General features: G+C 60.5%; 53 protein-coding genes and 9 pseudogenes. 22 read left to right on the top strand and 40 right to left on the bottom strand.

Features of this window, described 5'->3' with window-relative positions:
* Window positions 1-276 precede the first annotated feature (276 nt).
* Window positions 277-495: pseudogene (locus NHF48_RS01215) on the top strand (YhjD/YihY/BrkB family envelope integrity protein); the annotation flags it as partial.
* 257 nt (window positions 496-752) lie between these two features.
* On the opposite strand, the gene NHF48_RS01210 reads toward NHF48_RS01215, so the two are convergent.
* Window positions 753-1,028 carry a helix-turn-helix domain-containing protein gene (locus tag NHF48_RS01210; protein WP_253069779.1) on the bottom strand — a complete coding sequence of 92 codons (276 nt, stop codon included), beginning with the start codon at window positions 1,026-1,028 and terminating at the stop codon, window positions 753-755.
* Entirely contained in the window at window positions 1,021-1,599 is a 579-nt protein-coding gene (locus NHF48_RS01205; protein WP_253069778.1) for a Crp/Fnr family transcriptional regulator, read from the bottom strand. Before NHF48_RS01205 ends, NHF48_RS01210 begins: the two co-directional genes overlap by 8 nt.
* 104 nt (window positions 1,600-1,703) lie before the next feature.
* On the opposite strand from NHF48_RS01205, the gene NHF48_RS01200 reads away from it, so the two are divergent.
* The 4 genes and pseudogenes from NHF48_RS01200 to NHF48_RS01185 all read left to right on the top strand — a co-directional run.
* The gene (locus NHF48_RS01200; RefSeq protein ID WP_253069777.1) at window positions 1,704-2,006 is read left to right on the top strand and encodes a hypothetical protein; all 303 of its coding nucleotides are present in this window, start codon (window positions 1,704-1,706) and stop codon (window positions 2,004-2,006) included.
* A 458-nt stretch (window positions 2,007-2,464) separates the two neighbouring features.
* On the top strand, window positions 2,465-2,842 hold the full coding sequence (locus NHF48_RS01195; RefSeq protein ID WP_253069776.1) for a DUF4142 domain-containing protein: 378 nt from the start codon (window positions 2,465-2,467) through the stop codon (window positions 2,840-2,842).
* A gap of 503 nt (window positions 2,843-3,345) precedes the next feature.
* Window positions 3,346-5,616 (top strand): annotated as a pseudogene (locus NHF48_RS25665) (heavy metal translocating P-type ATPase).
* Window positions 5,613-5,801, top strand: a pseudogene (locus NHF48_RS01185) (MerR family transcriptional regulator); the annotation flags it as partial. The pseudogenes NHF48_RS25665 and NHF48_RS01185, both read left to right, overlap by 4 nt.
* A 205-nt stretch (window positions 5,802-6,006) precedes the next feature.
* On the opposite strand, the gene NHF48_RS01180 reads toward NHF48_RS01185, so the two are convergent.
* Window positions 6,007-6,714, bottom strand: a complete 708-nt coding sequence (locus tag NHF48_RS01180; RefSeq protein WP_253069775.1) for a DUF6629 family protein — start codon at window positions 6,712-6,714, stop codon at window positions 6,007-6,009.
* Window positions 6,715-6,841: 127 nt separating this feature from the next.
* On the opposite strand from NHF48_RS01180, the gene NHF48_RS01175 reads away from it, so the two are divergent.
* The 5 genes from NHF48_RS01175 to NHF48_RS01155 all read left to right on the top strand — a co-directional run bounded on the left by NHF48_RS01175 (window position 6,842) and on the right by NHF48_RS01155 (window position 10,463).
* The gene (locus tag NHF48_RS01175; protein WP_263816581.1) at window positions 6,842-7,936 is read left to right on the top strand and encodes an endonuclease/exonuclease/phosphatase family protein; all 1,095 of its coding nucleotides are present in this window, start codon (window positions 6,842-6,844) and stop codon (window positions 7,934-7,936) included.
* A 158-nt stretch (window positions 7,937-8,094) separates the two neighbouring features.
* Complete coding sequence (locus tag NHF48_RS01170; protein WP_253069773.1) at window positions 8,095-8,277, top strand: CsbD family protein; 183 nt, start codon at window positions 8,095-8,097, stop codon at window positions 8,275-8,277.
* A gap of 53 nt (window positions 8,278-8,330) precedes the next feature.
* Window positions 8,331-8,513 (top strand): hypothetical protein, encoded by a 183-nt coding sequence (locus NHF48_RS01165; RefSeq protein WP_253069772.1) that lies wholly within the window; start codon window positions 8,331-8,333, stop codon window positions 8,511-8,513.
* Between the two features lie 118 nt (window positions 8,514-8,631).
* Window positions 8,632-9,645: a cation diffusion facilitator family transporter gene (locus tag NHF48_RS01160; RefSeq protein WP_253069771.1), complete on the top strand. Its 1,014-nt coding sequence runs from the start codon at window positions 8,632-8,634 to the stop codon at window positions 9,643-9,645.
* A gap of 494 nt (window positions 9,646-10,139) precedes the next feature.
* Complete coding sequence (locus tag NHF48_RS01155) at window positions 10,140-10,463, top strand: hypothetical protein (protein ID WP_253069770.1); 324 nt, start codon at window positions 10,140-10,142, stop codon at window positions 10,461-10,463.
* A gap of 200 nt (window positions 10,464-10,663) precedes the next feature.
* Here the strand turns inward: NHF48_RS01155 and NHF48_RS01150 are convergent, their stop codons facing one another.
* On the bottom strand, window positions 10,664-10,912 hold the full coding sequence (locus NHF48_RS01150) for a hypothetical protein (protein WP_253069769.1): 249 nt from the start codon (window positions 10,910-10,912) through the stop codon (window positions 10,664-10,666).
* Window positions 10,913-11,268: 356 nt separating this feature from the next.
* Window positions 11,269-12,252 carry a hypothetical protein gene (locus NHF48_RS01145; protein ID WP_263816580.1) on the bottom strand — a complete coding sequence of 328 codons (984 nt, stop codon included), beginning with the start codon at window positions 12,250-12,252 and terminating at the stop codon, window positions 11,269-11,271.
* Window positions 12,253-12,905: 653 nt separating this feature from the next.
* On the opposite strand from NHF48_RS01145, the gene NHF48_RS01140 reads away from it, so the two are divergent.
* Entirely contained in the window at window positions 12,906-14,225 is a 1,320-nt protein-coding gene (locus NHF48_RS01140) for a mechanosensitive ion channel family protein (RefSeq protein ID WP_253069767.1), read from the top strand.
* Window positions 14,226-14,312: 87 nt separating this feature from the next.
* Here NHF48_RS01140 and NHF48_RS01135 read toward each other — a convergent pair.
* From NHF48_RS01135 to NHF48_RS01110, 5 genes and pseudogenes are all read right to left on the bottom strand, one after another.
* Window positions 14,313-15,625: pseudogene (locus NHF48_RS01135) on the bottom strand (PQQ-dependent sugar dehydrogenase).
* Complete coding sequence (locus tag NHF48_RS01130) at window positions 15,625-16,071, bottom strand: DUF2231 domain-containing protein (protein ID WP_342454532.1); 447 nt, start codon at window positions 16,069-16,071, stop codon at window positions 15,625-15,627. Before NHF48_RS01130 ends, NHF48_RS01135 begins: the two are co-directional and overlap by 1 nt.
* A gap of 97 nt (window positions 16,072-16,168) precedes the next feature.
* The gene (locus NHF48_RS01120; protein WP_342454542.1) at window positions 16,169-17,548 is read right to left on the bottom strand and encodes a glycoside hydrolase family 97 protein; all 1,380 of its coding nucleotides are present in this window, start codon (window positions 17,546-17,548) and stop codon (window positions 16,169-16,171) included.
* A 25-nt stretch (window positions 17,549-17,573) separates the two neighbouring features.
* Window positions 17,574-18,095 (bottom strand): annotated as a pseudogene (locus NHF48_RS01115) (glycoside hydrolase family 97 N-terminal domain-containing protein); the annotation flags it as partial.
* 80 nt (window positions 18,096-18,175) lie between these two features.
* Entirely contained in the window at window positions 18,176-18,595 is a 420-nt protein-coding gene (locus NHF48_RS01110; protein ID WP_253069764.1) for a MerR family DNA-binding protein, read from the bottom strand.
* Window positions 18,596-18,666: 71 nt separating this feature from the next.
* Here NHF48_RS01110 and NHF48_RS01105 point away from each other — a divergent pair, with 71 nt between their 5' ends.
* A complete protein-coding gene (locus NHF48_RS01105; RefSeq protein ID WP_253069957.1) occupies window positions 18,667-19,449 on the top strand; it encodes a glutaredoxin in 783 nt (260 codons plus the stop codon).
* A 259-nt stretch (window positions 19,450-19,708) separates the two neighbouring features.
* Here NHF48_RS01105 and NHF48_RS01100 read toward each other — a convergent pair whose 3' ends face one another.
* From NHF48_RS01100 to NHF48_RS01050, 11 genes and pseudogenes are all read right to left on the bottom strand, one after another.
* The gene (locus NHF48_RS01100) at window positions 19,709-20,992 is read right to left on the bottom strand and encodes a hypothetical protein (RefSeq protein ID WP_253069763.1); all 1,284 of its coding nucleotides are present in this window, start codon (window positions 20,990-20,992) and stop codon (window positions 19,709-19,711) included.
* Window positions 20,989-21,456, bottom strand: coding sequence for a DUF2254 family protein (locus NHF48_RS01095; RefSeq protein WP_253069762.1), 468 nt, complete (start codon window positions 21,454-21,456; stop codon window positions 20,989-20,991). Before NHF48_RS01095 ends, NHF48_RS01100 begins: the two co-directional genes overlap by 4 nt.
* Complete coding sequence (locus NHF48_RS01090; protein WP_263816579.1) at window positions 21,422-22,330, bottom strand: DUF2254 domain-containing protein; 909 nt, start codon at window positions 22,328-22,330, stop codon at window positions 21,422-21,424. Before NHF48_RS01090 ends, NHF48_RS01095 begins: the two co-directional genes overlap by 35 nt.
* A gap of 62 nt (window positions 22,331-22,392) precedes the next feature.
* Window positions 22,393-23,664, bottom strand: a complete 1,272-nt coding sequence (locus tag NHF48_RS01085) for a cation:proton antiporter (RefSeq protein ID WP_253069760.1) — start codon at window positions 23,662-23,664, stop codon at window positions 22,393-22,395.
* On the bottom strand, window positions 23,661-25,223 hold the full coding sequence (locus NHF48_RS01080) for a DUF389 domain-containing protein (RefSeq protein ID WP_253069759.1): 1,563 nt from the start codon (window positions 25,221-25,223) through the stop codon (window positions 23,661-23,663). Before NHF48_RS01080 ends, NHF48_RS01085 begins: the two co-directional genes overlap by 4 nt.
* A 33-nt stretch (window positions 25,224-25,256) precedes the next feature.
* Window positions 25,257-26,210, bottom strand: a complete 954-nt coding sequence (locus NHF48_RS01075; protein WP_253069758.1) for a mechanosensitive ion channel family protein — start codon at window positions 26,208-26,210, stop codon at window positions 25,257-25,259.
* Between the two features lie 324 nt (window positions 26,211-26,534).
* Window positions 26,535-28,833, bottom strand: a pseudogene (locus tag NHF48_RS01070) (FdhF/YdeP family oxidoreductase).
* A gap of 99 nt (window positions 28,834-28,932) precedes the next feature.
* A complete protein-coding gene (locus tag NHF48_RS01065) occupies window positions 28,933-29,709 on the bottom strand; it encodes an SLC13 family permease (protein WP_263816609.1) in 777 nt (258 codons plus the stop codon).
* A 298-nt stretch (window positions 29,710-30,007) separates the two neighbouring features.
* Window positions 30,008-30,604, bottom strand: a pseudogene (locus NHF48_RS01060) (SLC13 family permease); the annotation flags it as partial.
* 504 nt (window positions 30,605-31,108) lie between these two features.
* Window positions 31,109-31,549, bottom strand: coding sequence for a YidH family protein (locus tag NHF48_RS01055; protein WP_253069757.1), 441 nt, complete (start codon window positions 31,547-31,549; stop codon window positions 31,109-31,111).
* Window positions 31,549-32,634, bottom strand: coding sequence for a sulfite oxidase (locus tag NHF48_RS01050; protein WP_253069756.1), 1,086 nt, complete (start codon window positions 32,632-32,634; stop codon window positions 31,549-31,551). The genes NHF48_RS01055 and NHF48_RS01050 overlap by 1 nt, the downstream gene beginning before the upstream one ends.
* A 484-nt stretch (window positions 32,635-33,118) precedes the next feature.
* Here NHF48_RS01050 and NHF48_RS01045 point away from each other — a divergent pair, with 484 nt between their 5' ends.
* Entirely contained in the window at window positions 33,119-34,570 is a 1,452-nt protein-coding gene (locus NHF48_RS01045; protein ID WP_253069755.1) for an IS1182 family transposase, read from the top strand.
* 172 nt (window positions 34,571-34,742) lie between these two features.
* On the opposite strand, the gene NHF48_RS01040 is transcribed toward NHF48_RS01045, so the two are convergent.
* From NHF48_RS01040 to NHF48_RS01000, 9 genes and pseudogenes are all read right to left on the bottom strand, one after another.
* On the bottom strand, window positions 34,743-35,243 hold the full coding sequence (locus NHF48_RS01040) for a hypothetical protein (RefSeq protein ID WP_263816614.1): 501 nt from the start codon (window positions 35,241-35,243) through the stop codon (window positions 34,743-34,745).
* On the bottom strand, window positions 35,164-35,610 hold the full coding sequence (locus tag NHF48_RS24470) for a BCCT family transporter (RefSeq protein ID WP_342454541.1): 447 nt from the start codon (window positions 35,608-35,610) through the stop codon (window positions 35,164-35,166). Before NHF48_RS24470 ends, NHF48_RS01040 begins: the two co-directional genes overlap by 80 nt.
* 91 nt (window positions 35,611-35,701) lie before the next feature.
* Window positions 35,702-36,601, bottom strand: a pseudogene (locus NHF48_RS01025) (BCCT family transporter); the annotation flags it as partial.
* Between the two features lie 304 nt (window positions 36,602-36,905).
* Entirely contained in the window at window positions 36,906-37,928 is a 1,023-nt protein-coding gene (locus NHF48_RS01020) for a potassium channel family protein (RefSeq protein WP_253069754.1), read from the bottom strand.
* An 81-nt stretch (window positions 37,929-38,009) separates the two neighbouring features.
* Complete coding sequence (gene rodA, locus NHF48_RS01015; RefSeq protein ID WP_253069956.1) at window positions 38,010-39,077, bottom strand: rod shape-determining protein RodA; 1,068 nt, start codon at window positions 39,075-39,077, stop codon at window positions 38,010-38,012.
* A gap of 142 nt (window positions 39,078-39,219) precedes the next feature.
* Window positions 39,220-40,401: a Na+/H+ antiporter NhaA gene (gene nhaA / locus NHF48_RS01010; RefSeq protein ID WP_253069753.1), complete on the bottom strand. Its 1,182-nt coding sequence runs from the start codon at window positions 40,399-40,401 to the stop codon at window positions 39,220-39,222.
* A gap of 138 nt (window positions 40,402-40,539) precedes the next feature.
* Window positions 40,540-40,905 (bottom strand): mechanosensitive ion channel family protein, encoded by a 366-nt coding sequence (locus NHF48_RS25660; protein ID WP_446741095.1) that lies wholly within the window; start codon window positions 40,903-40,905, stop codon window positions 40,540-40,542.
* Window positions 40,793-41,848 carry a mechanosensitive ion channel family protein gene (locus NHF48_RS24465; protein WP_253069752.1) on the bottom strand — a complete coding sequence of 352 codons (1,056 nt, stop codon included), beginning with the start codon at window positions 41,846-41,848 and terminating at the stop codon, window positions 40,793-40,795. The genes NHF48_RS25660 and NHF48_RS24465 overlap by 113 nt, the downstream gene beginning before the upstream one ends.
* 99 nt (window positions 41,849-41,947) lie before the next feature.
* Window positions 41,948-43,249 (bottom strand): SLC13 family permease, encoded by a 1,302-nt coding sequence (locus NHF48_RS01000; protein ID WP_151989598.1) that lies wholly within the window; start codon window positions 43,247-43,249, stop codon window positions 41,948-41,950.
* A 237-nt stretch (window positions 43,250-43,486) separates the two neighbouring features.
* Here NHF48_RS01000 and NHF48_RS00995 point away from each other — a divergent pair, with 237 nt between their 5' ends.
* The 3 genes and pseudogenes from NHF48_RS00995 (at window position 43,487) to NHF48_RS00985 (ending at window position 45,568) form a co-directional block, all read left to right on the top strand.
* On the top strand, window positions 43,487-43,978 hold the full coding sequence (locus tag NHF48_RS00995; protein WP_253069751.1) for a hypothetical protein: 492 nt from the start codon (window positions 43,487-43,489) through the stop codon (window positions 43,976-43,978).
* 984 nt (window positions 43,979-44,962) lie between these two features.
* Window positions 44,963-45,055 (top strand): annotated as a pseudogene (locus tag NHF48_RS25655) (hypothetical protein); the annotation flags it as partial.
* 51 nt (window positions 45,056-45,106) lie between these two features.
* A complete protein-coding gene (locus tag NHF48_RS00985; protein WP_253069749.1) occupies window positions 45,107-45,568 on the top strand; it encodes a hypothetical protein in 462 nt (153 codons plus the stop codon).
* 149 nt (window positions 45,569-45,717) lie between these two features.
* Here NHF48_RS00985 and NHF48_RS00980 read toward each other — a convergent pair whose 3' ends face one another.
* From NHF48_RS00980 to NHF48_RS25650, 4 genes are all read right to left on the bottom strand, one after another.
* The gene (locus tag NHF48_RS00980) at window positions 45,718-46,209 is read right to left on the bottom strand and encodes a DUF421 domain-containing protein (RefSeq protein ID WP_253069748.1); all 492 of its coding nucleotides are present in this window, start codon (window positions 46,207-46,209) and stop codon (window positions 45,718-45,720) included.
* 3 nt (window positions 46,210-46,212) lie between these two features.
* On the bottom strand, window positions 46,213-46,788 hold the full coding sequence (locus NHF48_RS00975; protein ID WP_263816608.1) for an endonuclease/exonuclease/phosphatase family protein: 576 nt from the start codon (window positions 46,786-46,788) through the stop codon (window positions 46,213-46,215).
* Window positions 46,789-46,813: 25 nt separating this feature from the next.
* On the bottom strand, window positions 46,814-47,248 hold the full coding sequence (locus NHF48_RS00970) for a hypothetical protein (RefSeq protein ID WP_253069746.1): 435 nt from the start codon (window positions 47,246-47,248) through the stop codon (window positions 46,814-46,816).
* Window positions 47,249-47,435: 187 nt separating this feature from the next.
* Window positions 47,436-47,603, bottom strand: a complete 168-nt coding sequence (locus NHF48_RS25650; protein WP_446741102.1) for a CorA family divalent cation transporter — start codon at window positions 47,601-47,603, stop codon at window positions 47,436-47,438.
* A gap of 703 nt (window positions 47,604-48,306) precedes the next feature.
* On the opposite strand from NHF48_RS25650, the gene NHF48_RS00965 reads away from it, so the two are divergent.
* The 3 genes from NHF48_RS00965 to NHF48_RS00955 all read left to right on the top strand — a co-directional run bounded on the left by NHF48_RS00965 (window position 48,307) and on the right by NHF48_RS00955 (window position 51,312).
* Window positions 48,307-49,746: a L,D-transpeptidase family protein gene (locus tag NHF48_RS00965; RefSeq protein ID WP_253069744.1), complete on the top strand. Its 1,440-nt coding sequence runs from the start codon at window positions 48,307-48,309 to the stop codon at window positions 49,744-49,746.
* Window positions 49,736-50,776 (top strand): zinc transporter ZntB, encoded by a 1,041-nt coding sequence (locus NHF48_RS00960; RefSeq protein WP_263816578.1) that lies wholly within the window; start codon window positions 49,736-49,738, stop codon window positions 50,774-50,776. The genes NHF48_RS00965 and NHF48_RS00960 overlap by 11 nt, the downstream gene beginning before the upstream one ends.
* 83 nt (window positions 50,777-50,859) lie before the next feature.
* On the top strand, window positions 50,860-51,312 hold the full coding sequence (locus NHF48_RS00955) for a hypothetical protein (RefSeq protein WP_253069742.1): 453 nt from the start codon (window positions 50,860-50,862) through the stop codon (window positions 51,310-51,312).
* A gap of 42 nt (window positions 51,313-51,354) precedes the next feature.
* Here NHF48_RS00955 and NHF48_RS00950 read toward each other — a convergent pair whose 3' ends face one another.
* From NHF48_RS00950 to NHF48_RS00930, 5 genes are all read right to left on the bottom strand, one after another.
* Window positions 51,355-51,579: a hypothetical protein gene (locus tag NHF48_RS00950; protein ID WP_253069741.1), complete on the bottom strand. Its 225-nt coding sequence runs from the start codon at window positions 51,577-51,579 to the stop codon at window positions 51,355-51,357.
* A 37-nt stretch (window positions 51,580-51,616) separates the two neighbouring features.
* Complete coding sequence (locus NHF48_RS00945) at window positions 51,617-52,690, bottom strand: mechanosensitive ion channel domain-containing protein (protein WP_253069740.1); 1,074 nt, start codon at window positions 52,688-52,690, stop codon at window positions 51,617-51,619.
* A 66-nt stretch (window positions 52,691-52,756) separates the two neighbouring features.
* Window positions 52,757-53,446, bottom strand: coding sequence for a mechanosensitive ion channel family protein (locus tag NHF48_RS00940; RefSeq protein ID WP_253069739.1), 690 nt, complete (start codon window positions 53,444-53,446; stop codon window positions 52,757-52,759).
* Between the two features lie 49 nt (window positions 53,447-53,495).
* Entirely contained in the window at window positions 53,496-53,684 is a 189-nt protein-coding gene (locus NHF48_RS00935; RefSeq protein WP_253069738.1) for a hypothetical protein, read from the bottom strand.
* A gap of 87 nt (window positions 53,685-53,771) precedes the next feature.
* Complete coding sequence (locus tag NHF48_RS00930; RefSeq protein ID WP_253069737.1) at window positions 53,772-54,056, bottom strand: hypothetical protein; 285 nt, start codon at window positions 54,054-54,056, stop codon at window positions 53,772-53,774.
* A 262-nt stretch (window positions 54,057-54,318) separates the two neighbouring features.
* Here NHF48_RS00930 and NHF48_RS00925 point away from each other — a divergent pair, with 262 nt between their 5' ends.
* The 3 genes from NHF48_RS00925 (at window position 54,319) to NHF48_RS00915 (ending at window position 57,132) form a co-directional block, all read left to right on the top strand.
* Window positions 54,319-55,476, top strand: a complete 1,158-nt coding sequence (locus NHF48_RS00925) for a hypothetical protein (protein ID WP_253069736.1) — start codon at window positions 54,319-54,321, stop codon at window positions 55,474-55,476.
* Between the two features lie 2 nt (window positions 55,477-55,478).
* Window positions 55,479-56,315, top strand: coding sequence for a mechanosensitive ion channel family protein (locus NHF48_RS00920; RefSeq protein ID WP_253069735.1), 837 nt, complete (start codon window positions 55,479-55,481; stop codon window positions 56,313-56,315).
* A gap of 60 nt (window positions 56,316-56,375) precedes the next feature.
* Window positions 56,376-57,132 (top strand): IS5 family transposase gene (locus tag NHF48_RS00915; RefSeq protein ID WP_253069734.1). Its coding sequence is split into 2 segments (ribosomal slippage): window positions 56,376-56,707 and window positions 56,706-57,132, totalling 759 coding nucleotides; the frame shifts between segments, so codons are not numbered across the junction.
* Between the two features lie 68 nt (window positions 57,133-57,200).
* Here the strand turns inward: NHF48_RS00915 and NHF48_RS00910 are convergent.
* The gene (locus tag NHF48_RS00910; protein WP_253069733.1) at window positions 57,201-57,371 is read right to left on the bottom strand and encodes a CsbD family protein; all 171 of its coding nucleotides are present in this window, start codon (window positions 57,369-57,371) and stop codon (window positions 57,201-57,203) included.
* Between the last annotated feature and the right edge of the window lie 130 nt (window positions 57,372-57,501).

Below are 57,501 nucleotides of genomic sequence, written 5' to 3'. Positions count from 1 at the left end.
TCTCAATATAGCGACCGGGATCCAAGTGGATCGCGGACCGATCGCGAGCGCGCTGGTGGCGATCGCTGTGGTCGTCGCAGGCGCCGGCTTGATGCTCGCGGCGCTTGTCGCAATCTCCGCACTAGCTCTGATCCAAGGCCTTGTCCCCGCAGAGCTGCCAGGCACGGCTACGATATTCCAGTGTATGCTGTGGGGTTGTCTGACGCTGGGTTCCGCATCAGTGTTGACGCTGACGTACCGCTATGCCGCGGCCGGTGAGCCTCCCCCTGGGTCTGGACACTTCCCGGAGCACTGTTTGCCGTGCTGTTATGGATCGGCGCGACTTCAGCGTTCCGCTTCTACGTCAGCCATGTTGCGAACTATGCCAGCACATATGGTTCGCTATCGGCGGTCATCGTCCTTCTGCTCTGGCTGATGATGTCGGCCTATATCCTTTTGTTAGGTGCCAAGCTCAATGCCGAGGCCATGGCTGCCGCACGACCGAGGCGAGCGTGAGACTGCAACTAGCTCGAAAGTCTCTCGGCAGGCACGTTGGACGCTCTCTCCGATGGGTCCGAATATCTCAGTTCTGATCAGCCGGCGTCCCACAGGGGAGTGAGTCCCGCTAAAACGGCACCAGCATCCCCCGCTGATCATTATCGCGATCGTCTGCATCGTCTGGCGGCAGCGGTGGTGATGCTATGTAAACAATTCCAGCGAACGCCTTGGTTTGCGCGGCTGTTATCGCACCTGAACGGGCCGCCATCAAAAGGTCACCCGGTGCCCCAAGGCTGCGTCACAGGTCGTGTGGCGTGCGTAAGAGCGGCCTTACCAGAGCTCAGACGGCGCTGCAGATAGGTAGCATCGAAGCCAGCCACGCGAACTAGCTGGGCGATATCGGCGATGATGAGTGCACTGTGTTCGAGCTTCATGACGCCGGCGACTTTAAGTTTGCGAAGGACCCGATTGACATGGACTGGCGTCAGTCCCAACGCGTCCGCCAGTAAAATTTGACTAAGCGGCATTGAGCACTCGCCGTCCTCAACCAAGCAGAAAGCATTCGCCCGAAAGTAAAGTTCGCACATCAGGTGGGCGACCCGCTCGACGCTTCCCCCGACGCCCCATGCTCGCGATCCACGACCGGGCTATACCAAGATCGACCAGTTGCATCAGCCAAAAAGCCCGCGTGATGGCCGGGCTCAGGTGGATGAGCTCCTCCATTTTTTGTCGCGGAATCATGGCTACGTGGGATGCCGTGACGGTTGCGATATTGTGATCCATCTCGTTCAGTACCGAGGTATGCATGTCGCAAAAGTCGCCCGGCATCAGAAATGCCAGAATTTGGCGTTCTCCCTCGGGCAAGATCTTGTATCGGCAACCCCAGCCTTCGAGAAACACGAATACCGCCCCGGGCTCGTCTCCCTCCCGAATAAGGTCATATTTGGCCGGAAAATGGCGAACATTGCCGCATGCATCCTGGAGAAAAGATGTATCTCCCCCGGAAAGCGGGACCCGGCTTGCGAGCTTTTTTAAGAATGGGTTCGGCATGCCGCGATTTCCTGTTGGCCATTTGCGATATTGCATAGTGTCGACTTTCACCACCTTCTTGACTGAGATCATCGTTGCCCTCGGTCATCGCGGTAAATCGGTTCATCCCCGACAAGCGGTTTTCAGGCCGTCGGAGACTGAGAGATCCCGATTCTCCTGTAACAAAGGCGGAACCCATGAAATCAGGCGACAACGATCCCAATCGCCTCCGAGCAGCAACACGGCCCGACCCGGACGCGCACGGGCAGGCCTCCCTTCTGCTGGTGGAAAGCCTATTACACGGCATGCTCGAAAAAGGCCTGCTGAGCGTCGACGAAGCCCTCGGCATCGTGACAACTGCATGTGAAGTGAAGGAAGAGATCGCTTCCCAAGAAATTGAATCGGAAGATACAGCGCGATATTCCCTGCATCTTATTGGCCGCATAACCGCGAGCTTGAAATTTGATCAGCGCACTGATCCTCGAGATATCACGCCGTAACTAACGGGTAGTCTTCTGCCAAATTACCAATTTATGACTTCACGTTCATGATTAGTCTTTATTTGACCGATGCACTTTGATTGGCAAATCATATATCACAATAATGAATTTGAGGTTGCGCCTCAGCTGCTCGTTATACTACCTTTTTGCATACACGAGCTTATTAGCGATAAAATCGTTTGATTTACTACTTAATATAAAAAATGTATATTTGACTATGGGGGAAAATTCAATTGTAAATAATTTTTTGATAAATACCAAAGATGACTCTCGGTTCAATATGCCACCGATCCCATTTAGATTACCGAGCATTACCGATAAACGGAAATTCGACATTCGGAGGAAGCATTTTATGAAGTTCTCTAAATTCATCATATCAATGATGCTCGCCAGCACTGCGCCTGCGCTAGCACAAACGCCCCCCACCTCCTCCGCCTCCGGAAGCTAGAAACAGCGCGATGGCATACGTAAAGGCGGTGACGACGGGTGATCTTTACGAGATTAATTCCAGCCAGATTGCACTAAAAAAGTCGCAGAACTTGAAGATTCGTCAGTTTGCATCAAGACTTATCGAAGATCATACGAAGACGATGGCGAAGACTATGGAGGTCGCCGTGAAAAATGGGCTGAATCCGCCACCGCCTGCGCTGGATACCGGCTCCGCCGCATCTATCAGCGAGTTACAGACCGCATCGACAACCGACTTCGACCGTCTCTACCTTGGCCAGCAGATTCCGGCGCATCGTGCCGCGTTTGGCCTAAGCTCTTATTATGCGAACGCTGGCGATGACCCTGCGCTTCGGCGCAGCGCAAAAAAAGAGGTCTGGGCCCATTAACCGTCATCTGAGTGCGGCGAACAAGCTGCAGAAAGGGATATCCGGCATGTGACTTGGAGCCGGCCTCCCACGATGAGGCGCGGCCCGGTACCTTCGTCAGACTGTGACGATAGCAGTACCGGCGGCCGGGGCACATCGAGGACCTGCGGAGACTCAACACCGCAGAGAACGGGGTGCGGCTCGCATATTCAAGGGCAAGCCCCGCCTGTCGCGTTGCATATAGTGCGACCCTATCACGAATAGCCGGCACCCGGCCTTGACCCCTGACATGGTGTTAGACCCTACATACCCTCGGGTCGAAGGAGTTTCAGGTCATGAACGACCCTCATTCCCATTCCCATGCCGGGGGTTGCGGCTGCTCGGCAAAGCCAGCGGCACAGGCCGCTGTTGCGCCCTCGTCCTGTTGCCCAGGCACGCCGGTGACGAAAAAACAAACCGCCGAATCAGGGACTTGCTGCGCCGATGGCAAGGCCGCTGACGGCGCGGCCACAGTCACGGACCCGGTGTGCGGGATGACCGTCGATCCGGCGAAAACAACGCATCACGCCGAGCACGCCGACCAAACTTATCATTTTTGCAGCGCGGGGTGCCGGAGCAAATTTGTCGCCAATCCTGACGCCTATCTTGGCGACAAGCCGAAACCGGAACCCAAGGCAACACCAGGAGCAATCTGGACGTGCCCGATGCACCCGCAAATTCGTCAGGAGGGACCAGGGACGTGCCCGATTTGCGGCATGGCGCTCGAACCGGAAGAGCCGTCGCTCGACGATGGGCCTAATCCTGAACTGGTGGATTTCACGCGCCGGCTATGGGTAGCGGGCGTGCTCGCCGTGCCGCTGCTTGCGATCTCGATGATCGCCGAAATACTCGGCGTTCATGTCGTCAGTCCTGCCGCATCGCCTTGGGTACAGCTCGCGCTCACCGCTCCAATCGTGTTGTGGGCGGGCTTTCCATTCTTCCAGCGGGGATGGACCTCGCTTCGCACCCGCCATCTCAATATGTTCACCCTGATTTCGATCGGGGTCGGTGCAGCGTTCCTCTACAGCCTGGTCGCGACGGTTGCGCCGGGCATCTTCCCCCGACGTTCCGAATGCACGGGGGCGTGGTCCCGGTTTACTACGAGGCCGCTGGCGTCGTGGTGGCGCTGGTGCTGCTCGGACAGGGTCTGGAACTGCGCACAAGGGCGGCAACGGGACGCGCGATACGTGCCCTCATGGATCTTGCCCCCAAGACTGCGCGTCGGGTGCGATCGGACGGCTCAGAGGAGGAAGTCAGCCTTGCTGATGTGGCAACCGGCGATCGCCTGCGTGTTCGCCCCGGGGCTGCGATCCCCGTTGACGGCGTGGTGATCGAGGGGCGCTCCTCGGTCGATGAATCCATGCTCACCGGCGAACCCGCACCGGTCCTCAAGGAAGTCGAGGCGGCGGTCACCGGGGGGCACGGTCAACGGCACAGGAAGCCTCGTCGTGGAAGCGCGCGCTGTCGGCTCGGATACGATGCTCGCCCGCATCGTCCGCATGGTCGCCGATGCGCAGCGCAGCCGTGCTCCAATTCAGGCGGTCGCCGATCGGGTATCGGGCTGGTTCGTGCCCCTGGTCGTTCTTGTTTCTGTCGCGACCTTCGTGGTGTGGTCGTTGGTCGGGCCGGAGCCGCGGATGGGTCATGCGTTGCTCAACGCCATTGCGGTGCTGGTCATCGCCTGTCCCTGTGCGCTCGGTCTCGCTACTCCCATGTCGATTATGGTCGGGACGGGCCGCGGGGCTCAGGCAGGCGTGCTGGTCAAGAATGCCGAAGCGCTACAGGGGCTCGAAAAGGTCGATACGCTGGTCATCGACAAGACCGGCACGCTTACGGAGGGCAAACCGTCGCTGATCGCGGTTGAAACGGTCGGTGCCGGCGAGGAAAACGATCTGCTTGCCCTCGCTGCTGCGGTGGAAGGGCAATCCGAACACCCTCTCGCCCACGCGATCGTCGTCGCCGCTAACGAACGTGAATTGCAGCTCGGGACGGTCGCCAATTTCGTCTCCCAAACTGGTCTGGGTGTGAGTGCCACGGTGGACGGCCGGTCGGTCGTGATCGGGAATGCCGCGCAAATGAGCCGGGTTGGCGCTGATCCTAAGCCGCTCGATGAAGCCGCCAATCGTCATCGCGGCGACGGTGCAGGCGTCATTCTAGTGGCGATTGATGGCGCTCTTGCCGGGCTGCTCGCGGTTGCCGATCCGGTCCGCGCCAATGCCAGTGAGGCAATCGCCGCGCTTCGCCAACAAGGGCTCCGCATCATCATGCTGACCGGTGACAACCAAACGACCGCCGATGCGGTCGCGCGCGCGGTTGGCGGGCTCGACGACGTGCGCGCCGGTCTGCTCCCTGAAGATAAGGCGCGTATCATCGGCGAGCTGAAAGCGTCCGGTGCCAAGGTCGCGATGGCCGGTGATGGCATCAACGACGCTCCAGCGCTGGCAGCTGCGGACGTAGGCCTGGCGATGGGCACGGGAACGGACGTGGCGATCGAAAGCGCCGGGATGACGCTCATGCGCGGCGATCTTTCGGCGATCGTGCGAGCGCGCAAGCTCGCGCAGGCGACAATGCGGAATATCCGGCAGAATCTGTTTTTCTCCTTCCTGTTCAACGGTATCGGCGTGCCGGTCGCAGCCGGAGTGCTCTACCCCGTGGCGGGCATTCTGCTCTCGCCGATGCTGGCCGGCGCAGCGATGGCGCTCTCGTCCTTTACCGTGGTCCTCAACGCACTGCGGCTGAACACGGTGAATCTATGAACATCGGGACTGCATCAGGTGCCAGCGGCGTCTCGCAGCGGATGATCCGCCATTATGAGAAGATTGGCCTGGTGCCCGCGCCAGTTCGACGTGGCACCTACCGGGACTATACCGATAGCGACGTTCATCGCCTTCGTTTCATCGCCAATGCCCGCGACTTGGGCTTTCCGATCGAGGAAATCCGTGGCGGAAAACGCTGTCGCTTTCTCGGATGCTCGACAAACAGGTGATTTCGAGCGACAGCCCTTTAATCGTCGCAAATCCCCGTCGCCAACTCCGACTGGCGACTATCGTGTGTTTCCCGACAGGGCGCGGCTGGCAGTAAGCGCTCAAAAGCGGCTGGGCCAGTTTTGCCCATCACCCGGACGTTCAGGGTGGCGATCCAGCCGCCTATGTTTGGGATCCCCGAAGCCACGACAGCAGGAACGGCTTGTGGACGGGGGAAGTGCCGTTCGGTGTCTCGACGTCGATCTCGCGCTCATGGAACTGCCAATAGATCATCACGCTCATGATCGCGGCGTAGAAGCACCAGACTGAGGCAAAGGCATAGCCTTTGACCAAGTGGACGATCAGCAGTCCGATTACATTGACGACGCCGTACGTTCTGACGACGCGGTGGCTGGACAGCAGCAGCGCGCCGCACGTCGACAAGATGTATATGATCGACATTACCATGTTGCTGGTCATCGCGTTGCGATACGCGATCGAAGAGTGCTCGACGAAGGCATGGATCGGGAACAGGATCAGGCCTGCGATATTCCAGGCGCATACCAAGGCGCCAACTATGGTCACTCCGACGATCGCGATGCGCCGCCAGCCCGGAGGTTCCATCAACGCCACCGCTGCCGGCATCAACGTCGGGAGGATCCCGAGCGCGTACAGCATGAACAGGAGCGCAACATGGTGGGGCGCAATCTGTCCGATCTCGCCGTGGAATGCGAGCCAGACCAGCCCTTCGCAGAGCTGATGCCCAGCGAATAGCAGCGGCATGGAAGCGAAGAGCAGTGCGCGCGGTTCGCGCACGTGACGCAGCGTCGCCACACCGATCGTTGCCAGCACCCCGGAGGCGACGAAGCTTGCAGTAGCCGAAAAGCACATGGGCGGTCATTCAAGCTGTTGGTGGTGTGATGGCGTGGCGTGTTTCATGCCACATAGCCAGCATGGCTCGCCGTCGCCGCTGTTACCTTCCTTGCCTGATACGCCTTGCTTGTTATGGCCCAGGGATATGGATCGTCGTTCAGTAGTTTCTATCTTTGCCGTGGTCGCGCTCGCAGGCTGCGTCTCGCTTCCCGCTCCCTTGCTATCGGAATGTAGCCAAGGCGGAGTGCCACCAATAGAAATTTCCAACGACGGTCGAACCGCGAGCACGACGTTCGATGTGTTGAGCTACAACATCGAAGGACTGGCTTGGCCGGCGCGCGGCAAGCGAGGTGGGTCACTACGCGAGATCGCAGCCAGGCTTGCCGACCTTCGGCGTAGTGACAAAGCGCCCGATATCGTCATGGTCCAGGAGATGTTCAGCCGAACGGCCGTTCGCTCCATGACAAACATTGGGTACGCCAACGTTGTAACCGGACCGGCACGAACCCAACAAAAAATACTTCCTGCGGTGCGACCAATGCCAAGCCCCTATAACCGCAGAAAAGGAGAAACGGGTTTTCACCTTGTGAATTCGGGTCTGGCGATCTTCAGTCGCTTTCCAATCACCTATACAACGTCCGAACCTTATGGAATTCATCGCTGCGCGGGATTCGACTGCCTTAGTAACAAGGGAATGTTATCCGCGCGCATTGCGATACCAAATGTTCCGATCGCTATCGACTTGATCAATACACATCTTAACTCGCAAGGGGCATCGCGCGTCGCGCCCGCGCGGCACCTGCAAGCACACGGGCTTCAAGTTGCCGAACTCGGATCCTTCATTACGAGGAACGGCAATGCCGATGCAGCCATGATCCTCGGAGGCGACTTCAATATGAAGGGTTCTCCGGAGCGATTTCGTCAGTTTGAGAACGTGTCCGATCGAATGATGCTGGTCCATGAATGGTGCGCGCGACAGCGCCTATTTTGCGATGTTCAAATGTCGTGGGATGGCAACGCTCCCTGGATGGATACGCAGGACCTCCAGCTGTTTCGCTCACCCCATAATACGATCCTTGTGCCGATCCGCGTCCAGGCGATGTTCGACGGCTCCAAGGGCAATCCCAAGCTGTCCGATCATGACGGACTTCTCGTAACCTATAGGCTTACGTGGAACGTGAATGCCTCCGAAACTCGAAAAATAGATGCAGTGCCGGCCGACGTGTGCGCTACTCGCTAATCCTGCGCTGAGGTGGAAAGGTCGGTTTTCCAGACCTCCCAGCAAAGGATCGTTGCTGCTGATCTCGTGCAGAGCGTGAGTTGCGGAACCGCCGCGGTCGCGCCTCGTTTGTTGGTCGATACCGAAACGATTTCGTGATTGATCAGCAGGAGACGACCATGGGTGAATTCACCGACAAGCTCGATGCAGCAGGCAACAAGATCGCCGGCAAGGCCAAGGAGCTTTACGGCGACGCGACCGACAACGAGCAGCTGGAGGCCGAGGGCAAGGCACAGCAGCTCAAGGGGACCGGTCAGGACGTAAAAGGTAGCGTAAAGGGCGCACTCGGCGACAACGTCTGATCCCTGCCACTGCAAAATTAGGCCGCTCCACCTAAGGTAGAGCGGCCTTTTTCGTGGCCTTTGTGAAGCAATTTGGATCCCTCTATATCGGACGTATGATTGAGCAGCGCTGGACGATCGATATCTCGAAAACCTTCATCGAGATCGAGCAACAGGTGATCGCTATCGTCGAGGAAATGGACGACCTGGGTGCGTTCAACGTCATACCCTCACACGATGCCGACAACGATAACTGACCGTCGCGCCGGGGGTGATGAGGCTTCGGACTGGTCGCAGCCCCTAGCAACCGTTGACATTCGACAGATGTTTTCAACAAACATTGGCCGGCAACCCTAGTTCAAGCGATAGGGAGGCATGTCCGCACACTCCTCCAAACATACCCTCTTCGCCGCCCTTGCCGCTAACGCCGGTATCGCCGTCGCAAAGTTCTGCGGGGCCTCCTATACCGGGTCTTCCGCCATGGCGTCGGAAGGCATTCATAGTCTTGTCGATACCGGTAACCAGATCCTGCTGCTGTTCGGTCTGAAGGACGCGAGCCGTCCGGCCGATGCGTCACATCCGTTTGGATATGGCTTGCGCCTCTACTTCTGGGGTTTCGTCGTTGCCATGGCAGTTTTCGCTCTGGGTTCAGGCGTCGCCATCTATGAGGGGGCCGAGAAGGTTGCCCACCCCGAGCCGATCGAAAGCGCGTGGGTGAACGTGGTGATCCTGATCGTTGCCATTGTCTTGGAGGGCTCCTCGCTGATGGTGGCTCTTCGACAGGTTCGCAAAGAAGCAAAACGCCGCAATCTGGGAATGATGGAGACGATCCGGCAGAACCGCGATCCTACGGTCTTTGCTGTCGTCTATGAAGAAACGGCCGCACTCGCCGGCTTGGTTGCCGCGCTTACCGGTATCGGGCTTGCGGTCTTGCTGGACATGCCGGTGCTGGATGGGTGGACCTCGATCGCCATCGGCGTGATTCTAGCGGTCACTGCGCTTAGCCTGGCTCGCCGCTGCTATGTTCTGATGACCGGTCAGGCAGCTGATCCTGCGATCGAGAACCGACTGCGCGAGATTCTTGATCGGGTCAAACCTATCGAGCAGGTCAATGAGGTGCGGACGATGCACTTTGGCCCTTCGGAGGTACTGGTTCTGGTGTCAGCGGATTTTGTCGATGACACGCTGGCCGGCACCGTCGAACGTATCGTGTCTGACGTCGAAGATGGTATCCGGGAGGAGTTTCCTGAGGTGCGACGCGTCTACATCGAAGCACAATCTACCGCGCGACACCGCGAGGCCCTGGAAGACATTGGCGAGGATGCAGATGCTCTCGATCGTGAGGACGATGAAGCCGAAAACGAGCCCGCCTCAGCAACTCCGCACTAGGTGCTGCGATCGCAAGCCGTCTGCGATTCCGTCGCTCCTTACCCAAAGAAGGGATAACCGCCTGATATGAGTGACGATGCGAAATTGTACCGAGAGCGTGCGGACGCTGAACGCGCAGAAGCTGCGAATGCCATCCTTCCTAATGTTCGAATTCGGGCATTTCGATCCGCCGAGCGATGGGAAGAAATCGGCCAACGAGCTGAACATGTTCGGAGCCTAGCCACAGAACGGTATAGCCACTCGGGTACGGTTCGAGCGCGATATTGACGGTGGCAGTCAGCTGGCGCGAGCGACCGATTTATAGCTTCGGGCTTCTGATATGAGGCGTTACTATTTATCGGGCGTCGCGACGATGCTTGCGTTGGCGCTGGCGCGAGCGGCGCTGGCCGCGGCGCCCGCCGTCCATACGCCCGCTCCCGGAAGCCCAGAACGCTCCGCGATCGTCAAGAAGCTCCACGCGGGCGACGATAGTGCACAATCGCGTTTCACCTTCCGTGCGTTTCGCGTCCTTTTTGGCAGGCCCGGATGGGATCGCGTATGTTCGCGGAGAAGGACCGGTCGGGACCTTCCAGGCCATCCTGAAGCGCGACGTCCAGGCTGGGTGGCGCAAAGTTTGGGGCGAGGGTGATGGCGGCAGCAACAGCTGCGCGATCGGCGCGCGGCATTATGCTTGGGCCCTGCAGCTTCTCCGGACCTACACGGCTACTCCCGACGCGATCTTTCCGGGCATCGTCGCGCGGACTGGGGACTTGCAACGCCTGGCGAAAACGGAGCCCGACGTACAATGCGTCGGTGATTTGGACGGGGGACCGAACTGATTGCAAGACGTTGACGCGACTAGCCCTAGGTTATCTATCAGATGCCGCGCTCGATGCCGCCTCCAAAACGGCGGAAGCTTGTTCCGCAATTTGCCTGCAGAGTGTGCGTTCGGACGACTTCTGCGCGCGGGCATTGTCCGCCAGCGACATCGTCTGTCCTTCGCGTACCTCTTCGGGGCGGGCCGGGTTGCTCGAGTCCATCAGGCCGATGACCGTGGCCCGACGATGTCACCGCGTCGACCTACGCCCTGCAGGGCAAGCATCGCCGGGCCCACGGTCATGCCTGCGACTGCCGCGACGACCGACTTGCGCGTATTGGCGACGTCGACGTCAGTGGCGAACCCCTTGCCCATACAATATTCCATAAGGCCAAGGTGATTGTGAACCGCGCCGAACGCTGCCTGCAGCTGTTGGTCGGTCGGCAGTTCCTGCGCCATCAAACGGACCAACCGCCAACGCGCCGGTGAGAATGGCGGCCGTCATGCGCCCGTAGAGCACGGTGCGAAATCGCTGCATTTAGGCCTCCTAGGCCGGTGGGAGAACGCTTTCGCTGTCAGTCTGCGGTAGTAGCGGCAGTGTACGGTTGATGTATGTCAGCGAGTGGAGCCAGATGGTGTACGTCGGCATCGGTGAAAGCCGTATCTGGCAAATTAGCGCCATGCTCCCTCGAATGTTGCTACTGATTCCGTTTCCATAGACGGTGCCGCATTCGGATGTTCGATAGGCCAGCCATGACCTCTCAGCGCGAACGACCATCTGCTCCGATGCGATTTCACGCTTTCCTCAAAACGCTTGATCGAGGCACTCACGAGCGTCCGTAAGCTCGTCCTGATTGTATCAGCCACGAGCGTCCGTAAGCTCGTCCTGATTGTATCAGCCTCTGCCGGGACGTGTTGCCGGGAACCGCGATGTGGGTAGCTGGGTCGTATTCCTTACCGATACCCGGCGAGTTCGTCGGCACCCAAATCTCAACAACGGTGTTCGAATAGCTGTTGGGCAAATAGCGGATCCAGTAGCCGTCAGGATGGTGGCTCCACCGCCCAGTAGGCACGCCGATGCTACCCTCACCTAACGGCGCCATCCCAGCCAACACTGCGACCCGCTCCAGTTCACTATAGCTGGTTCCTGGCGTCACCAGCATACGGCGCAAGTCAGCCTCAGCCTGCATGGCGGCGCGCACCTGTCGTGGAAGGTTGTCCGCGATCGGGCCGGTTGCCAGCATATCGAACACACCGCGGTTCAGCCCGGCGAGCTGGCGGGGGGGCAGCAATTGTGCCGCAGCGATCTTCTGCTCGCTTGATAGATCCTCGATCTTGGCGCGAGACAGGATCGCCCATAGCAGCCCCTGTATCGTGTGCTGATCGATCTCGGGATGCTGAACCGAGTTCCGAACAATCGTAATCACTGCATCCTTAGCGGCACCAAGCGTTGGCCCGTACAGGTAGCCATCGCCCTTTCCTGGACCGTGCGTGCCGGCATGCAAGCAATAGCTCTGACCGTTGAAGCTGAAATATCCTGGTTCTAGGATGACACCGCCGCTCGGAGTATGTTGCAACCCGGACAACTCACGCTTCGCCATACGTGGAACGAAGCTGTCTTGGCTGGGGTCACCCCACCGGGCATCCGCCAAGCTGGTAGAGATAGGCTCTTTGCGCAGGCTTGGCATCGAAATGCCGGCTTTCTTTGCCAGCCCCCCCAAAATGCCGAACTGAGCGTCGACTGGCGTGGCACTCGCGACGAACATCGAAATCGACGCCAATGCTGCTACCGAAACGGTACGTAGTGTCATTTTCCCCCAGATCCCCATCTAATGAGATCAGTCGTAACGGTATCGAACTGACCTGGAAAGCTGCGCAGTCGAATATCAAATTTAACGTTAGCATTTAGGGATCCTTTTTGAGAAAGGCCGCAGCATCAAGCAACGTGCAATAAGCCATGTGCCTTCCCAATAATCAGACGGGCAGCTTTCCTCTACATTGTCGGTATTCAGCGGCCCGGTGTGTGGAAAACCCTGTCGTAATCACCATTGTGCGAAAAACAGGTGTTTTCGGACGGGAGCCCCTCAATCGTCGCAAAACGCCGTCGCTAACCCCGATTGGCGACTATCGTGTGTTTTCGGACAGGGCTGCGGTGGGCAGTGGGCACGGTGCCTTTTCGATGGACTTGGCCATTTCGCGCATTGCATTGCCGCCGACTAATTTGAACCCGTAGAGCCGCAGCGTGTTTATCCTGTGCCAGCCTACTCCCGGAAAGAGCGGCTGGTCGGCTCGCCCTTGGCTGACCCTGGGGGCGGGCCGTTTTAACAGCGGCTGCTTCGCATGGTTTGCAGATGGCAACGCTACTTGAGACACGTAGTCATCATGTCCACAACGGCTGACCCGCTTGCAAAGTCTGGCTAACACCTAGGCGGGCTTTGCGGCAAATGAAGCTGGGGAGTTCGCAATGGAGAGCCGATTGGAACACGATGCCTGGTGGCAGACCTATTTGGACGGCTGGACCGCGCTCCCGTTTCATGACCTGATTGCCGCTGCCGCGATCCTGAGCACCGCGCTGCTTCTAGGCGTCCTCGCAGCACGTCTTGCCTGCCGTTACCTTTTACCTGCCTTGGCACCGAGGCAGGCCGACGTAATTTCATCGAGACTGATGGCACTTACACGCTCTGGCGTAACAGCGATGGTCCTGGCAGCTTTCCTTGGCGTCCGCGGGCTGGACCAAGGAGCGGATCTCCTCCTCGCCACGGGCCTCGCTATCGCCGTTGCGGCGTTTGCGTACGAGATTGCCCGTTCGCTCGGACTGCAGAGCCGGGCTGCATCGCTGATCGCAGCCGCGTTGCTATTTATCGTGCTTGCAAGTCGCCTGGGTGGTCTGGCGCCGCTCATAGCGGGATTAGACCGCGCCAACATGCGTGTAGGCACCCGCCGCATCTCGTTGCTTGACGTCGTCAATGCGGTTGGCCTGTCGCTATTCTTGTTCATTGCCGCCCGCGCGTTGCTCGGCTTTATCCTGCGCTGGATTAGCCGGGCACGTCTGCTCGATGCAGCGCAACGGGTACTGTTCCAGAAGCTTGCTCAGATCGCCGTCGTCACCGTTGCTATCTTCGTCGGGATCGACCTGCTGGGCATAGATCTTACTGCGTTGGCAGTTTTCTCGGGGGCGTTTGGGCTGGCGATCGGTTTCGGCCTGCAAAAAACGCTCGGTAATTTGATCGCAGGTCTGATCCTGCTGCTCGACCGCTCAATCAAGCCCGGCGACGTCATCGCAGTTGGTGATACCTTCGGCTGGGTCAACAAGATCGGTGTTCGCGCTGTCTCGGTCCTGACCCGGGACGGCAAGGAGCATCTGATCCCGAACGAACGGCTGATGACCGACGAAGTCGAGAACTGGTCCTTCTCGAGCCGGGACGTCAGGGTTCATGTAGGATTTCGTGTGTCTTTCGATTGCGACTTGAGGCTGGCCCAACGGCTCGCTGTTGAAGCCGCCAGTATTTCACCACGCGTGCTCACCGAACCCGCGCCGGTATGCTGGATCAAGGCCTTCGGCGACAGCGGGGTCGAATTCGACCTACGAATCTGGATCGACAGTCCGGAGGCGGGAGTAGGAAACGTCACGAGCGATGTCTTCTTTCGCATATGGGACCTGTTCAAGGAACACGGCGTAACCATGCCGGTGCCTCAGCGCGATTTGCGGTTTCACGCCCCATCGACGGAAAGTTCGACTCCGGTCGTTCCACCGCGCAATGACGTCTCGACGGAGAACGAGTAGGCAAACCGGCTTCAACCTCGCGGTCTTCCGAACGGCAGTTTCGGCGTCAAGCGACTGCGACGCGAAATTGCCTTTCCGCAGCAAGGGTCAGCGGCTGCTGACCCGCCACACCGTATTTCCAAGATCGTCCGCAACCAGCAGCGAACCTGTGCGGTCTACCGCCAATCCAACCGGGCGGCCTCGTGCCTTGCCGTCGCTGTCAAGAAACGCTGTCACGACATCACGAGCCTTCCCAGCAGGCCGGCCATTGGCGAAGGGAATGTACACGACTTTATAGCCGTTGAAGGGGGGCACGATCCCAGCTACCGTGCTCGGCGACGAATGCCCCGCCCTGGTATCCGGGCAATTTGCCCGCGGTGTAGAAGGTTAGTCCCAATGGCGCGACGTGACTGCTCAGCGCGTAATCAGGAGCGATCGCTTTGGCGACCAGGTCGGGACGCTGCGGCATCACGCGCGGATCGACATGCTGGCCGTAATAGCTGTACGGCCATCCGTAAAAGGCACCGTCCTTTACGGAGGTGAGATAGTCGGGAACAAGGTTGGGACCGATCTCGTCGCGCTCGTTGACAACGACCCACAATTTGTTTGTGGTTGGCTCCCATGACAGGCCATTGGGATTGCGGAGGCCGCTCGCAAATATTCGGTGGGCTCCGCTAGCGCGATCCACTTCCCACACTGCGGCTCGCTCGCGCTCTTCACCGATGCCGTTCTCGGTGATGTTGCTGTTCGATCCAATCCCGACATAGAGTTTCGAGCCGTCAGGGCTCGCCACGAGGCTTTTGGTCCAGTGATGATCGATCGGCCCGCCGGGAAGCTCGGTCAGCACCTGACCTGGCACAGTAATCCTGGTCTGGCCGGTGACATAGGGGTATCGAACGATCGCATCGGTGTTCGCCACGTACAGATCGTTGCCCACCAACGCGACGCCGAAAGGCGACACGAGGTGGTCTAAAAAGACGGTCTTCAGCTCCGGGTTTGCCATCGCCGTCCGCATCCCGGATTAACGTGATACGATTGCCACCCTTGGCGCCTGCGCCAGCGTACTTTTGCACCCACCCCATGATCAGGTCCTTGGGCCGGGTGATCGGTTCGTAACCCGGTCCGTTCGCCTCAACGATCAGGATATCGCCGTTGGGAAGTACGTAGGGCTGGCGTGGGTGCTCAAGTCCCGTCGCTAGCGCCGCTATCTTCATGCCCGCGGCGACCGTCGGCGTTTCGTTCGGTTGCCAACTCGACACCGGCGCAACTTTCATTGGCGGCAAGAGATATTGTTGCTGCGCAGGTAGGCGCGGGTTTGCACCGATCTGCGTTGATGCAGGCGCCGGATCACGGCCACAGCCAGAAAGGAGAACGGAAGCGGCTAACGCCAGAACGGAAGACCCAATAGCAAGTCCGCGCATCATCGAACGCTCCCCGTAAGCTGACGTATGGTGTGCGACGTGCCTAGCCAGTTCACGATAACGACTAGCACCGTGACAATGCCCGAAAGTATAATTCCGGTCGGAACGACTGATGTCCATCCATCTCGGCTATGAACAAACGCGTTCCATAGCGAAAGTCCGAGAACGACCGCGTTCCCGACGGAGTGAAACCAGCCCGGCCGCAGGGACGACTTGTTACGCGAGAAGAGTGCTTCTCCAATCCCGACAATCGCTGCGGCAACGCCCATCACAAGTCCACCAGTGATCAGCCATACCGAGAAATTCGCCCACATCATCACCGCGGTATTCAGGTAGATGATATCGGTCAGAAAGGCGCCGCTGAAGAACGCGATCGGATATGCGCCAAGCAATACGTGTAGCGGATGCAGAGCGCTGACGGAGGGTCGGGGAGATTGTAACGGCATGAAGCCTCCGAATGACGACGCGCAGATGCGTAATGCAATGCTACTACGTCCGGTATGATACCACGTTCCGCCGAGCGACCTTTTAGATCACTACAGTTCAGCGTTGTTCGAACATGAAGGCAGCGCCGCCATTGGCTGCAAGCGTTACGCTCAGTCGACCGCCGGCGTTGACCTCACCCGTCCGTTCATCGATCGAAGTCGGCGATGCGCCATCCGCCCATGCACGAACTGTCCATCGTCCGCTCCCCAGAAAACCAAGCGGCAGGGAAACGGTCCTCGCCGTGCCGTCGGTTATCGCGCCCAGATACCACCGCGACCCTTTGCGGCGGGCGACAGCGATCCACTGTCCTAGAGAACCTGCTATGCCACGTGTTTCGTCCCATGTTGTGGGTACCATGCGAAGGAAGGACACGCCTCGCGCCCAGCGTCCATCGGCCGTCCGGTAAGCAACGGGCGCATCGGCAAGACTGGTCAGCGGACTGGGATAGAGCACGAAGAGCGCCAGTTGGTGTGCCCGCGTCGTCATGACTTCGGGAGCGGGCGCCTGCGGCGAGAACGCGGCCGGCGTGACGTTCCGGAACCCGCCCGGCGTATAGTCCATCGGCCCAATCGTCGCGCGTGTATAAGCGGCGCGGACGTCATAGCCAGCGGTGACCTTGCGGCTCCACCGATTATACTCGTTGCCCATCACCCCTTCCTGGGTGAGGAAGTTTGGATAGGTTGTCTCCAGTCCACGCGGCACGAACGCAGCGTGGATGTTGACGAGCACCCGATGCCGGGCAGCCGTGGCGAGAAGACGGTGGTAGAAGCCGACGACCGCCTGATCCTGACGATAGATGAAGTCGACCTTCATTCCCGCCACCCCCCAGGCCTGCCACTGTGCAAGTACCGCATCCAAGCGGCCGTCGAGTGATTTCCAGTCGGTCCACAACCATATTCGCACGCCGCGACGCCGGGCATATTCGACGAGTTGGGGGACGTCGATGCCATCAGACGGCGTCAGTACATCGGCGGGCTGGCCCTCACCCGTCGGCCTCGATGCCCAGCCCTGATCGATGACGTAGTAGCGCAGCCCCATGCGCCCGGCGAAGTCGATATAGCGCCGGTAGGTCGCCATGTTGTGCCCCGCATTCGGGATATCGGGGGCTAGCAGCCCCGACCACCACCCCCACGCGGCCTTGCCAGGCTTTATCCATGTCGTGTCAGCGATCCGCGACGGTGCCGCGAGGCGCTGGACCATCCTGTTCTCAACCAATTGTTCGGGGCGGTCGGCGATCATGACGATGCGCCACGGTGTCGTGACCCGCTGTTCAGCTGGCAGGACCACCGCCAGGCGATCATCGTCGGGGCGCGGAGTCAGGCGGATCGAGACGCCATCGCCTGTTACCGTGCCCGTCAGATAGGCTGCGGCATAATGTTCGATATTGCTCTCGGTGAGCGCGTAGGTTTCTCCCGCCGTTCCGGTCGCGCACGTCAGGGGGCAGATCCACGAGATCGTCGTGTTTCAGTGCCTGCAGGCGGACTGGCCGATAATCGCCCTCGTGGCTGTTGAAGAATTTGGCGTGGCGCACCCCCAGGCAGGCGTCATTGCGTGCCGTGACGAAGCGGGTGCTCTCGCCAGCGATACGCCATGGATCTGCCCCCGGGCGCGCCGGAGCGACGAGCCGGAAGGCGGCACCGTCATTGCAGGCGCTCGTTTCCAGGATGAGTTGGCGACCATTCTGAACCGTTTCGCGGGCGCTGACCCGCTCTCCCGTGCAGCCGGTCGCAGGAACGATGGTTTCGCGCGCGGTCTCTGCGAGCGCCCTGAAGGGACGGTCCGCCAGCATGATCCCTGCGGGTGACGGAGCGACCAGCGTTTTTCCACGATGACGGATCGCGACCTGGAACGCGCCCGCTGGCGAGATACCAGCAGTGATCCCGATAGCCCCGTCCGGTGAGAGCCCGGCTGTCGATTGACCGGGTTGCGTGCAGCTGCTCGACACTATGGCAAGCCCCAGCGCGAACGCACTTGTTCTCAACATGGACGGTGCGTGCTCCAGGCGGTTAATAGTCCCGCCCCATGTCCGATTACCGCGTGTCCCGCCAGTCATGTTAAAGAGGTTTACAAGGCGTCCTCGAGCGCTGGCGCATCGAACGCCTCGATTATCGGGCAGAGACCGGCACGCGTCCCCGCACACGCTTCTGCCAGATGATGAAGCGCGGCGCGGGCGCGTTGTAGTTCTTCGATCCTGGCATCGAGCACCGCGAGTTGCGCCGTCGCCAAGCCGCGCGCCCGCGCATGATCCGTCGCCGCATCTAGCGAGAGGAGCTCGCCGATCTGCTCGAGCGTAAAGCCGGCGGTCTGGGCCGAACGAATGAAACGCAGACGGCGAATGTCCTCGGACCCGTATCGCCTGACCCCGCTGCCAAGCCCGAGCTTCTCTGGTCGCGCAGGGGTCGCGAGCAGTCCGCGCCGCTGGTAGAAGCGGACCGTCTCGATGCCGACCCCACCTGCGCGGGCCAGTCCTGCGATCGTCGTCATGACACCTCTTGATTCCGTACCGTGGTACGGACCCCATATGGGTAGTCATCGACGTTACCCAAGGAGCCGCCATGTCCAGGCCAACCGACTTTGCTCACGCTACTGAAACAGATTTGAAACGCGCCGTTCTGTACCGGATGGTGATGCCGGAACATGTCTGTCCGTTCGGCCTTAAGGCACGCTATCTTTTGAAACATGAGGGCTATGCCGTCGATGACCGGTGGCTGACGACCCGCGGCGAGCAAGACGCCCTCAAGGCCAAATATGGCGTTGTGACGACACCACAGATTTTCATCGAGGGCGAACGGATCGGTGGCTATGACGCCCTGCGCCGCTACTTCGGACTGCGTGTCGCTGATCCCAAGGCCACGCCGTACACGCCGGTCGTTGCGGTATTTGCGGTAGCTGCACTGCTCACGCTTGCCATCAATGCACTGACCAGTGTGCCGTTGATTGGCCTGCTTGGCGCGGGCCGCTTCATCGCGGTTTCGATGTGCCTGCTTGCGATGCTCAAACTACAGGATCTTGAGCGCTTCTCATCGATGTTCCTCGGCTATGACCTCCTAGCCCGTCGCTATGTCCCCTATGCGTATGTCTATCCGTTTGCCGAACTGGCCGCGGGCATCCTGATGCTCGCTGGCATCCTGACCTGGTTCTCGGCGCCCGTAGCGCTAGTCATCGGCGGGATTGGGGCGGCATCGGTGTACAAGGCCGTATATATCGACAAGCGCGATCTCAAATGCGCGTGTGTCGGGGGCAGTAGCAACGTGCCACTCGGGTTCGTGTCGCTGACCGAGAACGTCATGATGGTAACGATGGCGCTTCTGATGGGCGCGACGGCAATTACTGGTTAGGCGCTGGGTAATGGGCCATGGGCAACTCACTCCGCCAGTCATGGCCGAAAGGTCTCGCCGACGCGTTGCCCGACAAAAACTCTTACGACGGCACGTGAGATAGCCGCACTTTCGACACTGTCTGTACTACGAAGCCGGCCATCAGTGCGGAGGCGACGAGCGGCATCATCAGGCCACGGCTCGCGGTGGTCTTGGAGATGCGGCAAACGGCAGCGAAACGATGCCGATCGTAATCGCCCCCAAGGATCGCGACATGCCGTTACCAGATCGGCGCTGTCGGCCCGTGCCGCTTCAGGAGGACGTGGGCGGGAGCCGGGTCGTCCTCGCCGTGGCTCAGCCCTCCGCCGGCGCGCCGACGAACACGGCGACGAGGCAGATGAGGCCGATCGCGACGAAACCAATCCGCTGTGGGATGGTCCCCGCCCCCCGATTTGATCGACACGAGCAACGCCAGCACGCACTGCATCGCGTAGAACAGCGCGAACGCGCGCGATGAGAGCGCGACGACCTCGAACGGATCGGTCAGCCAGACGACGAGGATCGCCAGCGCGCCCGCCAGCGTGAAGGCGATCGGCACGCTGATCTTGCGGCGTGAGACCTCGTTAACCAGCCCGCCCGAGCCGATCGAGTCCGCGACCGCCGCGCTCAGCTGGCTGGACACCGCGCCGATAAGGACGAAGATACCCATCGCAGGTGCAATCAGTTCCATGATGTCGAGGATCCCGGCAACGCCTTCGGTCGCCGCCGCGCGCGACAGGAACGGGGTAAGCAGCGCAATGAAGGCGAGGTAGATCCCCGAGGCAATCCACTGCGCATGCCGCATCGTCCGGATCCGCATCTCAGGTGGATAGTCATGCCCGAGATAGCGCGACGTCTCGAACCCTTGCACGGTGATGATCAGGCCGAGCAGCATGGGGATGCTAGCCCAGGAAAGGCGAACTGGCGGCAACGGGTCCGTAATGCCGTTGGATGCCCAAGCGATCCCCAGCGCGACGAGGAGTCCGGCGATGATCCCGATCTTGATCGACACCGTGCCGTGCGCAAGATGCTCTACCCGTCTGAGGCTGCCACCTAGCGCGAGCAGGGTCATAAGGACGATGATGACGGTCACGATGACGTTGGCGGCGACCGGCTGCCACGCCGGGTCGATCGTAACTGGCTTGAGCGAAAACTCGGCGAGCAGCTTCAGGTAATAAGCCACGGATACCGCATAGGCGAGTGAGAGCACGCCCTGAGTTATACGTGCGGTCCAGGCGATCGGATCGTTGAACGGTGCCTTAGCGAGGTGGTTTTCGACGTGGACGATGTTGAAGCGGATCACCCAGCCAGCAGCGTAGGCGATCGCCAGCAGGGTCGCCATTGCTAGGATCGCGGCGCTGCCGAACTCGCGTGCAAGCAAAGGGCCGCAGATCAGGAAACCTGACCCGATGATCGAGGCAAGCGGGGTAACGGTCGCGCGCCATGCGTCGCTCCGCGCGAATTTGCTGAACGTGAGCGCTAGCGTGACGATCAGGGCGACCACGAGTGCGATGGCGACAATCATGCGGTGCCTCCTAGCCAGGCCTGACTATCGCGCAGCCGGCGTTTGTAATCGGGTTGCGTGAGCGCGCGCAGCAACTCGTCGGCGCGTTCGAGAACGGCATCGCGGTTCGCGCCCTTCAGCGCGCCATCGGCGAGGTCGCGGAACTGGCTCGCTTGCTTGGCGAGGACCGCAACTCGCGATAGGGCGTCGCAGCTAAGCGCTACGTCCCCCAGCGCGGCCAGAAACCGCTTGCCCGCGATCATGTCGGCGGACGCGTATTGCGCCAAAGCACCGAATGCTCGGTCGATGAACCCGGCGAAGGTCAACGGATGCGCAATTACCCTTAACTGCCCATCGTCGTCAGCCCGCAGCCGTGACGGTAGGTCCCGCCGTGCTAAATCGGACAGCGCCGCCCCGAGCCAGTCGAGACAGGAATTGGCGGTAAACGGATCATTGACCCCCCGGAGACAGAGCGCGTGCTGCAATCTCGACCAGTTCGTCGATGAGAAAGCGCAGATCCTGCATGCCGGTGCGTCGCGAGCCGATCGCGAACGCAGTGCGTAGCGCCGTCTGCGCATCCTCAACCAGCGCCTCAGCGGGCCAAGCCTCGACCAGAACGCTGCCGCGATGCGCAAAATCACCGGACTGGTATTGCAGCCGCAGTATCAGTCCGTTGTCGCGGGCTGTGCCGAGCAGCGTCTCGTCGTCGATCAACTGGATGTAGCCGGTATGCTTGGCACGAATGACAGCCCGGCGCTCGACTGCGGCCGCGTTGGCATTGGGGCGGAATGCTTCGGGGATGCGATCAGCGTCCTCGCGTTCGTCGAGTGGCTTGCCGACGAACACCGGAAAGCGCTGATCGATCTCGGCGATAAGCCGATCGCCGATACGTTCGATCACGCTGTTGATGTGGATGCGACTGGGAACGTGATGGATGAAGTAGATCAACACCGCGATCGAACACAGGACTAGGAGCACGCCGACCAGGACCGCGAGCTGCGGGACGAACGCCGGCTCGCCCGCCGCCTCGCCCGGCGACCGGATCGTCCGCACGACGATCAGCGAATACAGGAAGGTCGCGATGAATGTGCCGAGCGTCACCTGGTTGCCGCGATCGGACATGAAGTTGCTCAGCAGCCGCGGCCCATATTGCCCCGAGGCATAGACGACGGCAGCAATCGTCACTGAGAAGGTCGTACCGGCGACCCCGATCATCGACCCGCCGATCGACGACAACAGGCTGCGTGCCCCAGCCGGGCGAGCCGCATAGAGCCATGGCAGTCGGTCCATCCAGTCCGTCGCATGATGGCTGTCGAGCCACACCATGCCGGCGGCGAGCAAGAGAGCCGCGACAGCCATGACCGTCGGGACGAACCAATAGCTTTCGCGCAATTGATTGGCGAAACGGAGCAATCGTGCCCTCATCGGGTCGTTTCCTTGGCTGTCAGATATTCGAGGACGCGCTTGATGGTGCCGCCCTGGACGATGACGGAGAAGAGGACGACGACATAGGTCGCCGCGAGAATGACCGACCGCGCTGGGCCATCGGGAAGACCTAGCGCGAGCGCGATCGAGATGCCGCCACGCAGGCCGCCCCAGATCAGTGTGACCGGCGCGACGAGGCCGTAGCGATGCTTCGGGCGTATCGCGCGCAGCGGCAGGATGACCGACAGCGAGCGCGCCGCGAGCGCTAGCGGGATGGCCGCAACGCCGAGCACGAGTAGGCGCAAATCACCGGGGATCGTCACCACCTCCAGCCCGATCAGCAGAAACAACACGGTGTTGAGGATGTCGTCGATCAGGTCCCAGAATTTATGCAGATAGTCGCGCGTCCTATCGCTCATCGCGTGCGCGACGCCGGCGTTGCCGATGATCAGCCCCGCGACCGCCATCGCCACCGGGCCGCTCGCATGGAGCGGCCGCGCGACCGCATAGCCACCCATGACAACCGCCAGGCTGATCATCACCTCGACCTTATAGTCGTCGATCGAGCACATCGCGCGATAGGCGATCCAGCCGATTGCGAGACCGAGCAGGATGCCCCCGCCCGCCTCGATCGCGAACAGTTGCACGCCATGTAGAATCGAGAACGGTTCGCCCGATACGGCGGACGCTAGCAGGATCGAGAAGACGACGACGCCGACACCGTCGTTGAACAGGCTCTCGCCTGCGACGGTCGCCTCCAGCGCGGGCGAGACGTCGGCGCGCTTCAACACGCTCATCACCGACACCGGATCGGTCGGGCTGATCAGCGCACCGAACACGAAGCACCAGATCGCCGGCAATTCGAAGCCGATCGCGCGGGACAGGAGAAGGAAACCACCGCCGACCAGCAAGGTCGACAGCACAACGCCGACGGTACTGAGGACGAGGATCGGCCAGCGCCCGCGCGCCATCTCGTGCCAGTCGACGTGCAGCGCGCCGGCAAACAGCAGGAACGAGAGCATCCCGTCCATCAACGTTGTCTGGAAATCGATCCCGGCGATGAATTGCACCACGTCGTGACCGAAGCCCGCACCCGGAAACACCCGGTCGAGCCCGACGACGATCAGCGAGGCGAGCGCGCCCATGATGGTCAGCCCGATCGACGAGGGCAGCTTGAGAAATCGAAAGTTGAGATAGCCGAGTGCTGCTGCCAGCACGATCAGGATCGCAGCGGCATCGAACGGCGTGAGCGCCAGGCCGCCGATCACTGCGCGATAGCCGTTACGCCGGTGACGAGCGCGAAGCGCTGGCCTGCCGGCGGTGCGGGAACGGGCTTGATGCCTTGTCCCCGGATCATCGTCGCAATGGCGAGCGCCCGGCGTTCAGTAAGGTTGGGGGTTGCCGGTGCCGCGCCCGCCGGCAGGCCGGGCACGCCCAGCGCCGGTATGTTCCAGCGCCGTGCTGCCCAAATCGATGTCGCTACGGCTGATCGCGCAGTGCCGTCGAGTGCATCGACGTTATCCGCAAAGGCGATCTCGGGCAGCGGCCCCTGCGGTGGCACGATCACCACAGACCAGCCCTCCGTTTCAGCCGCAGAACGAGCTTCCAGCGTCCGATAGGTCGCGACGGTAGCACCCGGTAACGCTGCGGCCGACGCCGTCGCGCGGCGATGGTCACGGTCGATCGTCACGTCGTCGGCCGCGATACCGGTCACAAGCGCAATCATTTTGACGAGCGACGTCATCCGCTGCGCCTCGGGGCTAGGAGTATCGGCGGCCTGGCGAAGCTCCTCGCGTTGCGCGTCCAGCGCCCCTGCCCCCGGCTCGAGCAGGATCTGGTCGAGATCGAGCCGGAGGGGCCGGCCCAACGTCTCCATCAGCGCCGCCTGTATCATCGGCGTCTGCTGCATCTTGCCGCGCGGCGTGATCACCACCGCGCGCACGACCAGCGGATCGGCGGTGAAATCGAGATCGACTTGCGTGACACGCGCTTCGTCGCTGAACCTGGCCGTCAGCAGCGAGCGCGCCTGCGAGACGGCCACGGCCTCCCGACCGATCCTGTTGAGCGATATGCCCAGTGGGATCGCCATCGCAACGAACACCAGCAGCAACACGATCGTCTGCATCCAGCTCTGCCGACGCGACAAATGATGGCCGAACCCATAGAACCGCGCCATTGCCGTCGCCGACAGCGCGATAGTAATGAAGTTGGTGACGAACAGCGCAAACGCACCCGCTGCCACGGGCATGTTGCGTGTCGCAATGCCGTAGCCGACGACGGCGAGTGGCGGCATCAATGCAGTGGCAATCGCGACGCCTACGATCGTCTCGCCGCGGCCGCGGATGATCGCGAAGCTGCCCGCCAACGCCGCGAACAGCGCGACCGCGAGGTCGAACAAGTTTGGCCTGGTCCGCGCGACGATCTCCGCAGTCGGCGCCTGAAGCGGCGAGATCGTGACGATCAGCGCGGTGAACAACACCGCGACGATAGCCCCGAGCGCCAACGCCTTGAGCGATCGTCGCAGCTCGCGAAAATCGAAGAGCGCCAGGCTGAACCCGAAGCCGAGAATTGGGTTCATCAGCGGCGAGATCAGCATCGCGCCGATCACCACGGCCGGCGACGACAGCAGCAGACCGAGTACCGCGATACCCGCCGACATCATCGTCATGAACGCATAGCGCGGCGACCAGCCGCTTTCCTCGACGATCCTGGCGATCACCGATTCATGATCGACCGGCGCTACCACCGACCTGCGCCACCAGCGGTACAGGGCCAGTCGCGCCAAGCGATCGGTCAGATCGGAACGTTCGACTGCAATACCATTCATCCCTCGGGCTTATGCCCCGCGGTCATAGGAACGTCACCCTCTGCGCCGCGGCCTCGACGCGGAGGCGGGTTCGCCCCCTGCAGGCCATCCTTCGCGCTGCGCCTTCCGATCGCCGTCGGTCGCTTCGCTCTGGTCGTGGAACAGCATGACGGTGGTCGGATACGGCAGGTCGATCGCCGCTTCCTTCGCGGCCTTATAGAGCGCGAGGATCACGCGCGCCTGGATGTGCGCGACGTTAGTCCGCTTGGATTCCGTCCACCAGCGTGCGCGCAACGTGACATAGCTGTCAGCAAGTCCCCAGGGGAGCACTTCGGGTGCGGGGTCCGCCTCGACGCCGTCGACCTTGGCGATCGCCTCGGTAAAGATCCGACAGGCCTCTTCCGGATCGTCGCCATAGCCAATGCCGACGTCGAACTGACTACGGCGCGTCGGGAACGCGGTATTGACGATGACGGGCGAGGTATAGACGTCCGAATTGGGTATTATGACCCGCCGTCCGTCATAAGTCTTGATGAGCGTCGCGCGGCTCTGAATGTGTTCGACCGTGCCCTCGAAATCCTTGACCACGATCTGGTCGCCGCGCCGGTACGGCCGGTTGGTCAGCAACAAGATGCCGGCGAGCAGGTTCTGGAGAATATCCTTGAACGCAAAACCGATCGCAACCGAACCGATGCCGAGGCTGGAGATGATCGTCGCGGGCTGCACGCTCGGAAAGATAATAACCGATGCGATCAAAACGGAGGCGGCGACAATCAGGCCGAACACAAGTGATGACAGCACCCCGCCCAGATCGACCAGACCTTTGTGATGAAAGCCCTTGCGCAGGCCGTTCGCAACAAGTTTGCCGATGAACCACGCCGCCAGCACGAAGACGATACCGCCGAGGATATTCGGTAGTTGAAGGAAGAAGTCGTTCGACGCGACGTGAAGCTTGGCGACGATCAGATCGAGCGGATTTCGAACCGGCGGAGGCGTGACGGGCTGCATCTATAGCGAACGGGTTGTCGCTAGTGTTGTTCCGCTGGCGTTACGGCTTGCTTATCGGATGAGCCACTTAATCGCGAAGCAGGGGGGCCAAACCACCGGTCATATTCATTGCTTCTCCGAATTTCACGAACTCGGAGAAGCAATAATCAGCCGCGGCATACACCATCGTGTTGGGCTGGTATCTGATCGGCGTCGCCAAGATGGCAAAGGCCGCGGACAACACTGAGACAATGAGCGCGCGCGGATCGTTGCCCGGCGTGTGCGGGCTGATGCCGCGTCGCGCCGGTATGCATTTCCGCCGTCTGAATATAGCCCGCCGAGCGCTCAGCCCGCCTCGACCCGCACCGGCACCGATTTCGATGCCGGCGTCTTCGACAGCTGGTCGTGATGGCCGATCGGAACGAGCACGTTGCACTCGGGATAATAGGACGCAATCGTCCCGCGCGGTAGCTTGTAAGCTGTCAGCGTCAGCCCCCCCGAGCCTGCGGTCCTGCCCATCATCGGCATCGGCGTCGACATCGGTGACCAGCGTCACGCTCTGGCCATCATGGAGCCCACGCTCCTCGATATCCTCGGGGCTCATCAACACGATGTCACGAGACCCCTCCAGCCCTCGCAGGCGATCCGAATAGCCATAGATGGTCGTGTTGAACTGGTCGTTCGATCGCATCGTTATCAACCGGTAGCGCCCCGGTGCATCCTTAAACCCGAGCGAGTTCAGCTGGCCGGGCGCCGTGAACACCGCCTTGCCTTCGGGCGTCTTCCAGATCCGTTCATGCGCGCCATTGCCGCGGTAGAAGCCGCCAGCCTCGTACATCCGCGCGTTAAAGTCGCGGAAATCGTCGGGATAGGTGTGCTCAATCAGGTTGCGGACGAGCCCGTAATCGCCCGTCCATTCGTCCCATTTCAGACCCGCGGATGGCGCCACCGCCGCCTTGGCGATGCCGGTCACGATCGCAAGCTCGCTCTTGACCATGTCCGATACCGGCGCGGTGTGACCGACCGACGCGCTGATCATCGAGAAGCTGTCTTCGGTGGTGATGGACTGGTTGCCGGTCGCCTGTTCGTCGACCTCGAACCGGCCGAGGCACGGCAGGATATACGCCTGCTTGGCGGGAAAGAGATGGCTGCGGTTGAGCTTGGTCGAGATCATCACGGTCAGGTCCTGCGCCGCCCACGCCTGCTCCATGCGCTTCTGGTCGGGCACCGCGCGAACCAGGTTGCCGCCGAGCGACACGAACGCGCGGACCTTGCCCGCGAACATCCCCTCGACCGCCTCGACGATGTTCATGCCGTCCTTGGTCGGCGGATCGAAGCCGAACAATTCCTTGAGCTTGTCGAGCGGCACGAGCTTAACCTTCTCGGCGATCCCGACGGTGCGCTGGCCCTGCACGTTGCTGTGCCCGCGCACCGGGCAGCAGCCCGCACCAGGCTTGCCGATGTTGCCGCGCAGCAGCAACAGGTTGACCAGCATCGCGATGTTGAGCGCGCCGTGCGTGTGCTGGGTCAGCCCCATGCCGTACACGCCGATCACCTTTTCGGCGGCGATGTAGACCTGACCAGCGTCGCGCAATGCCGCTTCGGTCAGCCCCGATTCCTGCTCGATCTCGGACCAGCTCACGTCGCGGCACGACTGGATGAAGTCGTCGAAGCCAGTGGTGTGCTGCTTGACGAAGGCATGGTCGATCACCTCGGCCTTGCCCGCCGCCTGCGCCGCGTCGTCGGCCTCGACCACGCACTTGCACAGCCCGAGGATCGCGGCGACGTCGCCGCCCGCCTTCAGCTGGTGATATTGATCCGATATCTTGGTTTCCTTGCCGGTCAGCATCGCCGCGGGGCTTTGCGGATCGACGAACGACACCAGACCCTGTTCGATCACCGGGTTGAACGTGACGATCTTGCCGCCGCGATCCTTCAGGTCCTTGAGCGGATGCAGGAACCGGGGGCTGTTGGTGCCGGGATTCTGCCCGAAGAAGAAAAACGCGTCGGTTTCGGCCAGATCGTCCCAGACGATCGTCCCGACCGGCGAGCCGATCACTTTGGTCAGGCCGACCGACGTCGTCTCGTGACACATGTTCGAACTCTGTGGCAGGTTATTGTTGCCATAGGTCCGCGCCAGCAGCGCATAGAGATACGACGCCTCGAGTCCGGCGTGGCCCGACGCGTAGAACACCGCGCTCTCGCGATCGATCGACTGGAGCGTGGCGCCGATCGCCGCGAACGCATCCTCCCAACTGACCGCAACGTAGCGATCGGTTGCGGCGTCATAGCGCAGCGGATGCGTCAGCCGCCCGGTCTTTTCGAGATCGTGATCCTTCCAGTCGCGCAGCGCTGTGACCGTGTGCGCGTCATCCTGCCAGAATTCTGGTGTGCAGCGCGCCTTGGTCAGCTCCCACATCGTCGCCTTCGCGCCGTTCTCGCAGAATTCGAACGCCGAATAGTTTGCGGGCTTCGGCCATGCGCAGGACACGCACATCACGCCCTTCGGCTTGTTCAGGCGACCAAGGCTGCGCACCGCGCCACCCGCAGGCCAGGTCTCGCCAAAAATCTGCGAAATCCCTTTCATCGAGCCCCACCCACCAGCGGGTCCAGAATCGTGCGGAAGATCCTTCTGGTCGGCCATGCCTGACATCCTTGCGTGTTGCGACTTAGTAACTGGATTCATTTGGCTTATGCCTCATCGAATGTCTGTGCCTGTTCGCCGCGCTTGTCACCAACCATATTATTGCCCGACCAGCGGCCAGAACCACGCGATCAAGGGCGTCCCAAACACGATGACGACGAACGACAGCGGCAGACCCAGCCTCCAGTAATCGCCAAACCGGTAGCCGCCCGGCCCCATAACCAGCGTGTTGCACTGGTGCCCGATCGGGGTCAGGAAATCGCACCCGGCGCCCGTCGCCACAGCCATCAGGAATGGATCCGGGTTAAGGTGTAGCCCCTTCGCCACCAGCACCGCGATCGGCCCCAGGACCAGCACGGTCGGCGCGTTATGGAGAAACGGCGAGCATGCCATCGCCGTCATCATCAACACGCCCAGCACCATCAGCGCGGGAATACCCGTCAGCATGTGTGACAGACCCGCGGCGATCAGCCCGGTGCCGCCGGTATGCTGGACCGCCTCGCTGATCGGTGTCAGCGCGCCGATTAGCACGAGCACTTCGGGTTCGAGCGCGCCGTACGCCTCGCGCATCGGCAGCGCGCCAACCGCAACGATGGCGACCGCGGCACCAAAGAACCCGGCGACGACGGGAACGACGTGGAACGCAATCAGGAGGATGGCAACGATGAGGGATTGCGATCGGCCCGAAGCGCTGGCGCGTATTGCCGAGCTGCACGCGGCGCTCCGCAAGCGGCAGCAGCGACAACGACCGGACGAAATCGGGCAATGCGGACTCGCCCGCCTGCAGCAGCAGCACGTCGCCGCCCTTGATGCTGATCTCGCGCAGTCGCTCGGTAATCCGCTCGTCGCGCCGACCGACTGCGAGAAGCTTGACACCGTATTCGTCCTGCATCCGCGTGCGCCGGGCAGATCCACCGATCAGCGGCGAATCCGGCTGCACGACCACCTCGATCGATCGCACCTCCTCATTGGGCTTGGCCTTCTCAACGTCATTGTCGGGCCGCACGGGCAACAGAGGCAAGCGTGAGAACAGGCTGGCAAGGGCTTCGTCGTCCCCCTCCAGGATGAGGATCTGGCCTGCGACCAACGGCGCATCCGCGTCCGCCTCGATCCGCTCGGCATTCGAACACTCAATCGCCGACAGGGTCACGCCGTCATTGGCCAGATCGAGATCGGCGATCGTCTTGAACGTATCATCAAGCGTGTCGGGAACCGTAGCCTCGGTCGCATACGCGGCGTCGGCCGCACTCTCTTCGATCGGCGTATTACCCTGTCGGTCGCGCGGTAGCAGGCGCCAGCCGACGCTGACAAAGACAAAGCCCAAGGCGGTCAGGGACAACCCAACGGGCGCGAAATCGAACATTCCGAACGGCCGCCCGATTGTTTCCTCGCGGACCTGGCTGACGATGATGTTGGTCGACGTCCCGACCAGCGTCACCAGACCGCCGAGCAGCGACATGAAGGCCATTGGCATCAAGAGCGCCGAGGCCGAGCTTCCTTCGGAACGCCCGAGCTTGATCGCGGTCGGCATCAGGATCGCGAGCGCGCCGACGTTCTTTGTCAGCATCGACAGAATCGCGGTCGCTCCCGCCAGTGCTGGTACCTGCGCCGGCAACGACTTGAGCCGTGCCAGCACCGGGGCGATCGCGGTTTCAATCACGCCCGATCGCGCGATCGCCGCGCTGATGATGAGAGCGGATGCGATGATCACGACAACGTCGCTGGTGAAGCCGGTGAATGCAGCCTTCACAGGTACTATACCAATGGCCATCGCAACAACGAGCGCGACGACTGAGACCAGATCGTAGCGGAACCGTCCCCAGGCGAACGTTGCTACCGTACAGGCGATCAACATGAAGGACAGGATCTGCGGCGTCGTCACATCGTCGAACCTTCTATGCGCGACGAACACCTCGAGGGGCGTTCGGAATATCGGCCGGGTTGACGCGCAGGCAAACCGATAAGCGTTGCCAACTCCTCCGTACCGCAAGAACGCATGCGAAAGCGCAATGGGTGCCGTCGCTTAGCACTGGGCGAACAGTTCGCGCCGAGCGTTTTCCGGCTCTGCCGACGGCGCTATCTCCTCGAGGTTAGCACCCACTGAACGACCAATCTAAATCCTTTAGCTAAGCATCTGTTTCGGTTACGAATGTCGATGGCAAGTGCCCATCCGAAGAGATGTTGTTGCTAATACGGATCACTTGCTGGCGGTGCCGCTAAGCCGCGGATGCGCTGCTGGAGCTGATCGGCTCGCAGCGCCGGTTATGTTGCTGCGTTACGAGCGCGCCGTCCAGATGCCGACGAGCACGGCCAGCGACACGAGCATGAGAAACCCGTTCACTATCAAAAGCAATGCGGCCGGCAGGCGCTTGATGTCCGGTCTTGGCGGCGGGGCACCGGCGCCCATCTCTCGCCACACCGCGGCGACGAAGCAAAAAGCGCTGAAAAGGACCAGCATGGTCCCGGTCGCCGTCGCCAGCCACGGGAACACGACGTCCTTAAGCAGCGCGCGGGCGCCGATACCGGAAGCGAGTGCCGCTAAGCCGGTACGCACCCAAGCGGCATAGGTGCGTTCGCCGGCGAGGATTGTGCGGTCTGCGGCAAGCTCGGTGCGACGGTCGGCGCTGTTCACCTGCTGGACTGCGCTGTCCTTCAGCGTGCTCGCGCTCTCCGCCAGCTTCGCATGGGCCCGATCGGCGTCGTGCGGCGCGTCCATCAGCCGGCGGTGACGGTAATGCGATGCCAGGCAGTCGAGAGATAGCCGGCGAAGTTCCAGATCGCCTCGGGCCGTTCGGGCTGCATCTGCCCGGCACCATCGACGGCGCGCACCACCAGGACGTTGAGACCAGGAGACAGATCGACCGTGACGAGCCACTGCGCCCAGCTCCAGGGTGCATCGGGTTCCGTGGTCAGTTCCGCCTGCAGCCAGTCGGTGCCGCCATTGACGGAGACCTCGACGCGGGCGACCGCTCGGCCGAAGGCGACCGCATAGCCCGCGATTCCGCATGCGCCGACGCCGACATGCGCGCCGTCCACGGGTGAGCAGATCGCAGCGTTGAGCGGCATCTCCTCGATCGTCAGGCCCCGATCCCAATCTGCTTCCTCCTTCACTACCGACGCCGGAAAGAGCTTGTAGTCCTTGGCCTGGATTGGCGCATCGGACGGGCGATCTCGCACCTCGATGCGCGTTAGCCACTTGGCGCTACGAACGCCCGCATAGCCCGGCACAACGAGCCGCAGCGGGGCGCCATGTTCGGGGGCAAGCGCCTCGCCGTTCATGGCCCAGGCGATCAGCACGTCGGGTTCGAGCGCCTTAGCGATCGAAATCGAGGCACCGAACGGCGCCGTCTCACCATCGACATCGACGTCGTCGGCACCCGTAGTGCCGACGAACGACGCGCCGTCCTGGATGCCAGCTGCGGCGAGCACGTCGCGGAGCGACACGCCGGTCCACGCCGCATTGCCGATCGCGCCCACGTCCCAGGGATCGCCGGATGTCTTTTCCACGTCTTGAAGATGTGCCCGACGATTGCCGGCGCACTGCATGGTCGCGGTCACCGTCCGGGTCGCAAATGCCGTCCGAAGTTCGGCAACCGTGTAGGAGCACGGGCGGTCGACCAAGCCGTCCAGCGCTATACGGTGATCGTCGGCCAGCGCCGGCGTTGGTCCGTGACTGCGGATGTAGAAGTTCGCCTGCGGCGTCAGGAAGGACGCGATCAATTTATCCGGGAGCGTTTCCGCATTGAGCGGCTCCGGACAGCGGAGGATCAAATTCTGTTCGGCGCGATCGGATGCGGTCATGCAAGTGGCCTACCATGATGAAATCAACAGCGTAATCGATCGTTTTGCTGGGCGATGTCACCCAGACTCTTTCGATGGCATATTTCTTTCTAAAAGGCGGGGGAAGCGATCGCCATGCCGTCGCGCGAAAGACGCCGAGCGCTAGCCACCCACCTTTCCCGGACATCGACGCGGAGTAGCTGAGCTTGCTACGACAGCTTTCTGCTAAGCCGACGCTCAAGACCCGTCCTTAAATGACGGCTTTCTCTAAAAAGTCGTCGCTAGGCAGCAGGAATGGCGGAAAACCCTGTCGCCATCGCAGGTGTACGACAAACGGGTGATAGGCGACACTGGGGCGGATGACACGTAGCACTGACAGGCCGCGCCGATCAGCATCGACAGTTACAAAGCAATGGGCCGCCCTGCTGTCGCTAAACTTAGTCAGACTGTGTGAGAACCCGGTCTGAGGATTCCCGTAGATCGCAGCGCATGGTATGTTTGTGGCATGGCGCATTTGTCTGGAACGGACCGCTCGCAGCTCCTGCTGCTGCCCGAAGCGGTGGATGATTATGTCGGACCGGATAATCCGGTTCGGTTCATCGAGGCCTTTGTCGACGGGCTCGACCTTGATGCAGTTGGGTTCGTCCGCGTACGGCCAAAGACTACCGGTCGGCCAGGCTACGATCCGGCTGATCTGCTCAAGCTGTACATCTATGGCTACCTGAACCGGGTCCGGTCGAGCCGGCGCCTTGAAACCGAGACACACCGCAATATCGAGGTCATCTGGCTGCTCCGGCACCTCAAGCCGGACTTCAAGACCATCGCGGACTTCCGTCGCGACAACCGCGCCGCCTTCAAGACGGTGTTCCGCGAGTTCGTGGTGCTGTGTCGTCAGCTCGATCTGTTTGGGCGCGAGCTCGTGGCAGTCGACGGCACGCGCATCAAGGCGGTCAACAACAAGACCCGAAACTTCACCCGGGCGTCGCTCGCCAAGTTCATCCAGGACGCCGACGAGAAGCTCGCCGGCTACATGAAACGGCTCGACGAGGGCGATGCCAACGAAGACCGCACGCCGACCGTCGGTTCCGGCGGTGGTCCGGGCGGCGGTAAAGGCAAACTGGCCGAGAAGATCGCCGCCATCCAAGGCAAGCGCGACCGTGACAAGGAGATGCTCGCCGAACTGGATCGCACGGGCGCCGACCAGATCTCGCTTGCCGATCCGGATGCCCGCGCGATGGCGCGCATGACCAAAGTGGGGGTCGGCTACAACATCCAGCTCGCCGTCGACGTGAGGCACAAGCTCATCGCCGAGCAGGCAGTGAGCAACCAGGTTCTCGACCTAGGCCTGCTTGCCCAGACCGCGACAGCGGCCATGGAGGCGCTCGGCGTCGAGCGTATCGAGGCAGTCGCCGACCGCGGCTACTTCAAGATCGAGGACATCGAGGCCTGCGAATCGGCCGGAGTTACCGCCTATGTGCCTAAGCCAATCCGCGGCCCCGCCGTGCGCGAGGGCTTCTTCGGCAAGGACGTGTTCCACTACGAGCCTGACCGGGACGTCTTCGTTTGCCCGGCCGGGGCAGCGCTCTCGCCGCGCTACAGGGGCAAGTCACGCGACAATGTGAAGGTCGACTATGCCAACCGCGATGCCTGCAAGGCGTGCGCGCTGAGATCGCGCTGTACTCGGTCATTCCGCCGCGTCTCGCGTCTGGAGAACGAGGCCGTTCTCGACCGCATGGCGGCGCGGTTGGCACTGCGCCCCGACGTGCTCGACCACCGGCGAAACAGCGTCGAGCACCCCTTCGGCACCATCAAACAGTGGATGGGACAGGGCGCGTTCCTGATGCGCCGGCTCGAGAACGTTCGCGGCGAGTTCAGCCTGACCGCGCTCGCCTACAACGTCAGACGGGCCATTACCCTGGTCGGTGTCCCGGGCCTGATCGCCGCAGCGAGGGCGTAAAACGGCCCTTTCGCGCCCCAATGAACCGCTGGGCTTTGGATAAACGGCATCTGAAGGCCTCAGGCGGTCAGAGGGCAGGATTACGCCTTGTTCGGCTTGGGCGGCCACTCAGAAAGCGAAATCCGCCACCGTCCAGGCGCTGCTCACGACTTTCCACACGCTCTGTAGTACTTTAGCGACCTATGCCGTCAGCAGCACCCAAGGCTCCAGCAAGGCGCCATCGTTCGAGTTGGGTCAGCACGTCACTGGCAATTTGATCAGCGGAAAAGCCAGTCAGGTCGCGAAACTTGGTTTCGCCGTTTGCCTGCGCTGCCACTGTCCAAGCCATGCTGCGACGCGCTTCCGGCGCCTCCAATGCGGTATAGGCAGCAAGCGGTCGGGCCCGTGGCGCAAGCCGGTAGATGAACGAATTGGCATCACCACTGCCGACCGTCAGCACGATGAGGCCTTCCTCGACCGTAAGCTCGTTGGTCGTCCAGCCTTCTGACTGCATGGCATCATAGACCGACTTCAGCGCCGGTTCGCCGTTACGCGCTATCTGTTCGATAATGTCGGTACGGCGGGCCGGGACCAGCAATCGCTTGATCCGTTCGCTAACTGCGGGCGCGTCGTCCGCAAGCGTTATGCCGGCCAGGTCGGCGTTGGTCTGGCGCACCAGACCGATCGCCAGCATTAACATGATGAAGCAGAAGGGCAGCGCTGCGAGCAGCGTCGCGGCTTGCAGCGCGCCAAGCCCCCCGCCACCAGCAACAATGTGGCCGTGACGCCGAGTAGCACGCACCAATAGACCCGCTGCCAGCGCGGCGTCTCCTCAGCCCCCCGGATGCCAGCGTGTCGATCACGAGTGCGCCCGAATCCGCCGAGGTGATGAAGAAGATTGCAACCAGCGCGATCGCGAGGGTGGAGGTAACGCCTGCGGCCGGCAGATACTCTAGAAACTTGAACAGGGCCGTGGACAGGTCCGCCTGCACCGCATCCGCGATCCCGCCTGCTGCGGCGCCTAGATCCAGCGAAATGGCGGTGTTGCCGAAGACCGTCATCCACAGGAAGGTGAAGGCGGTGGGGGACGAACAGGACGCCGATGACGAACTCGCGGATCGTCCGACCGCGCGAAATACGGGCGATGAACATGCCGACGAATGGCGACCATGCGATCCACCACGCCCAGTAGAACAATGTCCAGTCCGCCATCCACGCGCGGGGCTCGTAGGCATAAAGGGTGAAGGTGCGCATCACGAAGTGATCGAGGTATAGCCCGAAGTTCTGTACCAGCGCGCGCAGCAGAAACAGCGTCGGGCCGACCGCCATGACGAACAGCATCAGCAGCACGGCGACCGTCAGGTTGAGCTCCGACAGGCGCCGAATGCCGCGGTCTGCGCCACTCAGCACCGACAGCGTGGCAGCCCCCATGACGAGCACGATCACGATGACCTTGGTCGTGATCGTATCGGGCAGGCCGTAATTATACGCGAGGCCTGCGGTCATCTGCGAGACGCCAAAGCCGAGGGATGTTGAGACGCCAAAGACCGTTCCGCATACCGCAAAGATGTCGATCGCGTCGCCGAGCGGACCGTTGATGCGCTTGCCCAGGATCGGCGACAGGCCCGACCGCAACGTCAGCGGCATGCCCTTGCGATAGGTAAAATAGGCTAGACTCAGCCCCACCAGCGCATAGATCGCCCAGGCGTGTACACCGTAATGGTGAAAGGTGATCGCCATCGCCTCGCGCGCGGCGAGAATGGTGCCGCTCTTGGCCTCCGGGGGCGAGATGTAATGCTGGATAGGTTCGGCCACGGCGAAATACATGAGCCCAATGCCCATGCCAGCGGCGAACAGCATCGCAAGCCATGACAGATACGGGAAATCGGGTTCAGAATCGTCCGGTCCGAGCTTTAGTTTGCCGGCCGGCCCGAAGCCCAGTGTCAGCACCACCACCAGGAACACGGCCACCGATGCGATGTAGAACCACCCAAAAGTGTCGATCGCCCAGCTTTGCGCCGCCTTGAAAGCTGCGTCTGCGGTACCTGGCATCGCAAGCGTCGTTGCCAAGAGCAAGGCAATGATGGCGGACGCACCCCAGAACACGCGCGGATTGATTTGGCTCTTCATCATTTTGCCATTTTAACGCCGGCTGCCAACGATGGCCAATCGAGTGGACGGGGAACGTCACCGTTGCACCCAAACGGACGCCAGGTTCGCGAGGCTGCCAGCAGGCTCCTTGCCTAGAGCTATACCAAGTTCAAGAAAGATCCTAAGTTCCAGTCTAGCTAATTCGGGAGTCTAAGCTCGAGCTTGCTTAATTATCCGAAAAAGCCTTGCCACTTGATAAAAGGGGTCAACGACGAGGGATGACTTCCACAATAATATCGCCAGCTTCCAGACAGGCAGCTTCAGGCTCCCAGAAGCAAAAGTCCTGATGCCCACGATAGATGCGGTGACCGAGCCCGGTGGCGATGTCGGCAAGCGGCTTGCCCACTTCCTCTGCGGAGACTTCGCGTTCGCGCAGGATCACACGCCCGCCGGATGCGGCAAGATCGGCCATGTATTCCGCGGTATGTGCGCCGTGCGTGGAGCCGGCGAGCAGGAGGCCGGCAAAGCTGGCCGGGTTGATGACCACGTTGGCGCCGGCCTGATGCGCGATCGCTTCGTTGTCCTCCGACCGTATCACCACGCTGATCGGTAGATCGGGCGCGATCCGCCGCGCCGTCAGCACGATCAGGATCGAGGTATCGTCGCGACCGGCGGAGACGATGAGCGCCCGGGCCTTGGAAAGACGGGCCGCCTCCAGCGCTGCGTTGCGCGTGGCGTTCCCCTCCATCACCGTCGTGCCGCAACTCTCCGCCGTGCGTAACGCCGCGGCGCGCTCATCGACCACCACGATCGTGCCCGGATCGGCACCGCGACGGATGAGCTCGCTTACGGCCTCGGACCCGCTCGTGCCGAAACCGGCGACCACGACATGGCCTTCGAGATGTCGCTGGATTACCGACATACGCCATTTCTCCCAGACGCCTTTGAGCAGAAAATCATACGCGGTACCTAGAAAGATGAGCCATACGAAGAGCCGGATCGGCGTGACGACGAAGGTATCGAACATCCGCGCCTGCTGCGTCACAGGCACGATGTCGCCGTAGCCGACGGTCGTCACGGTAATCATCGTGAAATAAAGGATGTCGGCGAACGTCACGGGCTCGCCCGAGTTCTGCCGTAAGCCGTCGCGATCGAACCAGTGGACCGCTAGCGCGATGCCGATCAGCGCCAGCGCGACCAGCGCCCGCCAGGACAAGGCCAGCCACGCCGGGGTTCGGCTCTGGCGTCGAAGGCGATAGTGCACCGTGTCGGCATCGTCAGTGTGCATGCTATCTCTTGCATCGCCGCAGAGCCGCTGTGAAGCTCTGGTCCGTCGGGGATCGGCTTGAGTTGTTGGCATTTGGCGGGGTCATAGACCACTGATATCGCGTGCCTGGAATCGTTCACGATGGATCGACATGAGGATCCCGAGCAGAATCAGGACGGTCATCATCGCTGATCCGCCATAGGATAGTAGCGGCAGCGGGATACCAACGACCGGTGCCAGACCCATGACCATCGCGATGTTGATGCTGACGTATAGAAATAGCGTCATCGCAAGACCGGCAGCGACTAGACGCGCAAACATCGATTTGCCGTCGAACCCCAGGTTCAAGGCCCACCGGACGAGGTAGCCATAGGCCAAAAGAACGAACAGGCCGCCCATCATTCCCCATTCCTCCATCATCGTCGAGAAGATGAAGTCGGTGTGCGTTTCGGGCAGATACTCGAGGTGGCTTTGCGTGCCCTGGAGGAACCCCTTGCCGAAAATACCGCCGGACCCGATCGCGATCTTGGACTGCGACAAATGGTAGCCGGTGCCGAGCGGATCGCTTTCCGGATCCATGAAGATCAAGATGCGGTTCTTCTGGTAGTCGTGCAGCAACCCCCATGCGACCGGCAGCAGGGCGCCTACGATCGCGCCGGCGCCGATAAACCACCGCATTTTTGTACCCGCGAGGAAGATCATCGTCGTCCCGGCGATGGTGATCATCATCGCCGTACCGAGATCGGGTTGCAGCATCACCAGCCCGGCCGGAACCGCGACCAGCGCAACCGGGATGATCAATACGCCGGGGCGGCTGATGAAACCGGGCGGTACTGTGTCGTAGAAGCGGGCCACGCTCAGCACGACTGCGAGCTTCATGAACTCGGAGGGCTGCAGGCGGATGATGCGCAGATCGATCCAGCGCTGAGCGCCCATGCCGATATGCCCGAACAATTCGACGAGCAGGAGCAACGCGAGCGTGACGGCGTAGAAGGTGTAGGCATGCTGCTTCCACGTCGCGACGGAAACCCGCGAGAGCACGAGCATTCCTGCAAACAGCACGGCGAAACGTACCGCCTGGTTCGTTGCCCAAGGCGCAAGATGCCCTCCGGCAGCCGAGTAGAGCGTTACCAGCCCGAACGTGGTGATCGCCAATACCGTCGTGAGCATCGACCAAGGCAATGCGCGGATCGGGGCGGGCAATGTGCCAGCTCTCAAGATTTTTCCCCGTGTCCAGTATCAAAAACAATGATGGGCAGGCGCGTCGGGCACGTTTTGGTCCGTGCGCCACCCTGTTGCTCGGAGGCCGGTACTAGCCTTCGGCCGGCCGGCCGGATGTGACGCTCCGGAGCAGGAGGTAGCCGAGAAGCCCGGAGAGGAAGGAGCCGGCGAGAACGCCTAGCTTGGCTTCCGCCTGCAAAAGTTGGCTGCCGGGGAAAGCGAGCAAGGTGATGAAGATGCTCATCGTAAAGCCGATCCCGCAGAGCAGTGCGACACCAAGCAACTGCCGCTTCCCGGCATGTGCCGGCATGTCGGCCAGGCCGAGACGAACGGCCAGCATGGAGAACCCGAACACGCCTGTAATTTTCCCGATCAGCAGTCCCAGGGCAACGCCGAGCGTCACGGGCGCAACCAGCGCCTCAGCAGGTAGCGTCAGCACGGGCACTCCGGCATTGGCCAAGCCGAAGATGGGCACGACGAGAAAGCCAACAGGAAGGTTCAGCGCATGCTCCAGTCGATGCAACGGGCTGTCCGAGTCATTGTCGGGACGGCCGGGCGTGCACTGCATCGGGATGGTGAAGGCGAGCACGACCCCGGCGAGCGTCGCGTGGATACCCGAACGGAACACCAATACCCACAGGATCGCCCCCACGAGCAGATACGGCGTAAGGCGAAGCACGCCGAAGCGGTTGAGGCCTATCAGAACCATGAGCGCTACGGCCGCCCCGGCAAGATCTGGTATCGACAGCTTCGCCGTGTAGAACACGGCAATGATCATCACGGCGCCAAGGTCGTCGATGATCGCCAATGCCGCAAGAAACACTCTGAGCGATGCCGGAACGCGATTACCAAGCAACGCGATCACACCAAGTGCAAACGCGATGTCAGTAGCCGCTGGAATAGCCCAGCCTGCAGCGGTCGGACCACGGTTGAACACGAGATACACGAGCGCCGGTACCATCATGCCGCCAGCGGCAGCGATCCCCGGCAATATGCGACGCGACCAAGTCGAAAGCTGGCCATCCAGCATCTCGCGCTTGATCTCCAAGCCAACAAACAGGAAAAATACCGCCATCAACGCATCGTTGATCCAGTGCCCGACCGATAGCGGCCCGACGTAGGCGTGAAGGATGGTCTCGTAGTTCGGTCCGAGCGGAGAGTTCGCTACCATGAGCGCCAATACCGCCGCGCCCATCAGCACCAGACCGGCGGAGGACTGGCTTTCGAGAAAGCGGCGAATAGCGCTTGGCTGTACGTGGCGCGAGTGGCCCATCGTGACGGTCTCCGGACACAAATTTTCAGCGCTGGCGGCCCGACCAGCGTAAAAACCTGCCCCATTGACATGAGAGCACCCGTCGCGCCCTATCGCACCGGAAATTGACCGGGGCAACCCGATCAGGGTGGCAGTGGACTATGTCGGAGTTATTTCCCCGCTTGGTGGCGAATGAAAGCGGAGATCGCGCTGGGGCACTGGCATGGTGACGCCATGTTCCTTGAACAGATCCCAGATGCGAAAGAACACGTCACTAGTGACGTTCCCGACCCCCGCCTCGGGACTGTCGATCCATATCCGCAGGTCGAACTCTACCCCGTTGTCGCCAAATTCCTTGATCCAGCAGACAGGGGCAGGTTCGGTCAGCACACGGGGCGAGACGGATGCGGCTTCAACGGCGAGCCTCTGCGCAAGTCGCAGATCGCAATCGAACGATACCCGAAATCCAACATGAACCCTGACGTCCCGGCTGGAAAAAGACCAGTTTTCGACTTCGTCGGTCATCAGCCGTTCGTTCGGGATCAAATGCTCCCTTGCCATCGCGGGTCAGGACTGAGACCGCGCGAACGCCGATCTTGTTGACCCAGCCGAAGGTGTCGCCCACGGCGATGACATCGCCGGGCTTGATCGATCGGTCGAGCAGCAAAATGAGACCGGCGATCAAATTGCCGAGCGTCTTCTGCAAACCGAAACCGATCGCGAGCCCGAACGCCCCAGAGAACACGGCCAGCGCTGTGAGATCAATGCCGAGAAGGTCGATACCGACGAAGATCGCGACGGTGACAACCGCGATCTGGGCGAGTTTCTGGAACAACACGCGTTGCGCCGCGTCGAGCAGCCGAGCCTGTCCGATCCAGCGCAAGATAATCCCAAGGAGTGCTCTCGCGGCGAGGAACAGCAGGAGCGACAAGCCGACGGCATTGACGATGTCGAGCAGCGAGATGCGGCGGTTGCCAACCCTCATGCTGGCGCGATCTAGTCCCGCGATCAGAGGGCTAAGGCCACCCAGTCGACTTGCCAGCACAATGAGGAACAACGTGGCCGCGATCAACGACGCCGGCCGGCTTTGGAGGCCAAGCGCACGGCCAAACTCATAGGCCAGCACCGCTATAGCGATGCCGAGACCTCCGGCGAGGAGAAGGTCCGCGCCGGGGTTCAGCCCGCGAATGCCCAAAAACGCCGTCAGTACCAGCGCCGTCACACCAGCGCGAGCAATTGCCATCAGCCGCGGCGCAATCACGTCCGCGTGACGTGGCGCCAAGGCCGGCAGAAGGTACCGGCAGGCGAGGCGCGCTGCAATGATACCCAGCAGGAGGGCCGTGCTTAAGATTGCGACAGCCGAGATCAGGTCATGAAACGGGAGCGCCGTCCATTGATCCAGATAAGTCTGCCACCAGGCATCGTGTTCCAATCGGTTCTCCAGTGCCAGCTCTGCGGCGTCGATCACCCGACAATCATGGCGACGATCACAACGTCATTCACAGCTGGTAGCCGCCCCATTGCAATCTAACCATGGCGGTTATTTAGGTGCTGCGTCGAGGCTGGATCAGAACGGAAAGAAGACACACGTAGTGGTGATCGCGACGACAGCAGTGAGAAGATTAAGCGGAAGTCCCACGCGAAGGAAGTCCGTGTATCGATAGCGTCCTAGTTGATAAACGATGACGTTCGTCTGATAGCCGAATGGGGTTGCAAATGAGGCACTGCCGGCGATCATGACTACTACAAGGAAGGGGCGAGGGTTTACTCCTAGACTCTCCGCCAGTGCCACTGCGACCGGTGTGACCAACACGGCCACGGTGGCGTTCGAGAGCAACTCGGTCAGAACCATCGTCAGGCCATAGAGCACGATGAGAGCAGTTAACGGACTGACGCCCTCGAGAGTGGCAATAAGCGTCGTCGTGGCGGCACTCGCGAGCCCGCTTTGCGCCATCGCGATCCCCAAGACGACCATGCCGGCAATGAGGATGAGGATCTGAGGACGAAGGCCGCCATAGGCTTGATCGGCCGAGATGACACGTAGCAAGATCAGTAACACAGCTCCTGCAAATGCCGTTGCGGCGATCGGCGCGACGTTGAGCGCGGCGAGCAGGATCGCGCCGACGAACGTCCCAAGCGCGATGGCAGCCTTGACGGGCTGCAACGGACGACGCTCGGCAAACAACTCGGCGTCCCCGACTTGCCCGCCAGCAACATTGATAGTCGCATCCGGATGCCCATCGGTCGGGTCCAGCATCCGCGTGCCCATCAATTTGCCGCTAAATAGCAGTAGATAGAGTCCGCCAACCAACGCAACGGGCACACCCACGGGCGTTATCTCGAAAATGCCAAAGCGGCTTTGCCCAGCAATGCGCGCCATGTCGTCGACCAGGAGGTTGGTCGACGTGCCGAGCAACGTGCAGCATCCGCCGAGGATCGTGATGTAGGATAGCGGCATCAGATAGCGCTTGGCCGGCAGTTGCAGGCTCGCCGCGACGTCCTTGACGACGGGGGCGGTCAGCACGACGATCGGGGTGCTGTTCAACACGCTGGAAAAGAGCCCGGCAATACCTAGCAACAGCCAGACCCCCGTTCCGCCTAAGCGCCGGCACATCGCGACGGCAGCTTCAATCGCACGATCAAGCAATCCCGACAGTTCGAGCGCATAGGAAATGACGAAAAGCGAGGCGAGTGCGATGATAGCGGGGCTGGCAAAGGCGCCCTGAACGTCGATCGGGCGAACCACGCCCGCCATAAGCAAAACGGCTGCGCCCGCTAAAGCTACAACATCCGCACGCACTTTGTCCCAGATAAGCGCCGCGACGACACAACCCAGTACGAGCAGTGTAACGATCTGGTCGAGCGTCATAACCGCCTCAGCGGTAACCAGAAGCCAGTGCTTTTCAAAGTAACCCTCATGCCACGCGGTATGGAGGATCGTCAGAAATTTGCTACAGTTCCTGAATGATCGAGCCCACCCCCCGTACAAGTCGCCTCGTCGTTGCCGGCTCGGCCGCAGCGATCGTTCTGTTAGGCGGGGGCGGGTTTCTCCTAGGGGCGGAGCACCGCACCCTTACCTCCGCCGCCAGTCGCAAGTTCGGAGCCTGTGCGGGTCGCAAAAAAACTGCCCGTTCCCGAAGCGCCTGCCGCCAATATTCTGGCACGCAGCGATATGATCGCGATTGCCAACGCTGCGGCAGACGCCACTTCGTCAGGTGCGCGACTTCCAGAGATGGCGTCCGCTGCCGAGGGTTTGCGGTTTGAGGTCGACTTACCGTTCGGTTGCGATGGTCCGGTGAGCGAAGACAGTCGCGAGGCATTCCAATGGCGCTACGACGCTAAGTCATCCTCACTCAGAGTGTCGGTCACACCGGCTGTATTCGATGCTAGCGAGTGGCTGGAGGAACCGTCATCAAGCGTTGCAAACGCCACGCCTTCGGCCAATCGGAAAGAGGCTATCGAGGGCTTCTGGATTGCGCGACCGTGGTCGTCGCGCGAGACCTGCGAGTCCGGTTCGCTGCCCGTCGCCCCACTCGGCATCGATGCTGTGACGCTTCCGGGCCAGACGCTCGGGGTTGGCGGAAGTTTTTTCCGATGATGGGGCGAGGAGCGCGAGACGCGGGGGCAAGCCCTATGAGAGCGTACGTCAGATAACTGGGACCGATCTCAAGATCGATCAAGGCCTGCGCGTCCGCCTCTCCGGGCGCATAGCCCGCTTTCCCGATGGATCGACAGTTCGGTGCCGTCAGCCGGCGGGCAAGGACCAGCGTCCGGTATGCCTCGTTGCCGTAAGCTTTGACGATGTCGCCATCGAGAACCCGTCGACAAAGGAAACGATAGCGACCTGGCCGTCGGCGAACAGAACGTGAGATTGTGGCAATTGAACATAAAGCTGTTTGTCACATGATCCTCCACGACGAGTCTGGATTGAACGCGAAAGATGCCTCGCTCAAGGTTGAGGAGGTGGCGGAAACCTGTATTCTTGCGGCAGTAAGCGGATCGGGAAGCGGAGAGCGGGTCGTTGAACTAGCTGCAGATCTGGCCAAGGCGCTAAGTGCGAGCTGGCACGCGGTATTCATCGAGACGCCTCGATCGGCTCGCGATCCCGCCATCGCACGAAGAGCAGCCGACGCGTTAGCGCTGGCTTTGCGTCGGGGGGCGACAGTCAGCAACGAACCCGACGACGACGTAGCAAGCGGCTTGGTTGCACATCTTGCAGGTTCACCCGTTGAGCATCTCGTCATCGGAGCCCCGACATCCGAACCTAAGCGCCGCTGGTTTCAACGGTCGATGATATCGTTGGTACAGGAGCGGTTACCTTCGGTGACGGTCCATATCGCGCCAGCGACCGTGCCCGCATCAGTCTTTGATGGAGCAGATGCAGAGGCATCGCTCCCATCAGAGCCCAACCTACGCCATCATCTATTCGCCTTAGGCCTCGTCGCCATCACGCTCTGTCTTGCAGAGCTGGCAAGCCTGTTGATCGGCGGACGACCGCTGAACCTGCTGTTCTTGTTTCCTGTGATCGCTGCGGCCGCCCGCTTCGGGATCGGGCCAGCCCCTCACCGCGACCACGGCGTCAGTGCTGGGCTTCGATTTTTTCTTACTTCAGCCTCGTTTCCACTTCGAACCGACAACGCCCGTCATTTTCTTGACGCTGGCATCGCTACTGGCGGTCGCAGTCTACACCAGCTGGGTAACGCAAGCGCTCCGGAGCCGGGTTGCCTTGAGTGACCGCAGCGCGAAAGAGAATGCCCGCATCGCATCCTTTGCCCAGGTCCTTGCTCGTGCAGCAAATTGGAAAGAGACGGCTGGTGCAGTCTGTGACGAGTTCAGCAGCGTGCTGAAGGCCGACGTTGCCGTTTTCCGCGAACGCGGTGGACGTTTGGAACTTGTCGACGCGACAATGGATCCACTTTCTTGGGGCCCGATCGATCAAGCAGCGCTGGATTGGTGTTGGGAGCATGGCGTATCGGCAGGTCGTGGGACGACAAATATTGCTTCTGCGGAGTGGCGGGTTGAGCCTTTGCGGACGTCACTTGGGACTTTAGCGGTTTTGGCTTTCGTCCGTTCTGATGGGCGTGATCCAATCAGGGCCGATCGAGGCGTCTTGTTTAGCACGTTAATCAGCCAGGCGGCGCTCGCGCACGAACGGCTGATCCTCGAAGATAGCTTGCGTAAAGAGTGACCCGGCCGGCAGTGGTCAGCACCACCCCTTCAGATCGTTTCGGAACGAGATAGATAACGGGTAGGTTCAAAAGTGCTAGTGCACGACAATTGCCTTAGGGCCTTGCGACTAGGTGGGAATATCGCGCCCAGACCGTCATCACGTTCGGACTATAGGGCCGATCGATCGCCTGCATCATCGTTAGGAACGACGCTGAAGCTACCGTCGGTTTCCAAGACAACCGCAGCGATCATCGAAAAATCGCCATAGCCGGCTTTTCGCACCGCTGCGGCTATCTCTTCCTGAGTGATACGTTCTGCCAACATGGCATCAGCATCGATAACGCCATCGTGAAGAAGAACACACGGTTTGGCTTTGACTGCTGCTTCGAGCACCTCAAACCGCTGGGCTGCCCAAGCAATCACAAACTGGAGGAGCGCTAGCAGAGCGAATCCCAGGACGCCTTCGGTAAGCGGCACATCCTTAGACAGCAAAACAGTTGCGAGCGTCGATCCTAACGCCACCGTAACGACAAAGTCGAACGCGTTCATTTTTGCAAGCGTCCGCTTGCCGCTTACCCGTAGGATCACGATCAGGATCAGGTACGCCAGCGATCCCACTACCAGGATGCGTACCAAGCCAAAGACGCTGCCCGTTAGCATGATCTACCCTTCTGCCATGGCGCGAGCCGCGTCGCGCGCGTCGTCGGTCACCGGATCGGGCGCGGCGTTCCGGCTACGAATGCCGGCCGTTGCCTTCAGGCACAGCTCTGCCGCGAGCGGGCGATGGTCTGAGCTTACATCCTCCAGCACGCGCAACGAGCGAAAGGTAAAGCTTCGGGATACGAACATCTGATCAAGCAGCCAACCGATGGATACAACAGATGACGGAAAAGTCGGGTAACTGCCTCGCCCGATCCTTGGGTCTAGATATCCGCCGACCTGCTTGAACAGCTGTGTAGTACGCGACCAGACAACGTCATTGAAATCGCCCATTGCCATGGCAGGCACGTGATTGTCTGCAATACGAAGGGCAGCATGCTCGATCTTGCGGTCGCGCAGCGCCGTATCCTGACCCGGCAAAGGCGGACGCGGATGCAACCCTACATAGTCAAACGGCTTACCGCTGCGGGTCGACAGCCGCGCGTAGACGGTAGGTGTATCGCGATCGGTGATGTTCTCGGTTCGCATGGATGTGACAGAAAGGCGGCTTGCGAACACCAGCCCGTAGGTGTTGTCGATCGGTCGAAGCAGTCGAGCCGGGTAGCTAGACAGGGTTGGCGTGAGGGGCGTCGATCCAAGGCTGATCGGTTTCCATCAGCAGCAGAATGTCGGGCTGCTCGCGTTCGATCAGGGCCCGTGTCGCTGCATAATTGCGATTATGCTGGTAGACGTTAAGTCCCAGGACGGTGAAGCAGGTGGGGTCGCGGGCGCCGCTGGGAAAGCGAGCTTTCGCCACCTCCACCGGCGCCAGCGCGGTATACGGGTACACCCGCCATAGCTGGAGCGCCGCAGACACGATCAGCATGATAAACAGTGCACCGCGCCACACGCCGCGGACCGGGACGGCGCCAATCATGACAATGCCGATAAGGATCAATGCCCCTATCCGCGGGAAGCTGAGCGCCTGCACCCACCAGATATCGGAATGCACCAAGCTTATGAGGGTTGCGATCAGCAGCACAGACGCGAGCAGGGTCACGACCCACGCGATTGAGCGTCCCATTTTGAATGGCGCTAAAATGTAGCTAGGAGACATAGCCCCTGCATGCGCATCCCACACAAAGCGGGCAAACTTTTAATGCGGTTGGGCCTCAGTTCTGCGTGGTCAGCGTACGTGATGCTCGATGCTGACGCAAACGACAGACGGTTAAAGCCAGCGCAACCTGCTAAAAGATCAATAGCTGAACGCGGAGCACCTCAGCGAGTATTGCGACCGTGATCCAGAAGCCGTTATATGAGTTGGTGCCGGAAATGCCCCCGAGATTGCTTCCCAACTGTCCGGTGAAAAAGCTGAGAGGCAGAAATATCGCAGCGATAACCGACAGCATGTAGATTGTCTTATTGACTGTGCAGTTTTCCTATAAATGGTGGCGTACTGTATAACAATATTCATCTCCGACCACCATAATTTTGGCCAGCAAGTTGTTGGTGGCACTAAGCATGTACGTTACCGCCGGCGTGCTGAAAGAGGGGCCTATTATGAACACCGCTTGATCAATAAAATATCGATTTAAGAGGCCTTCCAAGGCCAGATAATTCTTGATGGATGCTGGGCAGGCGAACCGAAACTGACCATGATTTAACTACTCGCTTTGTCAGAATAGTATCGTCGCCTTGAGCTCTAATCCGTCGCAAGCGGGATTATTGTACAGTTTCATTATTGAGCTGACTGCAAAGGAGGTGGGCCGAACTCGGAGACGGGTCGGGTCATGCAAACGATCTTATCCCCGTACCCAAATAGGTAAGGCAGAAAGTTATGTGATCAGATTCCGCCCCGGAGCTCAAAGCAGCGTTGACCTTCCTCTTAAACGCGAAGGCCACGTCCCGAACGTCGTGTATAGCTGCAGCTCTCTGCTGGTCGGACGAACGTTGCTGCTTCCCTATTCGGCGGCCGATACCTTCACGTCGTTTGGCTCGCTTACGATTGACAATCTTCGAAGCTAATTCCCAATTGGAATAGCTGGCCACCAGCGGGACAGTCCCATCAACAGCCGCGTAGTGACATTTGCGGGCCCGACCGTGCGATATGATCGTTGAATGGAGATGACACTCAGAATTTACACGATCCTCGCTTCGACGGCGCTGACCTGCGTCGCTGTGCCGGCGTGGGCGAAATCGAACGCCCCAGCTATTACGCAGTCTTCAGTTTCAGCTCCTCTGTGGGGCGATGCCAATCGGGTTGCACTCAGAAACGCACTCTCCCACAGCGATCGGCACGGGCTCGATCACATCACGTTCCTGCCGGCCGACGCCGATCAAGGCTCTGAAGCTTCCATCGACAAAGCTTATACTCAGGCCGCGCTTGGTTACGCACTGGCGTTGGCGCACGGCGTCACGGACCCATCGTCTCTTCATGAGGTATATACGATTACGCGTCCGACCGCAGATCTCAAAGGGCCCCTCAAGGAAGCGATTCTCAACGGCACGCTGACGGATTGGCTGGGCGGATTGGCACCTGCCGACAGCGAATATCGCGCTTTGTCCGAAGCCTATCTTACCGCGAACAGTAATACTGCGCCGCAAGTGCCTACGATCACGTTGACTGACAGTATTCACCCTGGTGATAAGGATCCGCTCGTAATGGAAATCGCGAGACAATTGCGCGATGACGGTTATCTCGCCACGCAGTTCCAAGGCGATACATCTGCTAAGTACTCGCCCGCCATCGCGAATGCCGTGAAAGCGCTGCAACGCGATTACGGTATTCGCGAGGATGGCATCATCGGGCAGAATACGCTTGGCGTTCTGACGCTGCGCCCGGGCGACCGCGCCAGAGCATTTGCCGTAGGACTTGAACGGCGGCGCTGGTTGTCCCGGACGCCGCCTGCGACGCGCATCGACGTCAATACGGCAACTGCAGAGCTTCGCTACTTCCGAGACGGAAAGATGATCGACACGCGCAAGGTCATTGTCGGTGAGCCTGACCGCGAGACGCCAGGGCTCGGATCGCCGATTTATCGGCTGGTCGCCAACCCGACCTGGACCGTTCCAAAGTCGATACCTGTATCATCGTCCACCGTGCGGGCAAAGAACATGAGGCGGGTGAACGGGTATTGGGTTCAGCCGTCAGGCCCGGAAAACGCGCTTGGCCTTGTGAAGTTCGACATGAGAAACAACCAAGCTATCTACCTCCACGATACCGCTGCGCCGGAGCTATTCGATCGTAGCCAGCGGCATCTTAGCCACGGCTGCGTCCGCGTGGCGGATGCTCTGGGGTTTGCTAGTATGCTGGCTGATCAGGAAGGCGTCGGCGACGCCTGGGCAAAGGCGCACGAGTCAGGCAACTACGAGATCGTCGATCTGCCGCGCGAGATACCGGTGAGGCTGTTGTATCACAACGCCTTCGTCGCAGAAGATGGCGCGGTTTCCATTCGGACCGATCCTTATGGGTGGAACGACCCCATAGCCATGAAGCTGGGGTTCGCCGATGCCAAGACCCGTCAGGCCAAGCCAAAGGCGATCGACATTGGGCCGTAAGGTTGGGTCATCGAGGCTTAGCGAAGAAGAGGAACGCGTCGCGCGAGACGGCGGCCTGATTTTCGCACGGGTGATTAGCACCGAAGGCACGCTGACAACGATCGACTGGGCCCGGGGAAAGGCTTGGACGCCTTCAAGATCTGGCGAGTTTCTGTGGCTTCATCTCGATCGGACCGTCCCGGAAGTCGTGGAATGGCTTGGTGCGATCATTGCAGACGGTCTTGGCCTGTCGGATGCAACGGTCGAGGCGCTAACCTCGGACGAGAACCGCCCGCGTGCATTCCGCGAAGCGGATACGCTGGTCACGATCTTACGCGGGATCAACTTTAACCCGGATGCCCAGCCTGAAGATATGGTAGCGATGCAGCTATGGTGCGACGGGACGCGGGTCGTCACGCTTAGGCGCCAGCGCTTGCAGACGCCGTTCGACGTGCTGGCGACAATGGAACGCGGACGCGGTCCACGCACCGCTGGAGATCTGTTTACCGAGTTGGTCGAGCAAACCGTCGCGAAGATGAACCGCTCGATCGTCGATATGAACGATCGGATCGACGAGCTCGAGGAGGTCGACGATGACTTCCCGGTCGAGACGATCCTTTCTACAATCGCCGATATCCGCCGCAACTGTCTGGCGTTGAAACGTTACATGTCGCCGCAGCACGAAGCGTTGCTCCAGATTACACGCGATCCGCCCGCATGGCTTGGCGATACAAATCGCCGCGACATCCGCGAGACGATTGATCGACTAAGCCGCTACATCGAAGATCTCGACGTCTCCAAGGAAAGTGCGTTGGTCATTCAGGACGACATCAATAACAGAGCAACCGCTCAGTCTAACAAGACGATCTACATGCTCTCAATCATCGCAGCAATCTTTCTGCCGCTCAGCTTTTTCACGGGCCTGCTGGGTATCAACGTCGGCGGCATACCCGGAACAAATTCTGGAGACGGCTTCTGGATTACAGTCGCTCTGCTAGCATTAGTGCTTGCCGTCCAGATTATAATATTTCGCAAACTTAGGTGGCTTTAGTTTACTGATTACTACGTTTTGAATGTTATCATTATTTTTGATTATTCGACCAGAAGATTTTAAATTCTATTACGGAAGATACCATGGATATTTACGCCAATCGCTTGGATTTCAGCCTGAACCAGGCGGTGATAGTTGGGCTGGTTCTACTGCTTGGCATCATTCTGGGGTTATTGCTTAGTCCAAGGACCAAGCCACTACGTCGGGCCCTGCACCAGGAGACGGAACGGCACGAGCAGACCGTAGCTGCCTTGGCAGAGGCAAACCGACGGATCGGCCAGCTAGAGCATCAGACCCGCAATCACCCGCATTGGGGAAGTACGGTGCTTGGCGACAACCTGACGCTCATAAACGGCGTGGGACCTGACAGCGCCGACGCGTTGAAGCGCGAAGGACTGACGACCTATGCCGACATAGCCAGGCTATCGGACTCGGAACTAGCCGATCTTGAAGCAAAGTTGGGCCGGACAAAGGGAACGATCGCTCGTGAGGGTTGGCGGGAGCAGGCCGTTCGTTTTCGCGATCAGACCGTCTAGGAGGCGATAATTCCTCCTGGACGCGCCGCTATTTATAGCTTGTCACTCAATAGGACGACCGTTGTCCAGCAGGTCGTCCTTGTCGGTCGCCGCACGCTCATCATCTACCAGCTTCTCGATATGAAGATCGGGACTGGTGTCCTGGTCGAGCAGAGGCGACGGCACCGGCTTTGGAGGCTTTGCACTGGCCTGGGTTCCCACATCCATGCTTTTGAATGGAAGTGGGGCGCCTTCGTCGAAGCGCAGCCGATAGATTGGTTCCGGCAAAGCAAAACCGGCGCTGGTAAGCGCTTGGGCCGCGGTGTTAATCGCTAAACTCCTCCCCTTGAGGAAGTCGGTGTCTTTCTGGTCGAGCCACCCATAAAAGCGTAGCACGATGTTGGAATCGCCTACATCCTGGATGATCGCTGTCGCCTTGGGGGGTGTCGAGCACGAATTTAAGCCCGTTCACTGCTGCCAGTCCCACGGCCATGCCCTCAATAGGGTCATCGTCCGCATCCACGCCAAGTTCGAAGGCGAAGCGCCGCTCAGAGTTGCGCGTGTAGTTCAGAATGACGGACTTGAAGACGATCGAGTTAGGAATGCGCAAGTGGTTGCCATCCAGCGTCATCAATACGGTCGCACGTGACGTTAGGCGGACGACGCGGCCTTCATTGCCTTCGATCACGACATGGTCATTAGCGCGGAACGGCTGACGCAGGCTGAGCATGAGGCTGGAGACGTAGTTGTCGACCGTGTCACGCACCGCGAACCCCAAGGCAATCCCGATCACCCCAGCACCGCCCAGGACGCCGCCCAGTAAGGCGGTAGCGCCCAAAACCTCCAGTGCCGCGATTAGCCCGAGAATGACGAACACGAACCGTACGAAGGTCGCAGCGAGTTCTGCAAGGAACGGGTTGGGCGCGATCCAGCGCCACAGCCGATCGATCGACGCGAGCATGTAGCCCAGGAAGCCGATGACAAGGCCGATCGCCACGGCGACTCCAAGAAGCGGCAACGCGCGTACGAGGTCGCGCAAATCATCTCCGAACTGGCCAAGAGCCGGCGTGAGATTGGTGTTTACATCAAGATTGCGGATGAGGTCATTCTGGACGGTCACGACGCCAGCGACCCGCCCGGCAATTGCTTCAGCCCGCTTGATGTCCTCGACGGAGGGCACCGTACCGCTCAGCGTGACCACACCTGCCGACACGCGCACCTGTACCGCCTTCAGCGCCGCGATTTCGGAAAAGATGCTTCGAATTCGCCCCGAGATATCCGTGTTCTCGGTAGCAGCCGTCTTGGTGGCTATCGCGGCCGCCGGAGGGGGCGACTCCGCCGTCGCCACGGTTTCCTGCGCGAGAGAAGGGACTGCCCACACCAATAGCGCGGCGATCAAGCCAGACCTGCATAGCCGTATCACGGGCGTTCGCTAACGATTTCGATGCGGTTCAGGGGCCTCGGCTCAGGAGGATTTTCGCCGGCGGGCCAGCCCCTCGCGTTGCTTTGTACGATTGCCATCGGTCGCCTCGGTCTGGTCATGCAGCAGCACGACCTGCGTCGGGAATGGTAAATCGATGCCACCTGCTGCGAGCGCTTCGGCGACCGTCTGGAGCACCCGGTCGCGCAGCGCCACGACGTCGCCCCGGTGTGGCTTGCTCCACCAGCGAACCCGCAAATTCTGTGATGAACCTGCGAGGTCCCAAAGCAGCACGTCCGGCGCTGGATCGGCCAGAACGCCGTCGATGCTTTTGACGGCCTTGAGCGCGATAGCGCGGGCCCGCCCCACGTCATCGCCATAGCCGATACCGACGTCATACTGGCTGCGCAGACGGCCGTAGGCGGTGATGACAGTCACCGGTTCGGTGTAGATGATGCTGTTGGGTACGATGATGCGCTTGCCGTCATACGTGCGGATGTAGGTGGCGCGGGTTTCAATGGATTCGACGGTTCCGGTAAAAGTACCGGACGTAATCTCGTCGCCAGCACGAAATGGATGGCGGATCAGGAGAAGTATGCCGGCGACGAGGTTCTGGAAAATATCCTTGAACGCAAACCCAATGGCTACACCTCCGACGCCCAGTACCGAGAACAGCTTCGCCGGCGTGACGGAGGGGAAGGCGACCGTGACGGCGATTAATACGCCGAGCAGCATGAGCGCGATGTAAGCGAGCCTTCCGAACGCCTTGCCCGCGCCAGGATATTCAGATCGACGAGCTGTTACCCTTTCGATCCCTGAACGCGCCGCAACGGCTAGCCCCCCAGAAGACCAGAAACACGACAATGCCCGTGGCGAGCAACGGTAGCATCGCCAGAAAGCCGTTGACCATTCCATTGACCGTAGACCAGATTTCAGACGGATGGATCGCCGCAGCGGATGGAGTGGCGCTCATGCGGCGGGTACTTTCTTGATGTCGGAATGGTATCATGCTGCTTGTCTATCCGGTGCTGCCTCCGCTGGTGGGGCAGCACCGGCCAGTTCAGCGAACGGCCGCAGCCTGATTGCTGACGATCTCGTTCTTCTGCTCGCTACTCATGGCGTGTGCGTTGAGGTCCGCCGCATCGATGGCATCGGCGCGTGACTCGCCAACATCGCGGGTACGCTCCGCCATCGCGTCAAGCTGATCAGCACGGTTCTCAAGCGCATCAGCACGGTTATTGGCCGCGTCTTCAACACGCCCTGCAAGCTTGTCGTCTCCGTTGCCGCCACAGGCTGCGAGTGGTGTCAAAGTCAGAATGGCGACGAGTAGTAGTGATTTTTTCATAGCAACCCCCTGTTTTCGCCTGATGTTTGGGCGTGAAGGGAGCCTAGACAGTCAACGTCGTGTAGGGAAACGATTTGATCAGTGTTAAGCGGGATTGGTTTTGCAGGTGCGATCAGCCATCAGGCATCGATGACAAAGGTCGACGACAATCAAAAGGACGAAACTCCCGCTTTCATTCCAGTTGCCGAGTTCGAGCCGCCACCGCTACCGACAGACGAGCGTCTACGGCGGTGGATAGCGCGCTTTCACGCGCTCTTCCGGCGTGGACAGGAGGGGGGCCTTCATCGCCGACGATCGCCTTCAATCCAACACGCTGGAGCGGCTGGACGAAGTCGTAGCTCCTCCTGCAGCGGGACCGGTCATCGACGAACTCGAGGCCTCGATCCAGCCCTGGCTATCGGCACAGCCGCTTGAACGTCGTTTCAAGCTTATCATCCTGCCACCCTGCGACGAGAGTGATATCGTAGGTGTATGGGCAGAACGAGAAGGCCATACCTGTCTTCAGCCGCCACCACGCGATACCCTGTGCGACGCTAACCTGTCCCTTGAGAATCTGCCGGCAAGTGGGTTGCTGGTCGTATCAAGGCTTGAGCGTTGGTTTCTGCGTGAGCGTGGTTGCCTGAAGGCGGTACGCAATCTGCTCGATGTACTACAAGCCAGCGACCGTCCGTGTGTGATCGCGTGCAATAGCTGGGCGTGGAGTTATTTGCGTGCGGCGATCCAAGCCGATGCTGTGATGCCTGAAGGGCTGGTCTTCAAGCCGTTCGACGGTCCGCGTCTGCAGCACTGGTTTTCGGACTTGGCGTGTAACGATCTCACCCAAGGTGTGCGCTTTCGGTCGTCCGCGACAGGCAAGGATGTGCTGTCTCGAGACGATGACGGCGAGAGCGATGGCGAGTTCTTTGAACGGCTCGGTGCCAGAAGCCGCGGCGTTCCTTGGGTTGCATGGCATCTCTGGCGGCGAAGCCTGCGCCGTAACCGCGATGACGGCGAGAGCGATGGCGAGTTCTTTGAACGGCTCGGTGCCAGAAGCCGCGGCGTTCCTTGGGTTGCATGGCATCTCTGGCGGCGAAGCCTGCGCCGTAACCGCGATGACGGCAGCGGGGAGACAGCTGCCGAGGCTATGATCGAACCCGGCGAGGAAACCCTGTGGATTGCGGCGTTGGACGAACTCGTCCTGCCGGGCGAGCACCCGCAATCGGCGTTGCTCGTCTTCCATGCCCTGCTGATCCACGGGGTCCTGACCATCGCCGAACTTCATCGTACCGTTCCAGCCATCGGCCAGTCCAATGTCGTTTCGGCGCTGGTGATGTCGGGCTTTCTAGAACGTGATGGCGAAGGCGTACGCTGCCGCGCGGCGGCCTACCCGGCAATTCGACAGGGCCTGAGCAAGGCCGGTTATCCCATGGATGAGTTATAAAAATGGCAGGCGACACCGGCAGCGATAAGGCGGTCAAGCTGATTAACGATTTCCAGGACATCAGCCTGGGCAAGATCGTGCTGATCGTTATCGGGACATGGCTTGCCATCGTAGCAGTGCGCCGCATCATCCCCTACCTTGCGGCGCGAGGACCAAGCCAGGCGCGATTATATCTGCTTGGCGCCGTACCTGTCATTCGCCTGCTTCTGATGGTGACGGCGGTGTTCTGGGTCATCCCGATCATATTCAACATTACGTTCCAGAATTTTCTCGTGATCGCTGGCGCTGCCAGTGTCGCAATCGGTTTCGCATTCAAGGACTATGTTTCCAGCCTGATTGCGGGTGTCGTCGCGATCGTTGAGCGACCATATCGCCCGGGCGACTGGGTCAAGATTGGCGACGATTACGGCGAAGTGAGCTCCGTCGGCCTCCGCTCTATTCGCCTCAACACAGCTGACGACAATATCATTACTGTACCACACCTGAAACTCTGGACGGACAACATATCTAACTCCAACGACGGCGAACCGACGCTGCAATGTGTCGCCGATTTCTATGTTTCCCCCGGACATGATGCGGCGGCGCTACGTGCCGAGCTGATAGAGGTGGCAATGACCAGCGCCTATCTTGACTATAGTCATGCCGCAATTGTCATCTTGAAAGAGACGCCGTTCGGGACGCATTACAAGATTCGTGCTTACCCCTTCGATTTTCGTGACCAGTTTCTTTTCATCAGCGATCTGACCATCCGCGGAAAGGAGGCCATTTCAGTAGCGGGTGCTACTCAGGTTACATATCCAATGGCAGTTTCGGACGCCGGTACGCCGATCCGTCGTTAGGGTCAGGACCCATTGATCTGAGAGGCTCGATCTGATCCAGGCTCCGCAAGGAGACCGAGGATGAGCGACCTGTACTGGCTGACCGACGAGCAGATGGCGCGGCTCGAGCCGTATTTTCCCAAGAGCCACGGCAAGCCACGGGTTGATGACCGGCGGGTGTTGAGCGGCATCGTTTTCGTCAACCGCAACGGGCTGCGCTGGTGCGATGCCCCTTGTGAGTATGGTCCACACAAGACGCTCTACAACCGGTGGAAGCGGTGGGGCGAAAGGGGTGTTTTCCTCCGCATAATGGAAGGACTGGCCGCCGCAAGCGCTACGCCGAAGACGATCATGATCGATGCGACTTACCTGAAAGCACACCGTACGGCGTCGAGCCTGCGGGTTAAAAAGGGGCCTTGGCCGCCTCATTGGTCGCACCAAAGGCGGGATGAATACCAAGCTGCACGCCGTCACCGATGCAGAAGGTAGACCGCTCAGCTTCTTCATGACCGCTGGCCAGGTCAGCGACTACACCGGCGCTGCCGCGTTGCTTGAGGATCTACCCAAGGCGCAGTGGATGCTGGGCGACCGAGGCTATGACGCAGACTGGTACAGGGACGCCTTTCAGGCAAAGGGCATAACGTCCTGCATTCCTGGCCGAAAATCCCGGGTCATCCCCGTCAAATACGATAAGCGCCGCTATCGAAGCCGGAGCCGTATCGAGATTATGTTCGGTCGTCTGAAGGACTGGCGTCGTGTCGCCACTCGCTACGATCGGTGCCCGACGGTCTTCTTCTCCGCCATCGCCCTCGCCGCCACCGTCATCTTCTGGCTATGATCAATGAGTCGTGAGCCTAGGGAAACGTTGCGGGAAAGCGGCTTGCGGCCTGGGTCGAAGCGGGGAGGTCAGTCGTCTTTTATGCTATTATCTTCTGCGGGACTATCGCTCAGCTGGCTTTTGCCGAGTTTTTCTTGTTCGGCACCCTCCTTATCGAAGGAATGGCCGTCAGCATTCTGCTTGATCTTCCCGACAGCGGTATTAATCGTTCCCTCAATCTTGCTAATGATACTAGGCACCGGAATTCCCTTGGAATTGGAGATATCTACAAACCCGCCTTTGGGATATGATCTGAACTCTTAGTGGCAGCTAATGGCCCAAAAATTTCGAAAATTGCGCTGCAACCACCGCAGACGACTAGGCTGCTCA

The organism is Sphingomonas sp. H160509 (assembly GCF_024124765.2).
Lineage (GTDB): Bacteria > Pseudomonadota > Alphaproteobacteria > Sphingomonadales > Sphingomonadaceae > Sphingomonas.
Note: the sequence above shows the minus strand (reverse complement) of the source record. Positions and strands in the feature narration are given on the sequence as shown.

Coding starts and splice junctions, on each gene's coding strand:
- NHF48_RS01110 (WP_253069764.1), bottom strand. CDS start 18,595: ATGACGACGATCGCAGGACTGGCCCGCGCAGGTGGGGTCGGCATCGAG.
- NHF48_RS00980 (WP_253069748.1), bottom strand. CDS start 46,209: ATGCTAACGGGCAGCGTCTTTGGCTTGGTACGCATCCTGGTAGTGGGA.
- NHF48_RS01205 (WP_253069778.1), bottom strand. CDS start 1,599: ATGATCTCAGTCAAGAAGGTGGTGAAAGTCGACACTATGCAATATCGC.
- NHF48_RS01045 (WP_253069755.1), top strand. CDS start 33,119: ATGGCGCATTTGTCTGGAACGGACCGCTCGCAGCTCCTGCTGCTGCCC.
- NHF48_RS25660 (WP_446741095.1), bottom strand. CDS start 40,905: ATGACCGACGAAGTCGAAAACTGGTCTTTTTCCAGCCGGGACGTCAGG.
- NHF48_RS00965 (WP_253069744.1), top strand. CDS start 48,307: ATGGAGATGACACTCAGAATTTACACGATCCTCGCTTCGACGGCGCTG.
- NHF48_RS00935 (WP_253069738.1), bottom strand. CDS start 53,684: ATGAGCGCCACTCCATCCGCTGCGGCGATCCATCCGTCTGAAATCTGG.
- NHF48_RS00955 (WP_253069742.1), top strand. CDS start 50,860: ATGGATATTTACGCCAATCGCTTGGATTTCAGCCTGAACCAGGCGGTG.
- NHF48_RS01090 (WP_263816579.1), bottom strand. CDS start 22,330: ATGGCTGTCGCGGCTCTCTTGCTCGCCGCCGGCATGGTGTGGCTCGAC.
- NHF48_RS01180 (WP_253069775.1), bottom strand. CDS start 6,714: ATGTGCTTTTCGGCTACTGCAAGCTTCGTCGCCTCCGGGGTGCTGGCA.
- NHF48_RS01020 (WP_253069754.1), bottom strand. CDS start 37,928: ATGCACACTGACGATGCCGACACGGTGCACTATCGCCTTCGACGCCAG.
- NHF48_RS24470 (WP_342454541.1), bottom strand. CDS start 35,610: ATGACGGTCTTCGGCAACACCGCCATTTCGCTGGATCTAGGCGCCGCA.
- NHF48_RS01130 (WP_342454532.1), bottom strand. CDS start 16,071: ATGCCGTTACAATCTCCCCGACCCTCCGTCAGCGCTCTGCATCCGCTA.
- NHF48_RS00940 (WP_253069739.1), bottom strand. CDS start 53,446: ATGCTGCTCGGCGTATTAATCGCCGTCACGGTCGCCTTCCCCTCCGTC.
- NHF48_RS01105 (WP_253069957.1), top strand. CDS start 18,667: ATGTCCAGGCCAACCGACTTTGCTCACGCTACTGAAACAGATTTGAAA.
- NHF48_RS01075 (WP_253069758.1), bottom strand. CDS start 26,210: ATGCAGCCCGTCACGCCTCCGCCGGTTCGAAATCCGCTCGATCTGATC.
- rodA (WP_253069956.1), bottom strand. CDS start 39,077: ATGCTCACGACGGTATTGGCGATCACCACGTTCGGGCTGGTAACGCTC.
- NHF48_RS01080 (WP_253069759.1), bottom strand. CDS start 25,223: ATGAATGGTATTGCAGTCGAACGTTCCGATCTGACCGATCGCTTGGCG.
- NHF48_RS00920 (WP_253069735.1), top strand. CDS start 55,479: ATGGCAGGCGACACCGGCAGCGATAAGGCGGTCAAGCTGATTAACGAT.
- NHF48_RS01200 (WP_253069777.1), top strand. CDS start 1,704: ATGAAATCAGGCGACAACGATCCCAATCGCCTCCGAGCAGCAACACGG.
- NHF48_RS01100 (WP_253069763.1), bottom strand. CDS start 20,992: ATGATTGTCGCCATCGCACTCGTGGTCGCCCTGATCGTCACGCTAGCG.
- NHF48_RS01040 (WP_263816614.1), bottom strand. CDS start 35,243: ATGCTGGCGATCGGTCTGGTGCGCCAGACCAACGCCGACCTGGCCGGC.
- NHF48_RS01050 (WP_253069756.1), bottom strand. CDS start 32,634: ATGACCGCATCCGATCGCGCCGAACAGAATTTGATCCTCCGCTGTCCG.
- NHF48_RS01055 (WP_253069757.1), bottom strand. CDS start 31,549: ATGGACGCGCCGCACGACGCCGATCGGGCCCATGCGAAGCTGGCGGAG.
- NHF48_RS01170 (WP_253069773.1), top strand. CDS start 8,095: ATGGGTGAATTCACCGACAAGCTCGATGCAGCAGGCAACAAGATCGCC.
- nhaA (WP_253069753.1), bottom strand. CDS start 40,401: ATGGGCCACTCGCGCCACGTACAGCCAAGCGCTATTCGCCGCTTTCTC.
- NHF48_RS01160 (WP_253069771.1), top strand. CDS start 8,632: ATGTCCGCACACTCCTCCAAACATACCCTCTTCGCCGCCCTTGCCGCT.
- NHF48_RS01145 (WP_263816580.1), bottom strand. CDS start 12,252: ATGACACTACGTACCGTTTCGGTAGCAGCATTGGCGTCGATTTCGATG.
- NHF48_RS01175 (WP_263816581.1), top strand. CDS start 6,842: ATGGATCGTCGTTCAGTAGTTTCTATCTTTGCCGTGGTCGCGCTCGCA.
- NHF48_RS00930 (WP_253069737.1), bottom strand. CDS start 54,056: ATGAAAAAATCACTACTACTCGTCGCCATTCTGACTTTGACACCACTC.
- NHF48_RS01140 (WP_253069767.1), top strand. CDS start 12,906: ATGGAGAGCCGATTGGAACACGATGCCTGGTGGCAGACCTATTTGGAC.
- NHF48_RS01195 (WP_253069776.1), top strand. CDS start 2,465: ATGGCATACGTAAAGGCGGTGACGACGGGTGATCTTTACGAGATTAAT.
- NHF48_RS01000 (WP_151989598.1), bottom strand. CDS start 43,249: ATGACGCTCGACCAGATCGTTACACTGCTCGTACTGGGTTGTGTCGTC.